This window comes from Stenotrophomonas sp. PUT21, assembly GCF_052232875.1.
Classification (GTDB): domain Bacteria; phylum Pseudomonadota; class Gammaproteobacteria; order Xanthomonadales; family Xanthomonadaceae; genus Stenotrophomonas; species Stenotrophomonas maltophilia_N.
Map to the genome: position 1 here is coordinate 1,073,829 of NZ_CP197645.1, position 51,562 is coordinate 1,125,390.

General features: G+C 65.2%; 67 protein-coding genes and 2 tRNA genes (2 of these 69 only partly in view). 43 read left to right on the forward strand and 26 right to left on the reverse strand.

Translation table 11 applies throughout. The features are described 5' to 3' along the window. Positions 1-1,052, reverse strand: partial view of a tRNA (N6-isopentenyl adenosine(37)-C2)-methylthiotransferase MiaB gene (gene miaB / locus ACTT2I_RS04985; RefSeq protein ID WP_088433023.1) — the 5' portion only. It extends 412 nt beyond the left edge of the window; only the first 1,052 of its 1,464 coding nucleotides appear in the window; the start codon lies at positions 1,050-1,052; the stop codon falls past the left edge of the window. Positions 1,053-1,171: 119 nt separating this feature from the next. Between miaB and ACTT2I_RS04990 the strand changes: the two genes are divergently transcribed. From ACTT2I_RS04990 to ACTT2I_RS05015, 6 genes are all read left to right on the forward strand, one after another. Next, positions 1,172-2,128 carry a lytic transglycosylase domain-containing protein gene (locus ACTT2I_RS04990; protein ID WP_421099666.1) on the forward strand — a complete coding sequence of 319 codons (957 nt, stop codon included), beginning with the start codon at positions 1,172-1,174 and terminating at the stop codon, positions 2,126-2,128. Positions 2,129-2,299: 171 nt separating this feature from the next. After that, positions 2,300-2,920 (forward strand): ubiquinol-cytochrome c reductase iron-sulfur subunit, encoded by a 621-nt coding sequence (gene petA, locus ACTT2I_RS04995; protein ID WP_019186259.1) that lies wholly within the window; start codon positions 2,300-2,302, stop codon positions 2,918-2,920. A 2-nt stretch (positions 2,921-2,922) separates the two neighbouring features. Continuing rightward, positions 2,923-4,182, forward strand: a complete 1,260-nt coding sequence (locus tag ACTT2I_RS05000; RefSeq protein WP_293984618.1) for a cytochrome b — start codon at positions 2,923-2,925, stop codon at positions 4,180-4,182. Between the two features lie 37 nt (positions 4,183-4,219). Beyond that, positions 4,220-4,921 (forward strand): cytochrome c1, encoded by a 702-nt coding sequence (locus ACTT2I_RS05005; protein WP_421099756.1) that lies wholly within the window; start codon positions 4,220-4,222, stop codon positions 4,919-4,921. 160 nt (positions 4,922-5,081) lie between these two features. Continuing rightward, positions 5,082-5,717 carry a glutathione S-transferase N-terminal domain-containing protein gene (locus ACTT2I_RS05010; RefSeq protein WP_088433019.1) on the forward strand — a complete coding sequence of 212 codons (636 nt, stop codon included), beginning with the start codon at positions 5,082-5,084 and terminating at the stop codon, positions 5,715-5,717. Between the two features lie 150 nt (positions 5,718-5,867). Then, a complete protein-coding gene (locus ACTT2I_RS05015; RefSeq protein ID WP_088433018.1) occupies positions 5,868-6,311 on the forward strand; it encodes a ClpXP protease specificity-enhancing factor in 444 nt (147 codons plus the stop codon). 121 nt (positions 6,312-6,432) lie between these two features. On the opposite strand, the gene ACTT2I_RS05020 is transcribed toward ACTT2I_RS05015, so the two are convergent. From ACTT2I_RS05020 to ACTT2I_RS05035, 4 genes are all read right to left on the reverse strand, one after another. Then, the gene (locus tag ACTT2I_RS05020; protein WP_019186192.1) at positions 6,433-6,789 is read right to left on the reverse strand and encodes a DUF3301 domain-containing protein; all 357 of its coding nucleotides are present in this window, start codon (positions 6,787-6,789) and stop codon (positions 6,433-6,435) included. Positions 6,790-6,873: 84 nt separating this feature from the next. Beyond that, on the reverse strand, positions 6,874-8,007 hold the full coding sequence (locus ACTT2I_RS05025) for a DUF2272 domain-containing protein (protein WP_443096795.1): 1,134 nt from the start codon (positions 8,005-8,007) through the stop codon (positions 6,874-6,876). 67 nt (positions 8,008-8,074) lie between these two features. Next, entirely contained in the window at positions 8,075-8,935 is an 861-nt protein-coding gene (nadC, locus tag ACTT2I_RS05030; RefSeq protein ID WP_088433016.1) for a carboxylating nicotinate-nucleotide diphosphorylase, read from the reverse strand. After that, positions 8,932-9,201, reverse strand: a complete 270-nt coding sequence (locus tag ACTT2I_RS05035) for a Trm112 family protein (protein ID WP_019186189.1) — start codon at positions 9,199-9,201, stop codon at positions 8,932-8,934. The genes nadC and ACTT2I_RS05035 overlap by 4 nt, the downstream gene beginning before the upstream one ends. 59 nt (positions 9,202-9,260) lie before the next feature. Between ACTT2I_RS05035 and purE the strand changes: the two genes are divergently transcribed. Together purE and ACTT2I_RS05045 are read left to right on the forward strand one after the other, a co-directional pair. Then, positions 9,261-9,764 (forward strand): 5-(carboxyamino)imidazole ribonucleotide mutase, encoded by a 504-nt coding sequence (gene purE / locus ACTT2I_RS05040; RefSeq protein ID WP_019186188.1) that lies wholly within the window; start codon positions 9,261-9,263, stop codon positions 9,762-9,764. Beyond that, complete coding sequence (locus ACTT2I_RS05045) at positions 9,761-10,909, forward strand: 5-(carboxyamino)imidazole ribonucleotide synthase (RefSeq protein ID WP_088433015.1); 1,149 nt, start codon at positions 9,761-9,763, stop codon at positions 10,907-10,909. Before purE ends, ACTT2I_RS05045 begins: the two co-directional genes overlap by 4 nt. Positions 10,910-10,978: 69 nt before the next feature. On the opposite strand, the gene ACTT2I_RS05050 is transcribed toward ACTT2I_RS05045, so the two are convergent. Continuing rightward, positions 10,979-11,560: a superoxide dismutase gene (locus tag ACTT2I_RS05050; protein ID WP_121041666.1), complete on the reverse strand. Its 582-nt coding sequence runs from the start codon at positions 11,558-11,560 to the stop codon at positions 10,979-10,981. Between the two features lie 162 nt (positions 11,561-11,722). Between ACTT2I_RS05050 and grxD the strand changes: the two genes are divergently transcribed. From grxD to ACTT2I_RS05105, 11 genes are all read left to right on the forward strand, one after another. Continuing rightward, the gene (gene grxD / locus ACTT2I_RS05055) at positions 11,723-12,043 is read left to right on the forward strand and encodes a Grx4 family monothiol glutaredoxin (RefSeq protein ID WP_019186185.1); all 321 of its coding nucleotides are present in this window, start codon (positions 11,723-11,725) and stop codon (positions 12,041-12,043) included. Beyond that, positions 12,040-12,780, forward strand: a complete 741-nt coding sequence (locus tag ACTT2I_RS05060; RefSeq protein ID WP_088433013.1) for an SDR family NAD(P)-dependent oxidoreductase — start codon at positions 12,040-12,042, stop codon at positions 12,778-12,780. The genes grxD and ACTT2I_RS05060 overlap by 4 nt, the downstream gene beginning before the upstream one ends. Positions 12,781-13,215: 435 nt before the next feature. Beyond that, positions 13,216-16,479: a TonB-dependent receptor gene (locus ACTT2I_RS05065; RefSeq protein WP_253247663.1), complete on the forward strand. Its 3,264-nt coding sequence runs from the start codon at positions 13,216-13,218 to the stop codon at positions 16,477-16,479. A gap of 261 nt (positions 16,480-16,740) precedes the next feature. Next, positions 16,741-18,129 (forward strand): nucleotide 5'-monophosphate nucleosidase PpnN, encoded by a 1,389-nt coding sequence (gene ppnN / locus ACTT2I_RS05070; RefSeq protein ID WP_088433096.1) that lies wholly within the window; start codon positions 16,741-16,743, stop codon positions 18,127-18,129. A gap of 162 nt (positions 18,130-18,291) precedes the next feature. Then, complete coding sequence (locus ACTT2I_RS05075) at positions 18,292-18,807, forward strand: GspH/FimT family pseudopilin (protein WP_421099664.1); 516 nt, start codon at positions 18,292-18,294, stop codon at positions 18,805-18,807. Then, on the forward strand, positions 18,804-19,268 hold the full coding sequence (gene pilV, locus ACTT2I_RS05080) for a type IV pilus modification protein PilV (RefSeq protein WP_293979634.1): 465 nt from the start codon (positions 18,804-18,806) through the stop codon (positions 19,266-19,268). Before ACTT2I_RS05075 ends, pilV begins: the two co-directional genes overlap by 4 nt. Next, positions 19,265-20,458 (forward strand): PilW family protein, encoded by a 1,194-nt coding sequence (locus ACTT2I_RS05085; RefSeq protein ID WP_301178499.1) that lies wholly within the window; start codon positions 19,265-19,267, stop codon positions 20,456-20,458. The genes pilV and ACTT2I_RS05085 overlap by 4 nt, the downstream gene beginning before the upstream one ends. 7 nt (positions 20,459-20,465) lie before the next feature. Next, positions 20,466-20,951, forward strand: coding sequence for a pilus assembly PilX family protein (locus tag ACTT2I_RS05090; protein ID WP_088433009.1), 486 nt, complete (start codon positions 20,466-20,468; stop codon positions 20,949-20,951). Beyond that, positions 20,948-25,534 carry a pilus assembly protein gene (locus ACTT2I_RS05095; RefSeq protein WP_088433008.1) on the forward strand — a complete coding sequence of 1,529 codons (4,587 nt, stop codon included), beginning with the start codon at positions 20,948-20,950 and terminating at the stop codon, positions 25,532-25,534. The genes ACTT2I_RS05090 and ACTT2I_RS05095 overlap by 4 nt, the downstream gene beginning before the upstream one ends. A 23-nt stretch (positions 25,535-25,557) precedes the next feature. Further along, the gene (locus ACTT2I_RS05100) at positions 25,558-25,974 is read left to right on the forward strand and encodes a type IV pilin protein (protein WP_253247662.1); all 417 of its coding nucleotides are present in this window, start codon (positions 25,558-25,560) and stop codon (positions 25,972-25,974) included. 70 nt (positions 25,975-26,044) lie between these two features. Next, positions 26,045-26,121 (forward strand) — tRNA-Asn (locus ACTT2I_RS05105). A gap of 69 nt (positions 26,122-26,190) precedes the next feature. On the opposite strand, the gene ACTT2I_RS05110 is transcribed toward ACTT2I_RS05105, so the two are convergent. Continuing rightward, a complete protein-coding gene (locus tag ACTT2I_RS05110) occupies positions 26,191-26,727 on the reverse strand; it encodes a GspH/FimT family pseudopilin (RefSeq protein WP_143592080.1) in 537 nt (178 codons plus the stop codon). A 152-nt stretch (positions 26,728-26,879) separates the two neighbouring features. Here ACTT2I_RS05110 and uvrB point away from each other — a divergent pair, with 152 nt between their 5' ends. Together uvrB and ACTT2I_RS05120 are read left to right on the forward strand one after the other, a co-directional pair. Next, positions 26,880-28,910: an excinuclease ABC subunit UvrB gene (gene uvrB, locus ACTT2I_RS05115; RefSeq protein ID WP_088433006.1), complete on the forward strand. Its 2,031-nt coding sequence runs from the start codon at positions 26,880-26,882 to the stop codon at positions 28,908-28,910. Between the two features lie 107 nt (positions 28,911-29,017). After that, positions 29,018-29,092: transfer RNA gene (locus tag ACTT2I_RS05120), tRNA-Val, on the forward strand. Here the strand turns inward: ACTT2I_RS05120 and ACTT2I_RS05125 are convergent. The 17 genes from ACTT2I_RS05125 to ACTT2I_RS05205 form a co-directional block, all read right to left on the reverse strand. Further along, complete coding sequence (locus ACTT2I_RS05125; protein WP_443096852.1) at positions 29,043-30,062, reverse strand: tyrosine-type recombinase/integrase; 1,020 nt, start codon at positions 30,060-30,062, stop codon at positions 29,043-29,045. The genes ACTT2I_RS05120 and ACTT2I_RS05125 overlap by 50 nt on opposite strands. Positions 30,063-30,094: 32 nt before the next feature. Then, positions 30,095-30,415 (reverse strand): helix-turn-helix domain-containing protein, encoded by a 321-nt coding sequence (locus tag ACTT2I_RS05130; RefSeq protein ID WP_088433005.1) that lies wholly within the window; start codon positions 30,413-30,415, stop codon positions 30,095-30,097. Beyond that, entirely contained in the window at positions 30,402-30,713 is a 312-nt protein-coding gene (locus tag ACTT2I_RS05135) for a hypothetical protein (RefSeq protein WP_421099662.1), read from the reverse strand. The genes ACTT2I_RS05130 and ACTT2I_RS05135 overlap by 14 nt, the downstream gene beginning before the upstream one ends. A 25-nt stretch (positions 30,714-30,738) precedes the next feature. Continuing rightward, positions 30,739-31,590: a DNA adenine methylase gene (locus ACTT2I_RS05140; RefSeq protein WP_421099661.1), complete on the reverse strand. Its 852-nt coding sequence runs from the start codon at positions 31,588-31,590 to the stop codon at positions 30,739-30,741. A 31-nt stretch (positions 31,591-31,621) separates the two neighbouring features. Continuing rightward, entirely contained in the window at positions 31,622-32,203 is a 582-nt protein-coding gene (locus ACTT2I_RS05145) for a hypothetical protein (protein WP_421099660.1), read from the reverse strand. Next, on the reverse strand, positions 32,203-32,436 hold the full coding sequence (locus tag ACTT2I_RS05150; protein ID WP_421099659.1) for a hypothetical protein: 234 nt from the start codon (positions 32,434-32,436) through the stop codon (positions 32,203-32,205). The genes ACTT2I_RS05145 and ACTT2I_RS05150 overlap by 1 nt, the downstream gene beginning before the upstream one ends. A gap of 32 nt (positions 32,437-32,468) precedes the next feature. After that, positions 32,469-32,831 (reverse strand): hypothetical protein, encoded by a 363-nt coding sequence (locus tag ACTT2I_RS05155; RefSeq protein WP_443096796.1) that lies wholly within the window; start codon positions 32,829-32,831, stop codon positions 32,469-32,471. Then, a complete protein-coding gene (locus ACTT2I_RS05160; RefSeq protein ID WP_421099657.1) occupies positions 32,824-33,306 on the reverse strand; it encodes a hypothetical protein in 483 nt (160 codons plus the stop codon). The genes ACTT2I_RS05155 and ACTT2I_RS05160 overlap by 8 nt, the downstream gene beginning before the upstream one ends. Beyond that, positions 33,303-33,665, reverse strand: coding sequence for a hypothetical protein (locus tag ACTT2I_RS05165; protein ID WP_421099656.1), 363 nt, complete (start codon positions 33,663-33,665; stop codon positions 33,303-33,305). The genes ACTT2I_RS05160 and ACTT2I_RS05165 overlap by 4 nt, the downstream gene beginning before the upstream one ends. Beyond that, the gene (locus ACTT2I_RS05170) at positions 33,662-34,201 is read right to left on the reverse strand and encodes a hypothetical protein (RefSeq protein ID WP_421099655.1); all 540 of its coding nucleotides are present in this window, start codon (positions 34,199-34,201) and stop codon (positions 33,662-33,664) included. The genes ACTT2I_RS05165 and ACTT2I_RS05170 overlap by 4 nt, the downstream gene beginning before the upstream one ends. Then, positions 34,194-34,376 carry a hypothetical protein gene (locus ACTT2I_RS05175; RefSeq protein WP_421099654.1) on the reverse strand — a complete coding sequence of 61 codons (183 nt, stop codon included), beginning with the start codon at positions 34,374-34,376 and terminating at the stop codon, positions 34,194-34,196. Before ACTT2I_RS05175 ends, ACTT2I_RS05170 begins: the two co-directional genes overlap by 8 nt. Then, entirely contained in the window at positions 34,364-34,498 is a 135-nt protein-coding gene (locus tag ACTT2I_RS05180) for a hypothetical protein (RefSeq protein ID WP_421099653.1), read from the reverse strand. Before ACTT2I_RS05180 ends, ACTT2I_RS05175 begins: the two co-directional genes overlap by 13 nt. Beyond that, complete coding sequence (locus ACTT2I_RS05185) at positions 34,495-34,731, reverse strand: hypothetical protein (RefSeq protein ID WP_421099652.1); 237 nt, start codon at positions 34,729-34,731, stop codon at positions 34,495-34,497. The genes ACTT2I_RS05180 and ACTT2I_RS05185 overlap by 4 nt, the downstream gene beginning before the upstream one ends. Continuing rightward, entirely contained in the window at positions 34,728-34,979 is a 252-nt protein-coding gene (locus tag ACTT2I_RS05190) for a hypothetical protein (RefSeq protein ID WP_421099651.1), read from the reverse strand. Before ACTT2I_RS05190 ends, ACTT2I_RS05185 begins: the two co-directional genes overlap by 4 nt. Positions 34,980-35,128: 149 nt before the next feature. Continuing rightward, positions 35,129-35,569, reverse strand: coding sequence for a hypothetical protein (locus ACTT2I_RS05195; protein ID WP_421099650.1), 441 nt, complete (start codon positions 35,567-35,569; stop codon positions 35,129-35,131). Positions 35,570-35,582: 13 nt separating this feature from the next. Continuing rightward, on the reverse strand, positions 35,583-35,903 hold the full coding sequence (locus ACTT2I_RS05200; RefSeq protein ID WP_421099649.1) for a hypothetical protein: 321 nt from the start codon (positions 35,901-35,903) through the stop codon (positions 35,583-35,585). Continuing rightward, positions 35,860-36,294: a hypothetical protein gene (locus ACTT2I_RS05205; protein WP_421099648.1), complete on the reverse strand. Its 435-nt coding sequence runs from the start codon at positions 36,292-36,294 to the stop codon at positions 35,860-35,862. The genes ACTT2I_RS05200 and ACTT2I_RS05205 overlap by 44 nt, the downstream gene beginning before the upstream one ends. 178 nt (positions 36,295-36,472) lie before the next feature. Between ACTT2I_RS05205 and ACTT2I_RS05210 the strand changes: the two genes are divergently transcribed. Beyond that, positions 36,473-36,955: a transcriptional regulator gene (locus ACTT2I_RS05210; protein ID WP_421099647.1), complete on the forward strand. Its 483-nt coding sequence runs from the start codon at positions 36,473-36,475 to the stop codon at positions 36,953-36,955. 92 nt (positions 36,956-37,047) lie between these two features. Here the strand turns inward: ACTT2I_RS05210 and ACTT2I_RS05215 are convergent, their stop codons facing one another. Beyond that, positions 37,048-37,326, reverse strand: coding sequence for a hypothetical protein (locus ACTT2I_RS05215; RefSeq protein ID WP_443096797.1), 279 nt, complete (start codon positions 37,324-37,326; stop codon positions 37,048-37,050). 156 nt (positions 37,327-37,482) lie between these two features. Here ACTT2I_RS05215 and ACTT2I_RS05220 point away from each other — a divergent pair, with 156 nt between their 5' ends. From ACTT2I_RS05220 to ACTT2I_RS05275, 12 genes are all read left to right on the forward strand, one after another. Further along, positions 37,483-38,025 carry a hypothetical protein gene (locus ACTT2I_RS05220; protein WP_421099644.1) on the forward strand — a complete coding sequence of 181 codons (543 nt, stop codon included), beginning with the start codon at positions 37,483-37,485 and terminating at the stop codon, positions 38,023-38,025. Next, positions 38,022-38,333, forward strand: coding sequence for a winged helix-turn-helix domain-containing protein (locus ACTT2I_RS05225; protein ID WP_421099643.1), 312 nt, complete (start codon positions 38,022-38,024; stop codon positions 38,331-38,333). Before ACTT2I_RS05220 ends, ACTT2I_RS05225 begins: the two co-directional genes overlap by 4 nt. A gap of 3 nt (positions 38,334-38,336) precedes the next feature. Further along, positions 38,337-39,224, forward strand: coding sequence for a helix-turn-helix domain-containing protein (locus ACTT2I_RS05230; protein WP_421099642.1), 888 nt, complete (start codon positions 38,337-38,339; stop codon positions 39,222-39,224). Beyond that, entirely contained in the window at positions 39,214-39,867 is a 654-nt protein-coding gene (locus ACTT2I_RS05235) for a hypothetical protein (RefSeq protein WP_421099641.1), read from the forward strand. Before ACTT2I_RS05230 ends, ACTT2I_RS05235 begins: the two co-directional genes overlap by 11 nt. Then, positions 39,867-40,115 (forward strand): hypothetical protein, encoded by a 249-nt coding sequence (locus tag ACTT2I_RS05240; RefSeq protein ID WP_421099640.1) that lies wholly within the window; start codon positions 39,867-39,869, stop codon positions 40,113-40,115. The genes ACTT2I_RS05235 and ACTT2I_RS05240 overlap by 1 nt, the downstream gene beginning before the upstream one ends. Beyond that, entirely contained in the window at positions 40,112-41,026 is a 915-nt protein-coding gene (locus ACTT2I_RS05245) for a DHHA1 domain-containing protein (RefSeq protein ID WP_443096798.1), read from the forward strand. The genes ACTT2I_RS05240 and ACTT2I_RS05245 overlap by 4 nt, the downstream gene beginning before the upstream one ends. Before the next feature lie 130 nt (positions 41,027-41,156). Beyond that, complete coding sequence (locus ACTT2I_RS05250; RefSeq protein ID WP_443096799.1) at positions 41,157-41,390, forward strand: hypothetical protein; 234 nt, start codon at positions 41,157-41,159, stop codon at positions 41,388-41,390. Then, positions 41,390-41,758 (forward strand): Ref family recombination enhancement nuclease, encoded by a 369-nt coding sequence (locus tag ACTT2I_RS05255; RefSeq protein WP_443096800.1) that lies wholly within the window; start codon positions 41,390-41,392, stop codon positions 41,756-41,758. The genes ACTT2I_RS05250 and ACTT2I_RS05255 overlap by 1 nt, the downstream gene beginning before the upstream one ends. Continuing rightward, complete coding sequence (locus ACTT2I_RS05260) at positions 41,755-42,255, forward strand: hypothetical protein (RefSeq protein ID WP_443096801.1); 501 nt, start codon at positions 41,755-41,757, stop codon at positions 42,253-42,255. Before ACTT2I_RS05255 ends, ACTT2I_RS05260 begins: the two co-directional genes overlap by 4 nt. Continuing rightward, the gene (locus tag ACTT2I_RS05265) at positions 42,252-42,524 is read left to right on the forward strand and encodes a hypothetical protein (RefSeq protein ID WP_443096802.1); all 273 of its coding nucleotides are present in this window, start codon (positions 42,252-42,254) and stop codon (positions 42,522-42,524) included. The genes ACTT2I_RS05260 and ACTT2I_RS05265 overlap by 4 nt, the downstream gene beginning before the upstream one ends. Further along, on the forward strand, positions 42,517-42,933 hold the full coding sequence (locus ACTT2I_RS05270) for a hypothetical protein (protein ID WP_443096803.1): 417 nt from the start codon (positions 42,517-42,519) through the stop codon (positions 42,931-42,933). The genes ACTT2I_RS05265 and ACTT2I_RS05270 overlap by 8 nt, the downstream gene beginning before the upstream one ends. Next, on the forward strand, positions 42,923-43,351 hold the full coding sequence (locus tag ACTT2I_RS05275; protein WP_443096804.1) for a hypothetical protein: 429 nt from the start codon (positions 42,923-42,925) through the stop codon (positions 43,349-43,351). Before ACTT2I_RS05270 ends, ACTT2I_RS05275 begins: the two co-directional genes overlap by 11 nt. Here the strand turns inward: ACTT2I_RS05275 and ACTT2I_RS05280 are convergent. Continuing rightward, positions 43,269-44,063, reverse strand: coding sequence for a hypothetical protein (locus tag ACTT2I_RS05280; RefSeq protein ID WP_443096805.1), 795 nt, complete (start codon positions 44,061-44,063; stop codon positions 43,269-43,271). The genes ACTT2I_RS05275 and ACTT2I_RS05280 overlap by 83 nt on opposite strands. A 188-nt stretch (positions 44,064-44,251) precedes the next feature. Between ACTT2I_RS05280 and ACTT2I_RS05285 the strand changes: the two genes are divergently transcribed. The 9 genes from ACTT2I_RS05285 to ACTT2I_RS05325 all read left to right on the forward strand — a co-directional run. Next, positions 44,252-44,740 carry a glycoside hydrolase family 24 protein gene (locus ACTT2I_RS05285; protein WP_443096806.1) on the forward strand — a complete coding sequence of 163 codons (489 nt, stop codon included), beginning with the start codon at positions 44,252-44,254 and terminating at the stop codon, positions 44,738-44,740. Continuing rightward, on the forward strand, positions 44,737-45,054 hold the full coding sequence (locus ACTT2I_RS05290; protein WP_070427046.1) for a hypothetical protein: 318 nt from the start codon (positions 44,737-44,739) through the stop codon (positions 45,052-45,054). Before ACTT2I_RS05285 ends, ACTT2I_RS05290 begins: the two co-directional genes overlap by 4 nt. Continuing rightward, entirely contained in the window at positions 45,054-45,509 is a 456-nt protein-coding gene (locus ACTT2I_RS05295) for a lysis system i-spanin subunit Rz (RefSeq protein ID WP_443096807.1), read from the forward strand. The genes ACTT2I_RS05290 and ACTT2I_RS05295 overlap by 1 nt, the downstream gene beginning before the upstream one ends. Before the next feature lie 44 nt (positions 45,510-45,553). After that, on the forward strand, positions 45,554-45,853 hold the full coding sequence (locus ACTT2I_RS05300) for an HNH endonuclease (RefSeq protein WP_443096808.1): 300 nt from the start codon (positions 45,554-45,556) through the stop codon (positions 45,851-45,853). 171 nt (positions 45,854-46,024) lie between these two features. Then, the gene (locus tag ACTT2I_RS05305; protein WP_421099629.1) at positions 46,025-46,450 is read left to right on the forward strand and encodes a hypothetical protein; all 426 of its coding nucleotides are present in this window, start codon (positions 46,025-46,027) and stop codon (positions 46,448-46,450) included. Beyond that, on the forward strand, positions 46,443-48,140 hold the full coding sequence (locus ACTT2I_RS05310) for a terminase large subunit (protein ID WP_421099628.1): 1,698 nt from the start codon (positions 46,443-46,445) through the stop codon (positions 48,138-48,140). The genes ACTT2I_RS05305 and ACTT2I_RS05310 overlap by 8 nt, the downstream gene beginning before the upstream one ends. Then, entirely contained in the window at positions 48,137-49,426 is a 1,290-nt protein-coding gene (locus ACTT2I_RS05315; protein WP_421099627.1) for a phage portal protein, read from the forward strand. The genes ACTT2I_RS05310 and ACTT2I_RS05315 overlap by 4 nt, the downstream gene beginning before the upstream one ends. A 4-nt stretch (positions 49,427-49,430) precedes the next feature. Continuing rightward, entirely contained in the window at positions 49,431-50,309 is an 879-nt protein-coding gene (locus tag ACTT2I_RS05320) for a head maturation protease, ClpP-related (protein WP_421099626.1), read from the forward strand. A 10-nt stretch (positions 50,310-50,319) separates the two neighbouring features. Continuing rightward, on the forward strand, positions 50,320-51,562 hold the 5' portion of the coding sequence (locus ACTT2I_RS05325) for a phage major capsid protein (RefSeq protein WP_421099625.1). 101 nt of this gene lie beyond the right edge of the window; 1,243 of the gene's 1,344 nt are visible here — the first part of the coding sequence; it begins with the start codon at positions 50,320-50,322; the stop codon falls past the right edge of the window.

Below are 51,562 nucleotides of genomic sequence, written 5' to 3' on the forward strand. Positions count from 1 at the left end.
ATGAAATCCGAGCTGATCGAGATGTCCGGACGCACCGCGCGCAGCTTGCGGATCTTGGATTTGAATTCCAGCGCGGTGTAGCCGCGCTTCATCGCCGAGAGCACGCGGTCGCTGCCGGCCTGCACCGGCAGATGCAGGAAGTTGGCCAGCTGCGGCACGTCACGGTAGGCATCGATCAGCGAATCGCTGAATTCCAGCGGGTGCGAGGTGGTGAAGCGGATCCGGCCGACCCCGTCGATCTCGGCGATGGTGCGGATCAGCAGGCCCAGATCGGCGAACTCGCCGTCGCCATACGGGCCGCGGTAGGCGTTGACGTTCTGGCCGAGCAGGTTGATTTCCAGCACGCCCTGGGCGGCCAGTTGCGCCACTTCCACCACCACGTCTTCGAACGGGCGGCTGACCTCGGTGCCGCGGGTGTAGGGCACCACGCAGAACGAACAGTACTTCGAGCAGCCTTCCATGATCGACACGAACGCAGAGGCGCCCTCGGCACGCGGCTCGGGCAGGGCGTCGAACTTCTCGATCTCCGGGAAGCTGATGTCCACCTGCGACCTGCCCGATTCACGGCGCTGGCGGATCAGCTCCGGCAGGCGGTGCAGGGTCTGCGGGCCGAACACCAGGTCCACGTGCGGGGCACGCTTGATGATCGCCTCGCCTTCCTGCGAGGCCACGCAGCCGCCGACGCCGATGATCACGCCACGGCCGTTGTTCTTCAGCGCCTTCCAGTAGCCGAGCTGGCTGAACACCTTCTCCTGGGCCTTCTCGCGGATCGAGCAGGTGTTCATCAACAACACGTCGGCCTCGGCCGGGTCGTCGGTGAGTTCCAGCCCTTCGGAGGCGGCGAGCACGTCGGCCATCTTGGTCGAGTCGTACTCGTTCATCTGGCAACCGTGGGTCTTGATGTACAGCTTGCCGCGCACCGGACCGTTCACCTGCGGCCTGGCACCGGGCAGGGGGAGCAGGTCGGGGCGGGGGGCGGAGCTGGGCGGAGCAGAGGCAGGCAAGGCAGAACCGGCCGAAGTCGGCGCGGTCGAAGCTGGCGTCCCGGTCATGGCGCTTATTCCAGTCGGGTGGGCGGGCAGGCAGCCGGATGGCTGCGGTGAGCAGGCCATTGTAGCCGGGTCGGGCGCCCCCCTTGGCAATCCCCGGCGAATTGGGGACACTCCCGCTCATGAAGGGGATGTTGGGGATCGCTGCGCTGGCCTTGGCTGCGCTGACCGCTATGCCGGCCAGTGCGGGCACCCTGTACAAGTGCGTCGGCAGCGACGGCGTTCCCAGCTATGTGAGCAAGCGCGTGGCCGGCGCCGCCTGCAGCGTGATCAGCAGCTACCGGCCCGAGCGCGGCGCGGCGCCTCGCCGGGCCCTGGCAGCGCCGCCTGCGCCGACCCCGGCGACCCCGATCGCCAGCGCGGCGCCAGCGCCTAGCCGGGCCGATACCGCCACCGCGGCGACCGCGATCAACCCGGCCCCGGCACCGTCCCCCGCCCCGGCCACGGTGCTGACCGCGCCCTCCGCCCCGGCGCCGGCCGGCAACAAGGCTGGAAAGGTCCGCAGCGGCCAGCTGTACGCCTATATGAAAGACGGCGTGCGCCATTACACCAGCGCACGCCCGGCCGGCATCGCCAGCGTTGGCCAGGTCCGCACCATCCATTACAGCTTCATCGAGCGCTGCTACGCCTGTGGCGCCAACCCGGCGGTCAACTTCGGCTCGGTGCGGCTCAACACCACCGCTTACCAGAGCGAGATCACCGCCGCCGCCCGCGAGTTCGGGGTGGAAGAGGCGGTGGTCCGCGCGATCATCCACGCCGAATCGGCCTACAACCCGACCGCGCTCAGCCGCGCCGGCGCGCAGGGCCTGATGCAGTTGATGCCGCCGACCGCGCGCCGCTTCGGCGTCAGCGATTCCTTCGATGCCTCGCAGAACATCCGCGGCGGTGTGCAGTACCTGTCCTGGCTGCTCAAGCGCTTCAACGGCGATCTCACCCTGGCGGCGGCGGGCTACAACGCCGGCGAGGGCGCGGTCGACCGCCATGGTGGCGTGCCGCCTTACAGCGAGACCCAGTATTACGTGAAGCGGGTGGCCCTGTTGGCCGACCGCTACCGCGGTGCCGTGGCCAGCCATCAATGACCCATGGCGCCAGTGGTACCTGATGCCGTACTGTCGGGGTAATGTCGTTCCGTAGTACCGCGTTGTGTGGCCGACTTCGGTTCAGCTACACTCGCGGCTGATTCAATGTGGACTGGCCCCCACCGGTCTGCTGGCAGCCTCAAGCTACCTAAATCAATATCGGAGTGCCGGATGGCCAACGATGGGGTAAACGATCCAGTCAACACTGGACGTCGGCGGTTTCTCTCAGCAACCACTGCGGTGGTCGGAGCGGTCGGCGTCGGATTTGCAGCGGTACCGTTCATCAAGTCTTGGAATCCCAGCGCCCGCGCCAAACTGGCCGGTGCCCCGGTGATTGCCGACATCAGTGCGCTCCAGGAAGGCCAGCGTCTGGTCATGGAGTGGCGTGGACAGCCGATCTGGATCGTCAAGCGCTCCAAGGCCATCCTCGACGCGCTGCACGGGCTGGACGGCCGCCTGAAGGATCCCGAGTCGGGCGAGAAAGAGCAGCAGCCCGAGTACGTGCTCAAGCAGAATCCCGAGTTCCGCTCGATCAAGGCCGAGGTCTCGGTGCTGGTCGGGCTGTGCACCCATCTGGGCTGTTCGCCGGAAATGGTCGCCGAGATCCGCCCCGAGCCCTACGACCCCCAGTGGAAGGGCGGCTACTTCTGCCCCTGCCACAAGTCGCGCTTCGACATGTCCGGTCGCGTGTTCAAGGATGTTCCGGCACCGATCAACCTGCTGGTGCCGCCGCACCATTACCAGGACGACAACACCATCATCATCGGCGTTGATCCGCAGGGGGCGGCTTGATCATGGCCAATATCCTTTCCCGCACCGCCACCGGCGTCGCCGACTGGGTCAACGCACGCGCGCCCGGGCTGATGCCGGTCTACCGCAAGCACGTCACCGAGTACTACGCGCCGAAGAACTTCAACATCTGGTACTACTTCGGCTCGCTGGCGCTGCTGATCCTGGTCAACCAGATCGTCACCGGCATCTTCCTGACGATGCACTACAAGACGAACGCGGCCGAAGCGTTCGCCTCCATCGAATACATCATGCGGGACGTGGAGTGGGGCTGGCTGATCCGCTACATGCACTCCACCGGTGCCTCGCTGTTCTTCATCGTGGTCTACCTGCACATGTTCCGCGGCCTGCTCTATGGCAGTTACCAGAAGCCGCGCGAGCTGGTCTGGATCCTCGGCATGCTGATCTACCTGGTGCTGATGGCCGAAGCCTTCATGGGCTACGTGCTGCCGTGGGGCCAGATGTCGTTCTGGGGCGCCAAGGTGATCATCTCGCTGTTCGGCGCGATCCCGGTGATCGGTACCGGCCTGACCGAATGGATCATGGGCGATTACCTGCCCAGCGACGCCACCCTCAACCGCTTCTTCGCGCTGCACGTGATCGCACTGCCGCTGGTGCTGTTGCTGCTGGTGGTGCTGCACCTGGGCGCGCTGCACGAGGTGGGTTCCAACAACCCCGATGGCGTGGAGATCAAGAAGGGGCCGAAGGGCAACCGCTGGTCGGCCACGGCGCCTAGCGACGGTATTCCGTTCCACCCGTACTACACGCTCAAGGATGCGGTCGGCGCCGGTTTCCTGCTGATCATCGCCGCCTTCATCATCTTCTTCGCGCCGGCCTTCGGCGGCCTGTTCCTGGAGCATGACAACTTCACCGAGGCCAACCGCCTGGTGACGCCCGAGCACATCAAGCCGGTCTGGTACTACACCCCGTACTACGCAATGTTGCGCGTGGTGCCCAACAAGCTCGGCGGTGTGATCGTGATGTTCTCGGCGATCGCCATCCTGTTCCTGGTGCCGTGGCTGGATCGCGCGCGGGTGAAATCCTACCGTTACCGCGGCCTGCTCTCGCGCGGTCTGCTGGGCATGTTCGCGGTGTGCTTCGTGTGGCTGGGCGTGATCGGCTCCGGCCCGGGCACGGATGCGCACGAGACCTACATCGGGCGCGTGCTGACCTTCCTGTATTTCGCCTTCTTCATCACCATGCCGCTATGGACCAAGCTGGACAGGACCAAGCCGGTACCGGACCGGGTGACCACGCATGACTGACCACTGGATTGTCCGGCTGGCCTGCGCGGCGGCCCTGATGCTCGGTGTCGCGGTGGCCGACGCCGCCGAGGGCGCCAAGACCCTGCAGGCCGGCAACGATCTGAGCGATCGTGCTTCGCTGCAGCGTGGCGCGCAGCTCTACATGAACTACTGTTCCGGCTGCCACGCGCTGAAATACCTGCGTTACTCGCGCATGGCCGCCGATCTCGGGCTGAGCGAAGAAGAGGTCATGAACAACCTCAACTTCACCGGCACCCCGGTCGGCGAGCCGATCCCGGTGACGATGCCCAAGGCGCAGGCCGAAAAATGGTTCGGCAAGATGCCGCCGGACCTGAGCTTGATCTCGCGGGTGCGGGGCAGCGACTGGGTCTACACCTACCTCAAGTCGTTCTACCTGGATCCCACGCGGCCGCTGGGCTGGAACAACACCGTGTTCCCGAATGCCTCCATGCCCAACCCGCTGTGGGAAATGCAGGGGCTGCAGCATGCCGTGCACGGCAAGCCGGAGAACACCGGCGAAGACCCGCCGGTGGTTGGCCTGAAGATCGAACAGCCCGGCAACATCGATGCTGGCCAGTACGACCAGGCGGTGCGCGACATCACCAACTTCCTGGAGTACGCCGGCGAGCCGGCCGCCCTGAAGCGCCAAAAGCTGGGCGTGTGGGTGATCCTGTTCCTGGCCCTGCTGACCTTCCTGGCCTATCTGCTCAAGAAGGAATACTGGAAGGACGTCCACTGAGCCGTCCGGCGCCTTCCTGTGTCGATCGTTCCCCGCGTGGGACGATCGACCTATTGGCTTTTGTGATGTGCGGTTGCACACTCGGGTACTGTGACGACCGTCGGCAATGGGCTGGCGGCGCCGATACGACCGGCGGTTACCGGACGTTGGAGAGCCTTTGATGGCGGCGAGCGTACGCATGCGGAATACCCTGACGCTGTTTTCCTCGAACGACGATGTGCTGTGCCATCGCGTACGGCTGGTACTGGCGGCCAAGGGCGTCACTTATGACTCCGTGCCGGTCGACCCGCAGAACCCGCCCGAAGATCTCATCGATCTCAATCCGTATCACTCCGTGCCCACCCTGGTGGAGCGCGAGCTGGTGCTGTACGCGGCGTCGGTGGTCAGCGAATACCTGGACGAGCGCTATCCGCACCCGCCGCTGATGCCGGTCGATCCGCTCTCGCGGGCCCGCATCCGCCTGGCGATGCTGCGCATCGAACACGACTGGGTGCCGCAGGTGCAGGCCATCCAGCTGGGCAACAAGACCCAGGCCGAGGCCGGGCGCAAGCGCCTCAAGGAACTGCTGACCAGCGCGGTGCCGCTGTTCAAGGCCAGCAAGTTCTTCCTCAACCCGGAAATGAGCCTGGCCGACTGCGCGATGGCGCCGATCATCTGGCGGCTGCAGGCACTCGACGTGCCGTTGCCGAAGGATGGCAAATCGATCGAAGACTACGGCAACCGCATTTTCCGGCACCCGGGTTTCATCCGCAGCCTGACCGAACAGGAAAAGAAACTGCGCGACCTGCCGGTCTGATCGGCGGGGGCGTGCCGCGTGCGGCACCGGTGTACTGAACGAAATCGCGGTGCCGGTACGCGCCATGGCTGACCTGCGGGTAGGCGGGCGCGTACACTTGCATCAGGCAATCCGGATCAAGAGCAGCCGAGCACGGCTCGGCTCTACCACATGACTGAAGACACTTTTCGCATGACCAGCCACCGTCCGTACCTGTTGCGGGCCTTGGTGGAATGGATCAATGACAACGACCTGACGCCGCACATCCTGGTCGACGCCGGCATGCCTGGCGTGCAGGTGCCGCAGAGCGCGGTCAAGGACGGCCGCGTCGTCCTGAACATCGCCGAGCGCGCCGTGGTGCGCCTGCATATCGACAACGACAGCGTCAGCTTCTCGGCCCGCTTCTCCGGGACCAGTTACCCGGTGCAGGTGCCGATCTCGGCCGTGCTGGCCGTCTATGCCCGCGAGACCGGGCAGGGGATGGCGCTGCCGGATGACATCCCGGGCCACGAGCCGGGGCCGGACGACGAACTGCCGCCGGACGATTCACCGACCCCGCCGGACGACGCACCGCCCAAGCCCAGCGGTCGCCCACATCTGCGGGTGGTCAAATAAGACACACGATGGCCGCCGCAAGGCGGCCATTTTCATTGGTAGAGCCGACCTTTGGTCGTCCGCTCTCTGCGGAATTCACGACAACCGACCCACGGCCGACCAACGCTCGGCGCTACCCGGCTCAGACGTCCTCGGCATCGCGCGTATCGATATCGCGCCGGATCTCGCTGATCCTCGCGGCCGACGGCCCCACGAACGTGATCAGCTGATCACCGCGCAGCACCATGCGCCCGCTGTGGCGGTCGACGCCATCGTGCGAATACTCAAACTTGAAGGTGCGCTCCCAGCCCAGCCAGCCGTTGTCCTTGCGGCACACGCGCAGGCCAGTGGCGTGCACGCTCTGGTCCAGCCACTGCACATCGGCAGCGCGGCAGGCATTGCGGCCAAGTACGCCGGCACGTTCGGCGGCGGCGCGCGAGGAATTCCAGAAGGCGTAGGCAAACGCGCCGGCAATCATCAACAGGATCAAACTGGGCATCGGTGACTCGGCGCGGTCAGGGAGGTCGGTCCCTCCAAGATGGCGACGAATGCGGCGCGGATCAAGCCATCCGCGCGATCACGATCAGGACGTGCGCGGTGGCGGCGGCGGGACGGGGAGCGTTGTCGTTGTCGGTGTCGGTGTCCGAGTCGGGCTCGGGCTCGCCGGCGGCGCGGGCATCGGGTTCGCATTCGGGATTGGCGGACGGGGCGGCACCACCGTGGGCGCGCGGATCGGTGCCTGGGACGCCGGGGCGGCCATCGGCGGTGCCGTCGCACCCGGAGCGGGCAGGGGCGCCGGGTCCGGCGTTCCCATCGGCACCGCCGCCGGTGCGGTGGCCACCAGTTTCAGCAGTGCGGCCCAATCCTGGCGATTGAAGCTGCATTCCTCTTCGCGGCCCGGCGTGCAGCCCAGATCCACGCCATCGCCTGCAGTGGCCTTCGCTGGCGGCAGCTCGATGCGGCCGCTGCGGTCCAGCGACAGTTTGCGCAACGCCACCGTGTTCATGACATTGCCGCCGATCAGATACAGCGTCCGATCGCCGCCCATGTTGGCCGCGATCACCACTTCGCAGTGCGATTTCCAGTGCGAGACCGCGCCGCTGCCCAGCGACTGCACCAGTCCGCTGTAGCTCAGCGTCTCGCGCCGGTCGCGCAGGTAGCACAGCAGGTCGCCGGGGGCGGGTTTCTCCTGCGCCGGGTCGGTCATCCGGTACGGTCCGCTGTTCTGGTAGGCGGCGCGGATGTAGTCGATGTGTCGGGGCGAGCGGGTGAAGCCCGGCACGCTGGCGCGGGTCATCACCCAGGAGATGAAGGCCGCCGACCACGGGTTGTCCACCAGGAAGGCCCGGCAGTCGCTGTCGGTGTAGCGGGTGCCTGGCGGGGCCATGCAGCTCGATGCGCCGGGCTGGCTGCCCATTGGCGACAACGTGCCGCTCTGCCGCCAGTAGCCGACCACGCGCTGCCAGGCCACCAGACCGTTGTCGGCCAGGTGGACGTCCTCGGCTTCGGTCACGCTGAGGCTGGCGGCCCGGCCATCGCGATCGATGAAGGGCCGGTACCAGAGGCGGTGTTCGTTGCAGGCGGTCTGCACGATGGCCACGGCCAGCGGGCTCAGCCCGAAGCGCGGGGGCACATCGCAGACCTCGGCTGCAGAGGCCTGCAGCGGCAGCAGCGCGAGCAGGGGAGACAGGCAGGCGAGAAGCGGCAGGCAGCGCATGCGTGCATTCCAGGTGGGGGCAGACGCAGCCTCGCAGACCGCATCTGCCCATACCGTGAAAGCGGCATCAGCCCTGTGGGGGCGGGCCCAGTTTCAATGACAGGTCGATCGCCTGCACATGCTTGGTCAGCCCGCCGATGGAAATGCAGTCCACGCCGTCTTCGGCGATCGCGCGCAGCCCGTCCAGGCCGACACTGCCGGATACTTCCAGCGGAATCTGCCCGGCCGCAATGCGCACCGCTTCGCGCCGCGTGGCGGTATCGAAGTCATCGATCAGGATGCGGGTGCAGCCCACCGCCAGCGCCTCGCGCAGCTGGTCCAGGTCCTCGACCTCGACCACCAGCGGCAACGCCGGCCATTGCGCACGCGCCGCCAGCACCGCCGCGGTCAGCGACCCGGCCGCACGGATGTGGTTTTCCTTGAGCATCACCGTGTCGAACAGGCCCAGGCGATGGTTGTCGCCGCCGCCGCAGCGCACCGCGTATTTCTGCGCGACGCGCAGGCCGGGCAGGGTCTTGCGGGTGTCCAGGATCCGCGCGCCGGTGCCGGCAACCGCCGCGACGTACTGCGCGGTGGTGGTCGCCGTACCGGACAACGTCTGCAGGAAGTTCAGCGAGGTGCGCTCGGCGCTCACCAGGCTGCGGTTGCGGCCGTGCAGCAGGGCCAGCACGGTGCCAGCGGTGACGCGGTCGCCCTCGGCCACGCGCCACTCAATCCGGACCTCCGGATCGAGCGCCCGGTGGGTCGCGTCGAACCAGGGGCGGCCGGCGATAACCGCGTCCTGCTTGCACAGCAGGTAGGCGCTGTCGGGGCGGTCCGGGAGCAGCGCGGCGGTGACGTCACCGCTGCCGATATCCTCGGCCAGTGCACGGGCCACATCGGCGGCCACCAGGGCGGCCTCGGGGGCCGGCACGGGGAGGTGGCTCATTTTTCCGGGAAATCGGCGATCTGGGCGGTGGCGATGGCCTCTTCGGCCAGCAGCACCGGGATGCCATCGTCCACGCGGAACACCTGCTTGCGGTCACGGGTCAGCAGGGCCTCGCGCAGCGTCTGCGCCTGCGGGCTGCCATCGGCCTTGAGCACGGCACCGCTGCCGATCGCGCGGTTGAGCGCGTCCAGGCCGGTGGCATCGAGCAGGGACAGGGGCTGGCGCGTATCGGGCGAGCACAGGAGGTCGAGCAGCTTGCGATCCATGGATTCTTCGTCTTGCGTGGAAGACGGCTAGAATACGTCTTTAAGGCAGGTGACGGCCAATGACCCTCAACCAAACCGCGCCGCTCGTCGGCATCGTCATGGGATCCCGCTCGGATTGGGAAACCATGCAGCACGCCGCCCAGAAGCTGGATTCGCTGGGCGTTCCCTATGAAGTGAAAGTGGTCTCGGCGCACCGCACGCCGGACGTGCTGTTCACCTACGCCGAGCAGGCGGGCCAGCGTGGCCTGCGCGCGATCATCGCCGGTGCCGGCGGGGCCGCGCACCTGCCGGGCATGATCGCCGCCAAGACCGCTGTGCCGGTGCTGGGCGTGCCGGTGCAGTCCAAGGCCCTGAACGGCATGGATTCGCTGCTCTCGATCGTGCAGATGCCGGCCGGTATCCCGGTCGCCACCTTCGCCATCGGCAATGCCGGCGCCTCCAACGCGGCCTTGTTCGCGGCCGCCATGCTGGCCTCGGACCAGCCGGCGATCGGTGAGGCGCTGGAGGCCTTCCGCGCCCGCCAGACCGAAGACGTCATGGCCCACGACGATCCGCGTCAATGACCACCAGGACCGTTGGCATTCTGGGCGGCGGTCAGCTCGCCCGCATGATGGTCCTGGCCGGTGCGCCGATGGGGCTGCGCTTCGAGCTGTTCGACCCGGCCGCCGATGCCTGTGGTGCCCAGGTGGCACCGCTGCAGGTGGCCGCGTTCGACGATGAGGCCGCTCTGGCTGCGTTCGCCGCCCGCGTGGACGTGGTGACTTTCGATTTCGAGAACGTGCCGGCGCGCAGCGCCAAGTTCCTGGCCGAGCGCGTGCCCGTGCATCCTAATCCGGATGCGCTGGCCGTGGCCCAGGATCGGCTCAGCGAGAAGACCCTGTTCCAGTCGCTGGGCATCCCACTGCCGGCCTTCGCCGATATCCGCAGCCGCGACGAACTGGCGGCCAAGGTCGCCGAGTTCGGCATGCCCTGCATCGTCAAGACCCGCCGGCTGGGGTATGACGGCAAGGGCCAGTTCCGGATCCGCAGCGCCGCCGACATCGACGCGGCCTGGGACATCCTCGGCAGCCAGGTCGAAAAGACCGGCCTGATTCTGGAAGGTTTCGTCGCCTTTGATCGCGAGGTCAGCGTGGTGGCTGTGCGCGGGCAGGATGGCGAGTTCCGCGCGTGGCCGATCACCGGCAACTGGCACGTAGATGGCGTGCTCTCGGCCAGTCTGGCCCCGGCGCAGCTGTCGGCGGCCCAGCACGAAGCGGCCATCGGCTATGCCCGTACCCTGGCCGAGCGCCTGGACTACGTCGGCGTGTTCGCACTGGAACTGTTCTGCCGTGGTGATGAGCTGCTGGCCAACGAGATGGCGCCGCGCGTGCACAACTCCGGCCACTGGACCATCGAAGGCAGCGAAACCTCGCAGTTCGACAACCACCTGCGCGCCGTGCTCGGCCTGCCGCTGGGCGATACGCGCATGCTGGGTCATGCCTGCATGCTCAACTGGATCGGCCAGATGCCCGATGCCAACGCCGTGCTCGGCCAGGCCGGTGGCCATTGGCACGACTACGGCAAGCAGGCGCGGGACGGCCGCAAGGTTGGCCATGCCACATTGCGTGATGACGATGCGGCGGCGCTGGCCGGCGCATTGGAACGCGTGGGTGGGCAGCTTGATCGCGGCGAACAGGTTGCGCCGGTGATCCAGAGCCTGCGCGGCTGATCCTTCGGCGCGATTGAGCTCGCGGTAGTGCCGGGCAGTGGCCGGCACTCCCTGCCCAGGGGCGCGACCTCAATCGCGCAATTGCGCGGTGACGAAGTCCCAGTTCACCAGCTTCCAGAACGCCTCCAGATAGCGCGCGCGCTCATTCTGGTAGTCGGTGTAATACGCGTGTTCCCACACATCGCAGGCCAGCAGCGGAGTGCTCTCGCCGGTCAGCGGCGTGCCCGCATTGCGCGTGACCTGGATCGCCAGTGCGCCATTGGGGTGCTGCACCAGCCACACCCAGCCCGAGCCGAACAGACTCAGCGCGGCGCGGTCGAAGGCCTCGCGCAGGCGCTTGGCATCGCCAAAGTGACGGGTCACCAGTTCGCCCAGCCGACCCTGCGGATCGCCACCGGCGCGCGGGTGCAGGCATTGGAAATAGAACTGGTGGTTCCAAGCCTGGGCGGCCGCATCGAACAGGCTGCCCTGGGTCTGGCGGACGATCTCCTCCAGCGGCAGCTCGGCCAGCTCCGTGCCTTCGATACGGGCGTTCACTGCCTCCAGATAAGCCCGGAAGTGCCGCCCGTGGTGCAGGTCGAGGGTCTCCGCCGACAGGTGGGGTTGCAGAGCGGCGCGGTCATAAGGAAGGCGAGGCAGTTCTAGAGGCATGGGCACGGCAGATTGGGAGGGAAGAGCGCCGATCCATGGCGGATCGTCATCAGTGTGGCCGATGGCAGGGTGCCCACCACGCGAAGGTAGGGCATACAATGGCGGTCAGGGAAGTCTATCCGACCGGTGAGGCCGGGTTGTCCCATTGGAGGGAGAGTCGTTGTGGCGGTGATGCAGCAGATCCAGTCCGAAGTCGAACGTTACCCCCTCGTGTTGTTCATGAAGGGCACTCCGCAATATCCCATGTGCGGCTTTTCCAGCCGTGCCATCCAGGCGTTGATGGCCGCCGGCGCGATCGCGCTGCGCACGGTCAACGTGCTGGAAGAACCCGAGATCCGCGCCAACCTGCCGCGTTTCTCCAACTTGCCGACCTTCCCGCAGCTGTTCATCCACGGCGAGCTGATCGGCGGCTGCGACATCGTGCTGGAGCTGTTCGAATCCGGCGAGCTCAAGCGCATCGTCGAAGAGGCCTCCCAGCCGTGAGTGCGGTCCCGTCCGTGGTGGTCGGGACCGGATCGCTCGCCGATCGCGTCATTCTTATCGCCGGCGCCGGGGGAGGCTTCGGCAGCGCCGCGGCCGTCGCCTGCGCGCAGGCCGGGGCAACCGTGGTCCTGCTGGGGCGCAAACCCCGCCGCCTGGATCGCGTCTATGCCGCCGTCGAAGCAGCTGGCCCCGAGCCGCTGCTGTATCCGCTGGATCTGGAAGGTGCCACCCCGGACGACTACGCCACGCTGGCCGAGCGTCTGCAATCCGAACTCGGCCATCTGGACGGGGTGCTCTACTGCGCGGCCGATTTCGCCGGGCTGACCCCGTTCGAGCTGGCCGACCCGGCTGCCTTCGCCCGCGCCATCCACGTGAACCTGACCGCGCCGGCCTGGCTGGCCCAGGCCTGCCTGCCGCTGCTGCGCCAGAGCGAAGATGCCGCACTGGTGTTCACCGTGGATGATCCCGCGCGGGTAGGGCAGGCCTACTGGGGCGGCTACGGCGCCGCCCAGCACGGCCTGCGCGGCCTGATCGCTTCCCTGCATGATGAACTGGGCCGCAGCCCGGTCCGGGTCAGTGGCCTGCAGCCGGGCCCGATGCGTACGGCGCTGCGCGCCCGTGCTTTTTCCTTGGATGAAGACCGCACCGCCCGTGACCCGGCCGACTGCGCCGCCGCGGCGGTCCTGCTGCTGTCTGCCGGGGGCGCCGCGTATCGCGGCCAGATTCTCGACGCCTGAGGGCGCCTAAGGCGTCAACGCCTCGCTATGGGAAGTGCCGGCCACTGGCCGGCGAGCCGAACAATGCCGGGGTAGTGCCGCCGCTGGCCGCTCCCCCAGCCAACCCGCGGAAAAACCGTCTCGATACCGCCGAAGGCCCCAATGGCGTGCATTCAGCCGGTCATAAACAGATGTGAAGATAGCGTCACGATCCCGTTGTGATGGCGTGTGTTTTGTCTCCAAACCGTCACAATCCAAGGCTATCGTGTTAATCTAGTGTTAACCGTTGCGGCTGAAACCAGCTCGCGGCTAGGGAACCCAGATAAAAGTCCAGTCAGCCGCCAGCAAGGCTGCTTGGGCGCGTTTTTTTCTCCGCCATCGCCAATCTCGCATCGAGGCTACTCCCCAATGACCCACTCCCGTTGTCTCCGGATGTCCAAGCTGACGCTTGGTCTCATGGCTGCACTTGCCGCCGCCCCCGCCTTCGCCCAGAGCACCTCTGCCGGTGTCGGCGGTCAGGTTACGGGCGCTGCAGGCGCGCCTGTCGCTGGTGCCGAAGTCACCATCACGCACACCGAGTCGGGCACGGTCAGCCGTGCGACCACCGATGCGTCGGGTCGTTACAACGCGCGCGGCCTGCGCGTGGGTGGTCCGTACACGATCACCATCACCAAGTCCGGGGAGGGCACCCGCACCGAAGAGGGCGTGTATCTGAACCTGGACAAGGTCACCAACGTCAGTGCCGCCTTGACTGGTGACGTGGCAACGCTTGATTCGGTCAGTGTCGTTGCCTCGCGCATGCCGGAAGCCTTTACCTCGGACAACAAGGGCGTTGCCACCAATCTGAGCCGTCAGGATCTGGACCGCACGCCGACCCCGGATCGCTCGATCCAGAACGTTGTGCGTATGGATCCGCGCGTGGTCGTCACCGATCGCGACCGCGGTGCGTTCTCGGCAATGGGCCAGAACAATCGTTACAACAGCATCACGATCGACACGATCAACGCCGGTGACCCCTTTGGTTTGAATGACAACGGCCTGCCGACGAAGGGTACGCCGATTTCGCAGGACGCGATTGAAAGCTACAACATCTCGACGGCCAACTTTGACGTGGCTACCCGCCGCGGCGTCGGCGCTTGGGTCAATGCAGTCACCAAGAGCGGCACCAACGAGTTCCATGGTTCGGCGTACTACGTCTACCAGGATCCGGATGACATGGTCGGCAAGAGCCAGAACGGCGCGAAGTGGACCGGTTTCACCAAGGACACCACCAAGGGTGCGACGGTTGGCGGCCCGATCCTGAAGGACAAGCTGTTCTTCTTCGCCTCCTATGAAGAAAGCATCAAGGAGAGCCCGGGCTCGCTATGGGGCACTGCCGATTCCGGCGCTGCCAGCACCGTTTCCGGTGTCACCACTGCGGACCTGAACCGCATCACGGCTGCCGCTGATCGCTTTGGCGTCGTCGCCGGTGATACCTCTTCGGCAAATGCGGATATCGAGAGCAAGCGCTACCTGGCCAAGATCGACTGGAACATCAACGATTTCCACCGTGCCAGCCTTCGCTTCAGTCGTACCGAGGAAGACGAGCCGATCGTCACCGCCAGCTCGACCGATCAGCTGAAGCTGTCGAGCAACTGGTACAACGTCGCCAAGGAAAACACCAGCTACGCGCTGAGTTTCTATGATGACTGGAGCGACACCTTCTCGACCGAAGCGTCCGTGGGCTACAGCAAGTTCGACCAGAGCCGTGTGCCGCTGGCCGGTGGTTACCAGCCGGAAATCACCGTCCGCACCAGCGGCCGTGACACCGGTCCGAGCGTCGTTCTCGGCACGGAATATTCCAGCCAGGCAAACGTGCTGGGTACCAAGTCGCTGACGGCCTACTTCGCCGGTAGCTGGTTCCTGGGCGATCACGTGATCAAGGCTGGTTTCGACTACCAGCAGGATGAGGTGTACAACCTGTTCCTGCAGCGCTACAACGGCACGTACGAGTTCAACTCGATTGCCGATTTCGAGAACGGCACCTATCGTCGGTATCGCCTCGCCCAGCCCGCAGCTGGTTATGGCTTGAGCAACGTTGCAGCCGAGTTCAAGCTGAAGCAGTACGGTCTGTTCCTGCAGGACACCTGGCAGGCGACCGATCGCCTGTCCGTCCAGTACGGCCTGCGTTATGACATGCCGAAGGTCAACCCGCTGCCGACCCTGAACGAGTGTTTCGCCGCCGATCCGGGCACCTTGGGCAATCTGGGTTCGTGCGGTCTGCGTAACAATCCGGCCAACCCGGGTGCGGCAACTGGCGGCTTCGGCTATGCCAACACGGGCACCATTGATGGAAACAGCGTGGTGCAGCCGCGCGTGTCGTTCAATTACGAGTTTGACAGCGAGCGTCCGACTCAGTTGCGTGGTGGCGCGGGTCTGTTCGTTTCCAACACGCCGGCCGTGTGGATCGGCAACCCGTATTCGAACAACGGCGTTGCTGTGACCAGCTACGACATCAACCGTCTGCGCCTGCCCAGCGATCCGCTGTTCAGCGGCGACGGCGCCAACCAGAACGTGCCGGGTGGCGTGATCACCCCGCCTGGACTGGGTACCTCCAACATGACGGTGAATGTGGTCGATCCGGACTTCAAGCTCCCGGCCGTGTGGAAGTACACGTTGGGCCTGGACCATCAGCTTCCTTGGTCGGACCTGGTGTTCACTGCCGAATACCAGCATCTTGAAGTCGACAAGGGCATCATCTACCGCGATCTGAACACCGGTGCTCCGACCGGCACGCTGCCGGACGGCCGCTTCACCTACGCCCGCAACCCGGCTGGTGCTCCGGCCAGCGCCAATACGCCCAACTGGAACAAGAACCCGTCCTTCGGCAATGTCATTGAACTGGCAAATACCGACAAGGGCAGCTCGGACAACTTCACCGTTTCGTTGAAGAAGCCGTTCAATGGTTCATGGTCGGGCATGCTGGCTTACACGTACAGCCGCGCCAAGGAAGTCAATCCGGGCACCTCGAGCGTTGCGTACAGCAGCTATCAGAACAACGCGTGGTACAACCCGGGTGAGGACGTGCTGTCGACGTCGAACTACTCGATTCCGAACCGCATCATCGCGTCGCTGAGCTGGGAGCGTAAGTTCTTCGGCGATTATGCGACCCGCGTGTCTGCCTTCTATGACGGTCATACCGGCGCGCCGTACAGCTGGGTGTTCGGCAACGATGCCCAGGGTCTCGGCATCTCGGGTCGTTCGCTTGCCTACGTCCCGAGTGGTCCGGGCGATGTGGTCTGGGCAAATGCCGCCTCCGCTGCGATGGCAGATTCGTTCTGGGACTATCTTGGCAACAGCACCGACCTGAGTCGTGCAGCTGGCTCGGTGGCCAATCGCAACGCCAGCCGCGCTGGCTGGGTGAATCAGATCGATCTTTCCTTCAGCCAGGAAATCCCTGGTTTCATGAAGGGTCACAAGGGTGAGATCCGCCTCGACATGTTCAACGTGTTGAACATGATCGACAAGAACTGGGGTATCGAACACCGCGCTGACTTCCCGTTGATCCGTCGCTTGGCCGACGTCTCGGGTGTCAGTGCCGATGGCAAGTACATCTACGACATCTCGGGCACCAACTACAACGCTGGTGGCGTTTACTCGCCGAAGGCGCTCGCGGTCAATGAAAGCCTGAGCCCGTCGCAGCGCTGGTCTCTGCTGCTGACCCTGCGTTACACCTTCTGATTGCTGTACTGATGTGAAGGTGACGGAGACGGCTGGGGGCATCCCCAGCCGTTTCTTTTTGCGCGGACCAGACAAGCCCTTGTGCCTTGGGGTCGGGGCGTGTAGGCTTCGCGGGCTTGGCACCTTCGCGTGCAGGGGCGGTATGGGGCAGATGTCAGGCTCCTCGAATTGATGTCCAAACGGTCGGGTTTCCCGGCCGTTTTGCTTTTTAAGGGGGCAGCGGTACAGTCGGTAACCTTGAGGAAAGCGAAAAAGATGGACATGACGATCAACGAAAAACCGGCGCGGACGCTGCCGGTGCAGGACGCGCGGATCTACCCGCGCGGTGGGCTGGATGTGCTGTCGCGCGCTGAAGTGGCGCGCCTGCGCGATGCCTCCGGTGGCGGTATGCACGAGTTGCTGCGCCGCTGCGCGTTGGCCGTGCTGACCAGCGGCAGCGCCTCCGACGATCCCCGTGCGGCGCGCGATCTGTATCCCGATTTCGATATCCAGGTGGCCCAGCAGGACCGCGGCGTGCGCATCGACCTGGTCAATGCGCCGGCGATGGCGTTCGTGGATGGCGAGATCATCCGCGGCGTGGCCGAGCTGCTGTTCGCGGTGGTCCGCGACCTGGCCTACATGGCCATCGAGATGGGCCCGGCCTATGCGGCCGAACTGGAGTCCTCCGAGGGCATCACCAACGCGGTGTTCGGGCTGCTGCGCAACGCGCGCATCCTCAACCCGGGTGACCCGAACCTGGTCGTCTGCTGGGGCGGTCACTCGATCGGTCGCGATGAGTATCTGTACACCAAGCAGGTCGGCTACGAGCTGGGCCTGCGCGGGCTGGACATCTGCACCGGCTGCGGCCCGGGTGCGATGAAGGGCCCGATGAAGGGCGCCACCATCGCCCACGCCAAGCAGCGCAAGACCACCACGCGCTACATCGGCCTGACCGAGCCGGGCATCATCGCCGCGGAGTCGCCGAACCCGATCGTGAACCATCTGGTGATCATGCCGGACATCGAGAAGCGTCTCGAAGCGTTCGTGCGCATCGGCCACGGCATCATCGTGTTCGCCGGCGGCGTCGGCACCGCCGAGGAGATCCTGTACCTGCTGGGCATCCTGCTGCGCGAGGAGAACAAGGATCTGCCGTTCCCGCTGATCCTGACCGGCCCGACCGTGGCCGCGCCGTACTTCGAGCAGATCGACCGCTTCATCCGCCTCACCCTGGGTGAAGAGGCCGCCAGCCGCTACGAGATCATCATCGGCGACCCGGTCAACGTGGCCCGCAAGATGGCCCAGGGCATCAAGCGCGTGCGTGAGCACCGCCTGGCGCAGAAGGATTCATTCTTCTTCAACTGGTCGATCGAAATTCCGTGGGAATACCAGCAGCCGTTCGTGCCGACCCACGAGGCGATGGCCGCGCTGGACCTGCACCACGGCCGCCCGCCGCATGCGCTGGCCGCGGACCTGCGTCGCGCGTTCTCCGGCATCGTGGCCGGCAACGTGAAGGAAGACGGCATGCGCCGCATCGAGCAGTTCGGTCCGTTCGAGATCCATGGCGATGCGGACATGATGCAGGCCCTGGACGAGCTGCTGCGCGCCTTCGTCGAGCAGCGCCGCATGAAGATCTCGGGCGAGTACCAGCCCTGCTACAAGGTCATGGCCTGAGGCCCTGACCGGGCCCGCGGCGGGCAGGGGGCTCGCCGCGGGTCTGGATCTGCGTCAAGTGATTGACGCCTGTCGCCTCCGGGCGACCGTTCGTCCTGCCGCCGCTTGCTGATCGGCGGCGGGACGTTCATCTTCTGTGTCATCAACGCTGGGGAGCGTTTCATGTCATTGCGCCGGTCCAACGGCTTCACACTGATCGAGTTGATGGTCACCGTCGCGGTGCTCGCCATCCTGGCAGTGATTGCGTTTCCGAGTTTCCAGGGCGTCCTGCGCTCGAACCGTGCGGCCACCACCACCAACGAGCTGGTGGCGTCACTGGCGCTGGCGCGCAGCGAAGCGCTGAAGAACACCCATGGCGCCGGCGTGTGCGCTTCCACCGAAGGCACCGAGTGCAATGGCGACAGCTGGGGCGACGGCTGGATGGTCTGGTCCGATGCCGACGGCAGTGGCAGCTTCGATGCGGGCGAACCGGTGCTGCGGTACTCGGCCGGCTCGACCAAGATGCTGGGCAGCAACGACAACCTGATCGTGGCCTTTGATGGCCGCGGTCGCAACCGCGCCGCTGCGGCGCTGGACATCACCATCAAGCCTGATGAATGCGGCGACCAGGCCCTGCAGCGCACGCTACGGCTGTCGGCGGTCGGGCAGGTACGTGTGGAACGGGAGAGTTGCAAGTGACGGCACGACATCTTGGCGCGCGGCGCGCACGGCAGGGCGGCTTCACCATGATCGAGGTACTGATCGCCATCGTGGTGATGAGCATCGGCCTGCTTGGTTTCGCGTTGCTGCAGACGATGAACGTGCGGTTCGTGCAGAGCGCGAATTTCCGCACCCAGGCGACCAATCTCAGCTACGAGCTGCTGGACCAGATCCGGATCAATCGCCTCAACGCCGGGACGTATGTCGGCACCTATACGGCGACGACCAAGGCTGCCGATTGCGTTTCGCCCACCGGGGCGGACATCACCAAGGATACGTACATGACGGACTGGCGTTGCCGGTTGGGCAAGGCGCTGGGCGATGAGGCCAGCGCCAGTGTCACCCGCGACGGTGATGCGATCACGGTCAATGTGAGCTGGGGCGATGAGCGCTGGCTGGACACCGCCGATACCACCTTCTCGGCGAGGACCCGCCTGTGAGGCGCGCCCCTGCTGTCCATCGCACCAGCGCGGGTCTGTCGCTGATCGAATTGATGATCGCCATGGTCATCGGTCTGGTCCTGCTGCTGGGCTTGATGCAGGTGTTCGCCGCGTCCCGCACCGCCTCGCGCCTGTCTGAAGGCCTGGCCCGCGTGCAGGAAAACGGGCGCTTCGCCATGGATTTCCTGCAGCGCGATCTGCGCATGGCCGGTCACTTCGGGTGCGTGAACGATCAGAGCCACAACATCAAGAGTCCTGGTTCGCTGCATACCACGTTCACTGCCGGTGCCCACCCCGCGCTGGACTTCATGCAGTCGATCCAGGGGTACGAGGCGGAAGATACCAAGCCCGGAGACCCGTTGACGCTGAGTGCCACGCCGGCGACGGGTGGGCTGGAGTACACCCCGGCATTGCCGACTGAGTATGCGTCCGCGCTGACCAATCGTGTTGATGGCAGCGACATCGTCGCATTGCGCTTCCTCGTGCCCGATGGTGTGCCGGTGACCAGCATCGGCGGCACGGATGACAAGCCCACCTTCTCCTTCGATACCAGCCGCTGGGCGGTGCTGCAGAGCGGAGTGCCCACGCCCGGCCTGTTCGGCGTGGCCGACTGCGTCTCGGCCACGGTCTTCCAGGCCAGTGCCGTCAGCAGTACCGCCGGTACGGTGCGTTTCGACACGGCGCCGAACAACAGCACCAGCTTCGCCACCCTGTATACCGCCGGCCAGTCGGTGCTCTACCGCGCCGAGAGCGTGGTCTATTACATCGGATACGACGCGGCGAACAAGCAGAGTTCGCTGTATCGGGTGCGTTTCGATGCAGCCCCGGGTGGTGCGCTGACTGCCAGCGCCCCTGAAGCCCTCGTCGAGGGTGTGCGCAACATGCAACTGCTGTACGGCCAGGATCACAAATTGAGCGCGACCGGCGCGCCCAGTGGGTTCATCGACCGTCAGGGCACCGCCGCGGACGTGGAAGCGTCACTCAGCCCTGCCGATGCGGCATGGCGACGGGTCGGCGCGGTGCAGTTGGGGCTGGTGCTGGAAAGCCCTGATCCGTCCGCGGCAGCGCAGGCCAATGACGCTGCCGCACTGACCGCCTTGGGCGTGACCTTCACCGCGCCGAAGGACGGCCGGTTCCGCACGGTCTACCAGACCACGATCGCGGTGCGTAACCGCCTCTACGGCAACTGAGGTGCTCATGGCCATGCGTCGTAAACCCTTCACTGCACCTCGCCGCCAGCACGGGGCCGTGCTGTATGTCGCCCTGATCATCCTGATCCTGCTCGCCCTGCTGGGCGTGGCCGGCATGCAGGTGACCGGCATGCAGGAGCGCATGGCCGCCAACTACCTGCGCACCAACCTGGCCTTCCAGAATGCCGAGGCGGATGCGCGCTCGACGGAGAGCACGATCGCGGCAACGCTGGCCGGGGGCAAGACCTACAGCGCCAACCAGGAAGAGTGCAGCCCGATTTTCGATCCGCTGACCTGGGCCGACGGGACGAGCGCGGCGAAGGCGACCTATACACGGCGGATGGACAAGTGCTTCACGGCCGGTGGCAGTGTCGTCGAGGGCCAGCCCGAGAACGAAGACACCGGCAATATCTACCAGATCACGGCCCTGGCCAGTGATGACCCGAACAACCCCTCGGCCAGTGCGGTCGTCGACACGATCTACATCCCATGACCTCTGATCGCTTCCACCTCAGCAAGCGCGCCGTCACCTGGCTGCGTATCGGTTTCGGTGTCCTTGTGCTGGGCTTCCTGCTCAGCCGCGTGGTGCCCCTGCGTGCCGCGCTCGGCGACTACGATCTCGCCCAGGAACCGCTGTACACCAAGCAGAGTCAGCCGCCGCTGATGATGATGGTGATGTCGCGCGATGAGCAGCTGTTCAACAAGGCCTACAGCGATTACAGCGATCTGGACGGCGACAAGATCATCGATACGACGTACCAGAACAATTTCTCGTACTCGGGCTATTTCGATTCGAACCTCTGCTACGCCTACGCCAGCGGCGTATTCAAAGCGTCGGGGGAAGCGACTGGCGTCAAAAGGCACGAGTGCAGTGGTGCATGGTCGGGGAACTTCCTCAACTGGGTGACGATGAGCCGTCTGGACGTGATGCGCTACGTGCTTTACGGCGGCCAGCGTTCGACGGACGATGCCAACAAGACGGTGATCGAGCGCGCTCAGATCCCCAACGATCTGCACGCGTGGGTCAAGGTCTACACCGGCGATGACATCAGCAAGTTCACGCCACTCAGTGGACAGGTCTCGTTCTGCAACGCCACCATCGCTGCGGGTGGCCTGCCGCTCATGCGTGTAGCTGCCGGCGTCTTTACAGAGTGGGCTTCCACCGCCTCATACCAGTGTGGTTTCAACCGCGGTGGGGAAGAGGCGGCCGATTCGCCCAAGGCAAAGCCAACCGACTACACCGTACGCGTGGAAGTATGTGATCCCGCCAAGGATGCGCACCGCGAGAGCTTCTGCCGCAAGTACAACGATGGCACCACCGATCATTACAAACCCAGTGGCCTGCTGCAGACCTACGGCGAAAGCGGCCGCCTGCGTTTCGGTCTGGTCACGGGCACGTATTCCAGCCCCCGGGACGGCGGTGTGCTGCGCAAGAACATCGGCAAGATCGCCGGCAACGGCAGCAAGCTCTGCGACACCGGCGACGAGATCAATCTCGCCACCGGGCAGCTGTGCCTGAAGAAGGACAGCGGCACGGAAGGGATCATCAACACGATCTCCAACTTCCGCATTGACCAGTGGAACTGGAGCAACAACTGGAACGACTGCAACGACTACAGCATTCTCAACCGGCAGGGCTTCGGCGACCGCGGCAATCTGCTGGATCCTGGTGCGTCGGGCGACAAGGCCAAGAAGTGCAGTGCCTGGGGTAACCCGCTGGCGGAGATGTACGCCGAGGCGTTGCGCTATGTGGGTGCGGAGGCCAAGGTCTACAGCGATCTCGGCGATCTGCCGGGACTGCCGACCGGCGTCACCTGGAAAGATCCGTATCGTGATCCGGCTGAAGGTGGCAATTCCTACTGCGCCACCTGCAATATTCTGGTGATGTCCTCCGGCCTGCCGTCGTTCGACAGCGACAACATCGGCTCGGTGGGCAGTCTCGCATCGGCGGTGTCGGCAACCGATGCCCTTGGTGCAGCGGAAGGCATCCACGGCAAGAGCTACATGGCGGGCCGCACCGGCGAGACGCAGCGCTATGCCTCGATCAATACCCATGAAGACATCTGCCAGGCGCTGACCGTCAACAAGCTGAGCCTGGTCCGTGGCATCTGCCCGGACATCCCGTCCACCGAGGGCAGCTATCTGATGGCGGGCCTGGCCAAGGCCGCCGCGGAGACGGATCTGCGCCCGGGCTTGAAGGGCAAGCCGTTGGATTACAAGGTCACCGCGACCACCTATACCGTCGCCATGGCCGAGAATCTTCCCCGATTCGACATCAGCGTGGCCGGCGGCACCATTTCGCTGTCGCCACTTTGCCAGGCGAACAATGCCGAGGGGGCAAAGGCTAACTCTACGGGGTGGCGCAGCTGCTTCCTTGGTGCGGTTGGTATTGGCACCAAGCAGGCGACCGTCGCGCCCAAGCATGTGTATGGTCGTCCCTACCGTGCCGACGGCCAGTCCGGCAGTTTCTCGCTGGTCTGGGAAGATTCGCTGTGGGGCAACGATCATGACAATGATGTCGTGACCATGATGAGTTACTGCGTCGGCCGTGCCTGCGAGGACAAGGCCGGCATTGCCGATATGTGCTGGCGTTCCACTGACAATGCGGTGTGCAAGAACCAGCTGTTGAACGCCACCATCGGTCCCGATGAAGTGCTGGTCCGCCTGGAGAACCTGTCGGCGTACGCCGGCAACGCGATGCTGACCGGCTACACCATCGTCGGTTCCAATGCTGCCAGCAACGTGCAGCGCCTGCTGCTGCGTCCCGGCAACAAGAACGGCTCCATACTCTCCAGCCAGGCGAATCCGCCTGGGGAATGGGCAACGCCGTCCGTGGTCCGTTACAAGCTCAGTGGGTCCCAAGCCAACCAGCTGGAAAGTCCGCTCTGGTACGCCGCCAAATACGGTGTGCCCAGTGGAAAGTGGGACACCAAGGAAGCCGGCGTGCCGGACAACTACTTCCTGGCGCGCAACCCGGCCAAGCTGAAGGCGGCCTTGGAGGCCATCTTCGAGAGTGCGGCCGAAGGCGATGCGCCCGTGGGAGGCGGCGGTTCCGGCGCCCGCATCAGCGCGGGGTCGTTCACGGTATCGGCCAGCTACAAGGTACCCTCGGGCACGAACGACTGGACCGGCGACGTCGTCGCCACCCAGCTGAACAATCTCGGTGGCGACGACAAGGTGCTGTGGCGCGCATCGACCAAGATGAGCTCCAGCGGTCGCAACATCGTCATGGCCACCGCACCGACTGCCGTCAATGCCCGTGGTCAGCTGGTGCCGGTGGCGGCCGCGCCGTTCGAGGCCAACAACATCCCCGGGGCGGATCGCGCCGCCCAGCTGGGCAACATGGGCTTCAGCAGTTCGGTACCCAACTGGTTCGGCTCGCATACCGTGGCTGATCTGGTGAACTATCTGAAGGGTGCGGCGGTCAGTGGCTTCCGGTCGCGAGGGGCGATTCTCGGCGACATCGTCAATTCCACCACCGAGATCGTGTCCACGGCCAACAATTTCGGGTACGGCTCCTGGACCACGTCGCCTGAATGGAAAGCGACGCTCGGCAGCCGATACACCGCCTATCTCGCCGCCAAGAAGGCCAGTGGTGGCCCACCGACGATGCTGTATGTCGGTGCCAACGACGGCATGCTGCACGGCTTCGATGCGTCCACAGGGGCCGCAGCGGGCAGCGAGGTGATGGCGTTCATTCCGTCCTCCTCGCTGCAGCACATGGCTGAACTGGCCAATCCCAGCTACGCGCATCGATACTACGTCGATGGCCCACTGACCTCTTCGGATGTCTACTACGGTGATGCCTGGCACACCGTGCTGGTGGGCTCGACTGGCGCAGGTGGTGCCAATCGCGCCCCGAATGCGGTCGCCGCAGGCAATGGCTCGATGTTCGCCTTGAACGTGAGCAACCCGACCGGCTTCACCAAGGATGACGTGCTGTGGGAGATCTCCGGCAAGACCGATTCGGACATGGGCTTTGCACTGGGCAAGCCGGTGATCGTGCCGGTCAGTGGTGGCGATGCGAATACCGCACCGCGCTTCGTGGCGCTCTTTGGCAACGGCATCAATGCCTCCAGTGGCAAGCCGGTCCTGTTCGTGGTGGACATCCAGACCGGTGAGGTGATCAGTCGGCTTTCTCCCAGTGGTGGTGGCTACGCCTTGCGCAATGGCTTGATGAACATCGCTGCCGTGGCGGCAGACAACAGCAGCCGCATTGTCGATACGGTCTATGGCGGCGACATGCAGGGCAATCTCTGGAAATTCGATCTGCGCGATCCAGATCCGGCCAGGTGGGCCGTCGCCTATGGTGGCGCGCCGTTGTTCACTGCCACCCGCAACGGCGTGACCCAGCCGATCACCGGCGGCTTCGAGGTGACCCGGGCGACCGGTCGCGGCTTCAACATCGTGTTCGGTACAGGCCAGTACTTCGCCAGCGACGACAATGCCGTCAGTTCGAGTTCTCCGATCCAGTCGATTTACAGCGTCTGGGACAACCTCGCCACCACCGTGGGGGGGCGGGGCGATCTGGTCGGCCAGCAGATCTCCGAGGCAAATGATGGCTATCGCTATGTCAGTGGCAACGCGGTCAGCTACGTGAGCAAGCGCGGCTGGTATATCGACCTGACCGTCGGAGGCGTAGTGGATGGAGAGCGATTCATCGGCAACCCACGCGTCCAGAGCGGTTCGGTGATCTTCAACACGTATGTACCCGGCCAGGCAGTCTGCGGCGGCGGTGGCGGCATCAACTGGCGTTATTCAGTGGAACTGCTGACGGGCGCCGGCGCCCTGGGTGGGCTGAGTGACACGCCAGGCGGCGATCCGCTCTGCACGGGTAACTGCGCCGGCGCCAAGCTGACCAGTGGCGGCAAGGAACTCACCGGGCCGCCGATGACGGACAACTTCATCGGTGTTCCTGATAACAAGAGCAACATCTGCAAGGCCGGCGAGAAGGACTGCACGTTGGACGAGCAGCTGAAGAACGACATCTGTACCTATGTGCTGCGCACGGGCAGTGCCGACCCGCTGTACATGCCGCGTCCCTGCGGACGCCAGTCCTGGCGACAGGTGCGCTGATGACCTTCATGATGAGAGCCTCCATGCAGACCGCCTTCCGCCGCCGTGTCGCCGGTTTCACCCTGATCGAGCTGATGATCACGGTGGCCGTTGTGGCCATCCTCGCCACCATTGCCATGCCGGCCTATCAGGACTCAGTGCGGAAATCCCGGCGCGCCCAGGCCAAGGCCGATCTGGTGGAGCTGGCCCAGAACCTGGAGCGTTACCACACGGTCCAGAACACGTACGCCACCGCCAAACTGCAGTTCACCCAGTCGCCGCGCGAAGGCACCGCGCATTACACCCTGTCTTTCGACAAGGATCCCACGGCGAGCACGTTCGGCATCCAGGCCGTCCCGGTGGCCGGCGGAAGCCAGGCCAAGGACACGTGCGGCACGTTGGCACTGGATCAGGCGGGGCGCAAGAAGCCCACCGAGAAGACCGTCTCTGGCTGCTGGTAACGTTGCCTCGCCGCCGGTTGTGCCGGAGCGCTTGCATCCCCCTGCCGATGCTGGCTAGAATGCGCACCCCGCCCGAATAGCTCAGCCGGTTAGAGCACTTGACTGTTAATCAGGGGGTCGTTGGTTCGAGTCCAACTTCGGGCGCCAGATCTGCAGAAGCCGCGAGCAATCGCGGCTTTTGTTTTTTGCGTTTCCGCCCCACGGGCGATGACCGCCTCAGCAGGCCACGGGACGGCGCGGACGCTCGCTGCGGATGCGGCCTGAAAGGCTGACTACCACCTTGCCCTGGGAGGCGCCGTCCAGGCAGAAGGTGACCGACTGGTTGCTGCCATTGAGCCGCCCATCCGGCCGGAACTGGATGCGGGGCTTGGCCTGGCTGCCCCAGGCGCTCAGCCTGGAGCGGGCGTGCTGCTGCACCAGCAGGGGGCCTGCGGGCGGAGGCTCGCCAGAGGACGGCGTTGCGGGGGCAAAGAGCATCCAGCCCCGGCTCCAGTCCCGGCCGCACGTCACGCCATCGTCCGTAGGGCAGACCGCGATCCGGCGGCGTTCGGTGATCGCTGTGTTGCGCGCGGTCGCCAGCGCCGAGGCCAGCTGCATGCGCAGGCTGTCGGCCTGCAGCCGGTCCCGGGTCTGCTGCAGCGCGGGCAGCGCCATGCCGGTGAGGATCGCCAGGATCGCCATTGCGATCACTGATTGGATCAGCGTGACGCCGGCGCAGGCCGCCGGGCGGGGCAGGGAGCGGGGGTGGGCCACGGTGACGGTCCGGGGTGCGGGCTGCCTTCACTCTGGCGGCCCAAAGGTCCCACCGCCGCCGGTTCATGCCGCGTTTTGCTGTCGGTAATCCCATCAACAGGCCGTCACCAACCCGGCCGTTATACTGAAGGCTTCCCGGCAGTGGCGGCACCATGAGCGATCGTTTCCAACTTGTATCCCCGTATTCGCCGGCGGGCGACCAACCGGCGGCCATCGAGAAACTGACCGCCAACTTCGAGGCGGGTATTGCCAAGCAGACCCTGCTCGGCGTCACCGGCTCGGGTAAGACCTACACGATCGCCAACGTGATCCAGCAGGTGCAGAAGCCGACCCTGGTGATGGCGCCGAACAAGACCCTGGCGGCGCAGCTGTACGGCGAGTTCAAGTCGTTCTTTCCGCACAACGCGGTCGAGTATTTCGTCAGCTACTACGACTACTACCAGCCCGAGGCCTATGTGCCCTCGTCGGACACCTTCATCGAGAAGGACAGTTCGATCAACGAGCATATCGAGCAGATGCGACTGGCCGCGACCAAGACGCTGCTGTCGCGCCCGGACGCGATCGTGGTGGCGACGGTATCGGCGATCTACGGCCTGGGTGCGCCCGAAGACTATCTGTCGATGCGCCTGATCCTCTCCACCGGCGAGCGGATCGACCAGCGCGAGCTGATCAAGCACCTGACCCAGCTGCAGTACACCCGCAACGAGTTCGAGCTGCACCGCGGCACCTTCCGTGTGCGCGGTGAAGTGATCGATGTGTTCCCGGCCGAATCGGACAGCGAAGCGGTCCGCATCGAGCTGTTCGAAGGCGAGGTCGAGCAGATCAGCATGTTCGATCCGCTGACCGGCGAGAGCCTGCGCAAGATGATGCGCTATACGATCTACCCCAAGACCCACTACGCGACCACCCGCGAGCGCGTGCTCTCGGCGGTGGACACGATCAAGGCGGAGTTGAAGGTCCGCCTGGAGCAGCTGTACGAGCAGAACAAGCTGGTGGAAGCGCAGCGCCTGGCGCAGCGCACCCAGTTCGATCTGGAGATGATGGCCGAGGTCGGCTACTGCAACGGCATCGAGAACTACTCGCGGCACCTCACCGGCAAGAACGCCGGCGATCCGCCGCCGACGCTGTTTGATTACCTGCCGCCGGACGCGCTGCTGGTGATCGACGAATCGCACGTGACCATTCCGCAGATCGGCGCGATGTTCAAAGGCGACCGCTCACGCAAGGAAACGCTGGTCGAATTCGGCTTCCGCCTGCCCTCGGCACTGGACAACCGTCCGCTGCGGTTTGAGGAGTGGGAAGAGCGTTGCCCGCGCAGCATCTATGTTTCGGCCACGCCGGGCCCGTATGAGCTGCGCGAGACCGAAGGCGAGATCACCGAACTGGTGGTGCGCCCGACCGGCCTGATCGATCCGGTGGTCGAGATCCGCCCGGTCGGCACCCAGGTCGACGATCTGATGAGCGAGGTCAACGAGCGCATCAAGCTCGGCGACCGCGTGCTGGTCACCACGTTGACCAAGCGCATGGCCGAAAACCTCACCGAGTACCTGACCGAACACGGCATCCGCGTGCGTTACCTGCATTCGGACATCGACACGGTGGAGCGCGTGGAGATCATCCGCGATCTGCGCCTGGGCAAGTTCGATGTGCTGGTCGGCATCAACCTGCTGCGCGAAGGCCTGGACATGCCGGAGGTGTCGCTGGTGGCGATCCTCGATGCGGACAAGGAAGGCTTCCTGCGTTCGACCGGCTCGCTGATCCAGACCATCGGCCGCGCTGCCCGCAACCTGCGCGGCAAGGCGATCCTGTACGCGGACAAGATGACCCGTTCGATGCAGGCCGCGATCGACGAAACCGACCGGCGTCGTGCCAAGCAGGTCGAGTACAACGAACTGCACGGCATCGTGCCCAAGTCGGTGCTGCGCCCGATCACCGATGTGCTCGAAGGCGCGCGTTCGGAAGCGGCCGAGAAAGAGTCGCGCGGCAAAGGGAAGGGCAAAGGCAAGGGCGGGCGCGTGGCCGAAGAGTCCACCGATTACCGCACGATGGACCCGGCCCAGATCGCCAAGCGCCTGCAGGCGCTGGAGCAGCAGATGTACCAGCATGCACGTGATCTGGAGTTCGAAGATGCCGCCCGCGTACGCGACCAGATCCGGCAGCTGAAGGAGGCCAGCCTGGGCTGAACAACACATCGTGAAATATCTTCACAAAAGTGTTGCGCTTTCCGGGGGGCGTCCGTAATATACGCGGCCTGCACCGACGCATTCGCAGCGGGGCAGGGAAGCAAAACGGGCGGTTAGCTCAGCGGTAGAGCACTACCTTGACATGGTAGGGGTCACAGGTTCGAACCCTGTACCGCCCACCACTCTCAGGCCAGATGCACCAAGGCTTGAAGTGGAAAGAGCAGTTTGAGGGGTCACGCAAGGTGACCCCATAGTGACCCCAAGCAGGGCACGAATCTTCGGAACATCCCTCCCCAGATCCTCGAGAATTTCAGTAAGCGCCGCGCGTGCCGGGCCCATGTAGGCCGGATCGAAATGCGCGTACCCGTCTGTCGTGCCGCCTGCATGGTGGCCGAGCAGCCCCGACACGTCCCAAGCAGGCACGCCGCGCTGACGCAGCCAGGTAGCCAGCGTGTGCCGGACGGTCTTCGGCACGAACCACGCCGGCAGCAGGGCGCGCTTGCGCAGCTTCCGCCACGTGGTCTTGATCGACTTGATATGCCGGCCGTGCCAGTGGACCAAGTGCGCCTCGGGCTTCACCGTGGCGAGGTAAGCCTCCAACGCCGGCAGCAGCGGCACCGTCGGGCGGTACTTCTTCGTCTGCCTGCGTCCCGCCGGGTTCAGGTGCACCAGGCGTGCCTCGACATCGATCTGGAAGCGCTGCAGGTCGCGCGCGGCATCCCCGCGGCATGCCGTGCACAACCGGACGAGGAAGTACGCCCAGATGTGGTCAGGCATTTCCGTGTTGAGCAGGCGCACGATCTGATCCCGCGTCGCATAGTGAGGGTATGCCTCCCCGATCGGCGGCAGTTCCACGAACGGCACCTGGCTGATCTCTCCGCGCTTCCATGCACGGTTCATCGCCGACTTCCCCACGCCCAGCATTCGACGCACGTAGCCGTCGGAATATTCCCGCTCGGCCAGCCACTTCATGAAGTCCTCCTGGCGCGCGATCGTCACGTCCGCCACGGTCGCCGCCGGGCCGAAGAACTCGTTCCACAGGTCGACCCCCCGGCTTGCGCTGTCTTTGCTGGCCAGGGTGTCGCCGTGCTGGTGCATGTAGCGTGTGAGCACCGTGCTCACCAGCACGTCCGACGGTGCCTGGTCCTTCATGGCGGCGTTTTCCACGAACCACTGGGCGAGGGCTACCTTGGCTTCGTCAGGATCTCTTGTGCCAAGCGAAGCGCGCTGCTTGCATCCCGAGGCGTCGCGCCACGCGCGATACCAGACGGTTGAGCCTTTTCGTTGCTCGAGCCAGTAGTCGCCGAGACGGAAGCGGGTTGACACGTTTGCTGCTCCAGGTAGTTCAGAAGGTGCGTTTCGGTGTAGCGGGCCTGGCGGCCAATTCGGGTGAAGCCAATCATGCCGGCGGCGCGGCGGCGGCGTAGGGTCACCTCCGCGACCCCCAGATAGTCCGCCGCCTGTTCCTCGGTGAACAGCTCAGGCAGTCGCTCAGCGGCGCCCATGGGCCCTCCTTTGTGCCGCGGCTGCCCCGGCCTCGCGGAGAGGCATTAGCAGCTGCACTACGTTGTCGGCTTCCGCTGGCGCCTCGGTCTTGCGGGCGGCGCGCGGCGGCCGGTTGACCCGCCTCCATTCGGCGATCGCGGCGTCCGGCTCGGCGTGCTTCCGGGTATGCCGGCACCGGCACTCGACGAAGTGGCCGCCGCCGGCGGCGATGCTGCGCAGGTCGTGGATGTGGCGCGCGCTGTGACCGGCGGCGCAGGCCGGCAGCGGCTCGGGGTGGCTGATGTGTCGCTGGGTCATGGGGAGATCTCCAGAAGGAAGGTGGTCACGCGACGTGCTCCAGGGCGAGGCCTTGCTGGTGGCCAGACGTTGAGGCGCTCGGGCTGATCCACAGGCATTCGGTCCGCAAAGTGCAGCCTCGGCCCGCGCTGATCCGCGCTCGGGTTTCGACCCGGCGCCAGTCCTGAAGGGCAACGTCATAGAGGTCAGTCCGGTATCCGGACACAACGACCATCCCACGCAAGCTCCTGAGGCAGTCCAGCAGCTCCTGGTGGTCGCCTTCGGTCATCTCGTGCCGGTAGTAGCCGGCTTTGCCGGCCTGCATCACCCGTGTGCTGTGGACGTACGGCGGATCCACGTAGTGCAGCGTCTGGGCGCCGTCGTGCTGGCGCATGACCTCGATCGCCGGCCGGTTCTCGATCAGCACGCCAGAGAATCGCTCGGCGACCGCGGCCAGGCTGTCGGGGAATCGCGCCCAGAGATGCTGCGCGGTGCCATAGGCTCGCTGTGAATCAATCCGGAATCCGGTTTTCCCCTTGGTGGCGCCGGCAGATCCGAAGCCCATCTGAGCCCTGATCAACAACCTCCGCGCCCGTTCGACTGGATCCGGTGTCTGTGCCCACGCCTGCTCGAACTCGGCGCGGGCGTAGGGCGTCAGCGCGCAGGCTTCAGCCAGACGATCGCGCTGCGCTGGATCCTGAAGCACGCGGAAGAAGTTGACCACGTCTCCGTCGAGGTCGTTGTAGACCTCCGCGTAGCTGCGGGGCTTGGTGAGCAAGACGCCGGCCGCGCCGCCAAAGGGCTCGACGTACGTGCGGTGTGCCGGCAGGTGCTGGTGCACCCAGGGCGAAAGCCGGAACTTGCCGCCGTGGTAGCGGAACGCTGGTGCGGTGATCATGCGAACAGCTCCGGTTGAATGGGGATGACGGTCATGCTGCGTTCCGTCGAAGGTTGAGGATCTGGCCCCACTGGCCGGCCATTGCCGCGGCGATCCCTGGAAAGGTCTTGCTCCGTTCCTTCCAGCGGTCCGGCCCCGGCGCCATGCGGTGAATACGTGGCTCCCGACCATCGACAATGTTGGTGGCGCGAAGAAGTGGCAGGCCCTTCAGCCACAGGCAGGTAGCCTTCGTCTCGCCATGCCCGAACTGCCATGGCTGGATGGTCTGATCCGGTCGCCGCCACATGGACGACATGATGCAAACCGGGTTCTCAATGGCGATCATCGGAATGTCGGCCTTGGCCAGCATCATGAAAAACGACACAGCAGACTGCTGGCGACCATCCAGGCGCTTGGCCTCGAAGTGCCGAGCACCGCTGACGGAGAGATGCGTGCAGGGCGGGTGCGCGATCATGAGGTCCCACGGGTATTCCAAGACCTCCCGCACGTCGCCCTGGTAGTGCGGCCCCGGAACGTCGGTGGGCAGCAGATCGCAACTCATGGCCTCATGCCCACCGGCGATGAATTGGTCGCGGACGGCGCCGCTGTACTCGCAAGCAACGAGGACTCGCATTACACGTCCTCCCGCAGCCTGGTGCGCCGGTTACGCGGCGGCTTGACGGTGGCCAGGGTGGTGGGAATGGCGGTGCACAGGCCGAACCGCAGAAGCTGAGCGATCGCCTGCAGCTCCCCTTCGTAGCTCTCCAGGTCCTCCCCGGCGCGTACGTTCTCTGCCTCGCATGGGTAGCCCCGTTCGTCGAGGCACAGGGCCAGCAGCTCGCGGGCCTGCTGTTCGATATCAGCCATTGGAATCGTCCTCGTTATCGTCCTGGTCGCCTTCATCGCCAGCCCCGCAGATACTCGCCGAAGGTCACGCCACCGTCGTAGCGCAGGAACTGCTGGTAGCGCCGCTGCGACCGGGTCAGTTTCCGCGGCGGCGGGGTGTGCTTCTGCACCGCTGCGCGGCCGGCATCGGTGACCTTGAACAGGTCGTCGCCGCCGGTGATCGCATTGCCCGCGCGCTGGACCATGAATCCACGCGCGACCAGCGCCATGCAGTGCAGGTGGTCGTCACCGCCCTCGCCGGTGACGAAATGGTTGCGATGGCTTCGCTCCCAGCCAGCGTCGCCGATGCCAAGGGCGTGGCGAAGGATCTGCAGCTCGGCGTCCGGCAGCGCGGTAGTGGTCACCTGGTCAGCCATTGCCCACCCCCGGCGCTGCATCGCGCTGGCTGTCGAGAGCGTTCCAGATTGCCTCACGCGCGCTATCGAAGCCGCAGCCGCAAGTCTCAAACTCCGCGTTGTTGTAGGTGTCCGTGTCGCCGCAGCTTTCGTGGTGATCAGCGAACTCCAGCAGCGACTCCACTGCTGCGTGCACCTGCCCCAGGTCGATGCCCTGCGCGGGCGGGGCGGCGTAGACAGGATACTCGCCATCCGGCAGGCGCTGACACGAAATCACATGGGGCATTTCGTTCTCACGGCCCGGCTTTCCCCTGTCGAAGCGCAGGACTGCTACCGGGTGCGCCCCCGGCTGGCGGGCGGCGAGGGCGGCAATAGCTGCGTCGAGGGCGGCAGTTCGCGCAGGGCTTCCTGCACCAGTCAGGCGGGCACGCATCTCCCGCAGCACCACTACGTGCGCATCCCCCTGCACCTCGCCAACCTGCATGCGCTCGTTCATGATTTCTCTCCATTTTCCATGGCTGCAAGGCGTTCCAAGTGCGGGACCATTTGCCGGATCAAGCTGCGCATAAAACCGGGGACAGCCCCTTGGTGTGGCTTCCCAGCCTCCCTTCCATAGACAATCAGGCCAGCCAAAGTCAGCGGATCGGGGCCGGTTTCCTCGCCAGCCTGCTGCTTGCCAGTTGCGGCGAGGGCGTCCGCTATGCATGCCAGCAGCTCGCTGCGCCCGCCAATGTCGTACTCGTGGTGGCACAGGTGGTCGGTGATGTGTTCGGCGAGCGACCGAGCATCACGCTGCTGCTCGGCCAGCTCTGCGGGTTGCGGGTCCGGTGCCGCGTTGCTCTTGTCGGTCGTCATGGCTGGCTTCCTTTCTCGTGGTCTCTAATGCGATCGATGAGGTAGGTGGCTTCCTTCCGCCATTTGTCGCGGGCGAGAGGATTGAGGTGCTTGGCGAGGTAGTGGAGCTGCTCGAGCGGTTCGATCACCCAGGTGATGCGGAAGGGCATGGCGGAGCGTTGGTCGCGGAGCGGGGCATGCGGCCGGCAGTCCGGCCCTGCGAGCCATTCGACTTCGTCGCAGTCCAGGCATCGGCCGTCACCGTTGCTTCCGGGCGGCCACCGGTGGTCCTGCCTTCCGACCGGCGGGTGCAGGTAGAGCGCGCGGATGGTCAGATTCCGGCGGCGCGGGTTGGCCACGTCCTCGAGCTTGGCTTCTTCCCAAGTCTCTCTGCTGCCGCGCAGCCGGCATTCGTAGCGGACCGGCTTCTGCGTGCCATACAGCTGCTCCATGAGGACCTTTGCCCAGGCAGCGGCAACCTCGGCGGCCACTGGCTCGCCGGCGGCGCCAGCGCGGCGCATGGCGCGCACGGTGGAGGCCACGGTCGGATCAGCCATCGCGGCCGCGCCTCCACGCGTCGGGCACTTGGGTGGCGCAGAGCAGGGCGCCCATGAGCAGGTAGACGCCGGTGTCCTGCATGCCGTGCCAGGCCATGGCGAAGGCGACGGCCGCGAGCAGGGCACCGAGCAGCACCAGGCCGCCGGCACGCCAGTGACGGATCAGCCCGCGCATCGGATCTGCTCCATCAGGGCGGCGAAGTGCTCGTCGTGGCGGCGCTGCAGCCAGGCGGTGGCCACGATGGCGCCGGCGGCGAAGCCGACGATCAGGCCGAAGGTGAAATCGATCGCGCTCATGCGGCCCCCGGCGCGTTGGTGCTGGCGGCGCGGGAAAGGTCGCGGGTCATGTCGGCGACGGCACGGGCAGCGCTCTTGTGGCCGTCCAGCACATCGCGGCGGGCGAGGGCAGCGGCACGGGCGATGTGGTGCGGGCGATAGCCCATGCGGCGGGCAGCGATCGCCACGGCCAGGCCGGCGCCGTTGGCACGCTGGGCGGTGTTGGTGGGGAACTGGAGGATGACGGCGCTCATGCCTGCACCTCGCCCAGGTCGGCGTTGCCGCGGCAGATCTCGATGCGGCCGGCGGGCACCGTTCCACGCCGGGCGTTGGCCGTGCGGCGCACCCGGAGGCAGGCGCGGGACAGGTCCTGGCAGAGCTGGGCGACCTCGTCGGGTGCGAGGCTGACGGTGGCTTCGCCAACCTTGATGACGATGCTGGCGGTGTTGGGGCGCGCTTCCACGACGGGGATGGCGCGCGCGCTGACGGTGATGGAAGCCATGGAAGTCTCCGTGCCCCGGCCCGGATGGGCTGCTACTGGGGCGACGGAAATAACAATAGCACTGCTATCTACAGGATGGAACAGCTTTGCTATTTACCTTCGCGGCTATTCCTTAACGGCTTGAAATCCGTTCATTTAACGTCGTCAGGTCAGAGCGCTGGCTCTATGACCGGGTATTCCTCGGCGCTCGTGTAAAGGCGGTAGTGCTGAACGGCGCCCGGACCCACCATGATTTCAGTGGAACGGCGGCGCGCGGCCATGCTCTTTTCCGACATCGCTCCACACAGGCCGCGGCCCTTGATCCACGTCGCTGTCAGGACGTGGCGCGTTGCAGCGAGTTCGAAGGTGACACGCTCGGCACGATCGAGGTGCGCGGCGATCTTGCCGTCAATCATCACGCCCAAGTAGCAGCCGCCGCCGATGAAACCGACGTCGCGCGTAATGGTGATGGTGCCGGTGGGACCGGATTGCGCATCGATCGGGAAAACCCGATCAGCGGGGGCGGGGACAACCTGGCTTGTCGGCGCCTGCTTCGTTGGCATGCAACCGGTCAGAGCGAAGGCGCAGAGGATGACGGCGGCGATACGCATTCTTCGTGAATCCTTATCCATACCGGGACTTGAGAAGCCCCGCGTCTTCGAATGACACCCCGTCACGCATGCATTCCTGCGCACGCTCCAGGTCCATGTGAAGCTGCAGCAACCCCTGATCGTCGAGCTGCTCAATTCCCGCCAGCCCGAAGCACGCATGGTCAATGATTTCCTGCATGGGAACGCCCCAGCGGCGCCGGAAGTGCCTGATCATCCTGCAGTGCGACTCGCGGACCAGCACATCCATCCGGGTCTGAGCCGCTTCGAGAATAGCTGTAGGGGAGGGCGCCTCAGCCAGCTTTGCGTCGCCGACCAGTTGCAGGCTTGGCTTCATGCCCATCTTTCGCTGTGCGCGCAAAGCGATCAGCTGCGCCAGCTTGTCCATCTCCTGATCCAGATCCATCCACACCCCCCGTGTTTCTCTTGTCCGATGCCATTGCCACGCGAAGCGCCTGTGCAAAAATTTCAGGCGCATCGTCGATCACCAGCTTCTCGCCGGTTGCCAGTCCGGTTGCCTTCTTGGCGATACCGATGGCTGTGCGGACGATAGCTTCATCGAGTCGCTGTGCCTGAGACGTCGCGAAGTGCTCCTTCAGGCGTGCGTATTCGACGCTGATCTGCTCCGGCGCGGTGTTGAGCAACGCAGCGAGAAGCTCAGCCTTGTCCCATGGAATGGGGCGATGGCCGCTCGCGAACTGGGAGATGAAGCCGGGTGTGACATCCATCTGGTCGGCCAGGTACGCCTGGGTGACCCCACACGCCGTGATGGCTGTAGTGATGGCGGCCCCTTCAGGGGTTTTGGGGTTGGCTGGCCTAGGCATATAGCAATGCTATTGGGGTCGTAGCGGCACGGCGATCAGCAGTGCTATTTACAACTATAGATAGCGGTGCTAATTTCCTCATATGGACACTCCGATCAACGAAGCGATCAAAGCTGTGGGGGGGCAGGGGGCGATGTCCCGTCTGCTCAACGTCTCTCGTGGACTGGTTTCTCAGTGGTCCAAGGGCCGCCGGCCCGTGGCTGCTCATCACGTGCTGCCGATCGAGAGGGCATCCGGGGTATCCCGGCATCGGCTCAACGCCAGCGTCTTCGGACCGGGCCCGTCTGCGAATGAGGACGCGTCGCGGGCTGTGATCGGCCCATTGGTCGACAGCCGGATGAGCAAGCGCGCGCTGCGGGCGAAGTTCGGTTTCAAGACCGACGCCGCGCTGGCGAAGCTGCTGAGGCTGCCGGTTGAGCAGGTCGAAGCCTGGCCGGAAGAGCAGAGCGTCCCGGCGCTGCCGCAGGTGCTGAGGCTGCTGGGCGTGCAGGAACAGGAGCCGGTCGCCCAAGAGGCGCCGAGCGACCCGGACGCTGACCGAATCATCAACGTGGAGGCGGCCTGACGTGAGCAAGCTTCGTTCGATGCTCCGCCGCTGGCTGGTGCCTGAGTTGTTCCAGGCACCGCCCGGCGTGCTCAGCCCCTCAGAGATTCGGGCTATCGAGGGTGATAGCCCTCCAACTTTTGCGTCCAATTCTGGAAGTAATACAGCAAATCCTCGTTCGTCCGCTTCGCGTGGTCCGAGTACGCCTTCTTGCCCGCCGTGTCCGCGATGCGGGCTGCAGCCAAGCGGTCCCACGCCTCCCGAAGACCCCGCGGATTCGGGTGCGAAATGACCATTGCCTCGATCAACGTCGCCTGTGCGATTCGCGCCGCCTGCAGATCGCTGAGCGTCTCCTGGACACCCTCTACCCACCGCTTTTCTGCTTCTTCCATGTCGCCCTCCTTGCGGGCTGTGTTGTTCGCACATCCAGCGTAACGCAAGGCGGGCGACGCCTTTCTTCCCTGAGTAGTTGTTGTCCATGGCGCGAATCCTGCGCCACCCGGGCCAGCCCCGAAACCTTGAAACACCAGTCCACCCAAGGTGAACCCATGACCTGCCGTACCTCCGCCCTCAACTGGATCGACGTCCTCTACAACTCCGTGCGCAAGACGCCCGGCGGCGTGGCCGACGCGGCCGCGTTCCTGGCTGATCGCCGCGGCAAGACGATGCACCCGGAGACGCTGCGCGCGAAGCTGCGCGGCCTGGAGGGTGAGTCGGTATCGATCGAGATCGCGGAGCTGCTGACCGAGTGGATGCAGGAGAAGGCCGGCGGCAGCGAGTACGCGCTGGAGTGGATGCAGGCGCTGGCCGGCCGCTTCGGCATGGCCGTGGACGTGGTGCCGCCTCCGCCGGAGGGCGGCTGGTCCGACGAGATTGGCGCGCTGCAGCTGAAGCTGCTGGACATCACCACCCGCGTTGGCCGGCTGACCGGCACGGCCGTTGAGGCGATGGCGGACCGCTGCATCGACAGCGACGAAGCCGAGCTGATGGTCAGCGAAGCCCGCGCGCTGCGGACCATGGCGCACCGTCTGGAGCGGAACGTGGCGCGCGCTGCGGCGAAGGGCAAGCAGCCGAAGAGGGCGACTCGATGAGCCATCTGGCCCGTTCAACCGACATCAGCACCAGCCATGAGGCTGCCGCGCACGTGGTGTCGAGCGGCCTGCAGGCCGCCCAGCAGGACCGGGCTGCCAGCGCGATCAAGGCGCATCCCGGCCTGACGAGCATGGAACTGGCCAAGGCCACCGGCCACGACCGCTACATGCTCGCGCGCCGCCTGCCGGAGCTGCTGGAAGACGGCCGCGCATGGCGTGGCCCGAAGAAGCCGTGCGCCGTCAGCGGCCGCAGCGCATGCACCTGGTGGCCAGTGGCCCCCGGCGACAACTACACCTTGGCGGTCTGAACCATGTCCACGATCATCATGAGCCAGTGCTGGCCGCTGCAGAGCCTGAGCGTCACCCAGAAGGCTGTACTCATCTCCCTGGCCGATCAGGCCAACGACGACGGCGTTTGCTGGCCGGCGATCGGCACGATCGCAAAGCGCTGCTGCATGTCTGAGCGGGCAGTCCGCACCGCCATGGATCACCTGGAAGCCGTGGGGCTGCTGAGCCGTGAGCGGCGCTTCAACAGCAGCAACGTGTACTCGGTGACTCCGGCCAAGTTTGACGCTTCGGCGGCTGGCACAAAGGCGAAGCGCAAGACCAAGAAATCGGGTACTGCACCGGGCGCAGGGGCTGCGCCCCATGCAGGGGGTGCGCCCGCTGCACCCGGGGATGCGCCCGGTGCAGGGGGTGAGGCAGGGGGCGCAGGTCTGGAGGTGCGCCCCGTGCCGCCTAACCGTCATATAACCCCCATTGAACCGTCAGAAGAACCGCAAGTTCCGGCGCTGGCCGCGCCGCTGTCGAAGGCGGACCTTGAAGCGCAGATGCAGGAGGCCTGCAAGCAGACGTGGGCTGCCTACCGCACGGCCTACCGCCTGCGGCACGGCGTGGACCCGGTGCGCAATGCCAAGGTCAACACGAACGTGCGGGACCTGGTGAAGCGGCTGGGCCGGGAAGAGGCGCCGCAGGTGGCCGGCTGGTTCCTGAGCGTCAACGAGCAGTACGCCGTGAAGCGGATGCACGACCTGGGCGTGCTGCTGGCCGGGGCCGAGGCATACCGGACGCAGTGGGCGACGAACCGCCAGGTCACCGAGACCAGCGCCCGGCACACGGACCAGACCCAGTCGAACCTGAGCGCCGCCGATGAAGCGATTGAGCTTCTGCGCAGCCGGAGGCCGGCCAATGCTGTCTGACCGCGAGCAGGAAGACCTGGTCAAGGGCCTGATGGCCACGGCCGAGGTGATTGGTGACCAGCTGCGCCCGACTGCGGCGGCCTACATGGTGCAGGACCTGTCCTGCTACTCGATGGCGTTGCTGGAGCGCGCGCTGGCCGGGTGCCGCCGGGAACTGAAGGGTCGGCTGTCCCTCGCCGCAGTGTTGGAGCGCATCGACGACGGCCACCCGGCCCCGAACGAAGCATGGGCCGTGGCCATCCAGGCGGCCGACGAGCGCAACACCGTGGTCTGGACGACGCTCACCCAGCAGGCATGGAACACCGCGCTGCCGTTGGTGCAGGCCGGCGACAAGATCGCCGCCCGGCCCGCGTTCCTTGAGACCTACGGCCGTCTGCTGAAGGATGCGCGCGCTGCACGCCTGCCGGCCAGCTACACCCCGTCGCTGGGGTTCGACCTCACCAGCCGCAACGCGGCTCTCACGGATGCGGTGAGCAAGGGGCTGCTGGCGCACGACCAGGTGAGGGACCACCTGCAGCTGACCGCGGCGACGCCGGCCTTCAACCCGGTGGCCCTGTTGGCTGGGAAGGTCGAGGCCTCCCCGGGCGCCAACGCGAAGATCTTGGCGCGTCTGGAGGAACTGGCACGGGAGCTGGCCGCCTGATGCGCTCGGACAACAACCAGCTCGACATCTTCGATCACGATCCGCGCCTGGCGGGGAAGAAGCTGGCAAGGCGCTACCGCGAATCTGCGGACGAAGCGCTGAAGCAGTACCAGTTCAGTGCCTCGGTGAGGCAGGACCGGCACGACCACTACATCGCGGAGGCGGAACGGCTTGAAGCCATCGCCCGCAACGCACAACGCGCGGCCCGCCGCCGCACCCGCAAATCCAAAGGAGCAACAGCCCGATGAAACCACTGGTCATCTACCACGCCAACTGCGCCGACGGGTTCACCGCGGCATGGGCCGTCCGTCAGGCGATGGATTGCGAGTTCTACGCCGCTGTGCATGGGGCGCCGCCGCCGCGAGCCGACGGGCGCGACTTGGTGCTGGTGGACTTCTGCTATCCGCCGCACGTGATGCTGGCCCTGCAGCTGGTCGCCCGGTCGATCCTGGTACTGGACCACCACAAGAGCGCCGAGGCTGAGCTGCCGGCCAATCCCAGGACAGCAGACCACCAGCTGACGGTTGTTCGCATTTATGGCTGCGCGACCTGGAGCCTCTTCCGAGGCTGGGTGGAGCAGGACAAGGGCGAGGGCATCCAGAAGGCGATGATCTACGCACTGTTCGACATGGACCGCAGCGGTGCAGGTATCGCGTGGGACTTCTTCCACCCCGGGGTGCCACGTCCGGAGTTGATCGACCACGTGGAAGACCGTGACCTGTGGCGCTTCGCGCTGCCCGGCACGCGCGAGATACAGGCCGCGGTCTTCAGCTACCCCTACGAGTTCGACGTGTGGGACCTGCTGATGGAGACGCCTATGGAGACGCTGCGCGCCCAGGGCGTGGCGATCGAGCGCAAGCACCACAAGGACGTGGCCGAGTTGGTGAAGGTGGCCAAGCGGCAGATGGTGATCGGGCACTACGACGTGCCGGTGGCGAGCCTGCCTTACACCCTGGCCAGCGACGCCGGGCACCTGATGGCGAAGGGCAAGCCGTTCGCGGCCTGTTACTACGACAAGGACGGCGGCCGGGTCTTCAGCCTGCGCTCGACCGACCAGGGCGTGGACGTGAGCGAGGTCGCCAAGCTGTACGGCGGCGGCGGGCATGCGCGCGCTGCAGGGTTCACGGTGCCGCGCGACCACGAACTTGCGAGGGCCTGAGGATGAAGAGGTCATCGTGGGATGCCGTGCTGTTCGTTGTCGGGTTCCTGGCCGTTTTGGGGATGGGCGAACCCAGCTGGGCCGGCGTGCTCGTGGGGTCCAGCCTGGTGCTGCTCAGGAGGACTGCCTGATGGACTTCACCGCCTTCAGCACCCGCAGCAAGTACGCCGCCCAGATCAACGCCGGGTACTCGGCCCGGTTGGACGGCGCCGGCCTGAGCACCAACCCGCACATGGTGTGGGTGGACACCCAAGACGAGCTGGAGCCGCGCAAGGTGCAGCCGCTGGGCGAGAAGGCGCTGGCCTGGCAGCACGGGTGGCGCCTCGCCGACCGCGACGAGAAGCGCCGGGCGGGTGCGCGCTGATGTGGTCCAGCGCTCCACCACCGACGCAAGCCGAGGGCGCCCGCATCGAGGCCGCCAAGGTGGGGCCGTGCATGGCGTGCCTCTCGCTGGTGGCCCAGGGCCTGCTCGCGCCCGGCAAGACGGTCTACGGCTGCGACTACAACCACGCCAAGAGCGGGAACAAGCGCCGCGGGCACGCGTTCGGGTACGCCCTGTGCGTGTGGCACCACCGCCGTCACCCGATGCAGGGCAAGACGTTCGGCGAGATGCGCGAGACCTACGGCCCGAGCCTGATGGACGGCTCGCGGACCTTCCACGAGACCTACGGGACCGACGACGAGCTGATCGAGCAGCAGACGGTGGTCAACCAACTGAGGGAAGCAGCATGAATACCGACATCACCCCAGCGTCCGTCCGCGATTGGTTCGCCGATCAGCCTGCCGGAAAGCTCTTCACCATGCCCACCATCAGCGCGATTTTCGGCGTGGCGCCTGGTGATGAGCGCCGCAGGCTGGCCGAGGCAGTTCGCTGCGGCTACCTGTGTGGCTTCCTAGAGCGCACCGAGACCGCCAGCGGCAGGGCGTATCGGGTCAGCGGGAAGGGCATGCGGCGGCCGACGCTGGAAGAGGGCGAGCGGGCGCGCCGGAAGGCGGAAGCGCGCCTGGCCCGGGATGACCGGAAGCGCCGCGCCCGTGGTGCCCCGGTGTCGCCGAACAAGTCCAGCCGGGTCCGTGCCGCGCGGGTGAGCCTTCGGGCGGCCAACATGCCGGTGCCAGCGACTGCGCCCCAGCATCAGGTGTGCGAGACGGTTGAGCAATTCCTGGCGCGGGGCGGCCGGGTGCATCGCCTGACGGCGCACTGGGAGCAAATGGAGCGTGCGGCATGATCGATATCGAGAAGCGAGCTGAAGAGCTGATGCTCAAGGCAATGGAAGGGCACACACCGCGCACTCAGCCGCTGCAAGTCTACGAGCGAGCACTGAAGGCTGTGGCCGCCGCGCTCACGCCGCCCGAGGGCTACGTGCTGGTGCCGGTGGAGCCGACTGAGGCGATGATCGCGGAGGCGTGGAAGTATGGCTCTGCAGACGATGCGCCGGACCCGGTGTACTCCTACCGCGCCATGCTCGCCGCTCGCCCGGAGGTGCCGGGTGGCTGAGCGCGCGCTGGAGCTCGTGCTGCCCTGGCCGAGCAAGGACCTGTCGCCGAACGCGCGGGTCCATTGGCGCGATCGCTCCAAAGCTACAAAGGCAGCCCGGCAGACTGCCGTGGTCTTGGCCTTCGAGGCTGGCTGGCGCGACGCCTGGCTGCCGGAGGGCCGGCTGCACCTGTGGATCAATTTTTACCAGGCGCCGCGCAAGGTGCTCCCCGACGACGACAACCTGCTGCTGCGGTTCAAGGCGTACCGCGACGGCATCGCCCAGGTGCTGGGCATCGACGACAAGCGTTTCATCAGCCACCCGATGGTGCACGAAGAGCGCAGGAAGGGCGGGCAGGTGGTGGTGCGGATCACGGGCGGGCCGGAAGCGGCCGCCCAACAGCGACAGGAGCAGGGCAATGCAGGTTGATACGTTTGGGGCCTACGTCCGCGCGGAGCTGGAGCATTGGGGCAGGGAGTATGCGTTGCATCGGGACTGCGACTACTTGGGCCACCAGTCGAAGAACGTGCTGCAGGTGCTGATCGAGCACAAGGGGGACATGCCCGGCAGGGCGCAGGGCTACAAGCCGCTGGAGTCTGACAGCCGTGCCCAGATGATCGAAGACATTGTCGCCAGCATCGCCGGCGACAATGTTGCTATGGCGTGCGCGCTACGTGCGTACCACTGTGGAGTGGGGCGCCGGAAGATCGAGCGTTTCGAGACGGCTATTCTGCTGATGGTGAACTGCGGTGAACGGCCTGTATCTAATAGGCATTATCTGGGCTTGGTTGAGTTGGGCTTTCAACGGGTGCGCGGAAGGCTGGAGGGATGGGCGCTTGCTGCGTAAAAACAGTTGAATAAAGCTCGGCCGATCTCTTTTTAACGGCATCGAAGGATGGCTTCTGTTCGAGATACATACTGTCGTTACGGTTACCTCCATCGAGGCGATTCAACTGATGAGCCAGCGCGCCGACGGCATGGTCAAATACGTGTAGGGAGGACCTTGAGAGACTTTGATTTGTGGACTTATTCAACTCATCTTCAAATCCCGGCATGCGCCTCACGGTCTCCTTCGCCATCTGGTAAAGCTCCAGAAATATCTCTACATCCTTTGTAGCCAGGCCGGCAACCGCATCCTGAATGCTATTGATCAGATCAATCGCCATCTGCGCAGTATGTGAAAGATAGTGGAGGCGGAACGGACGGGTAATTTCAATGTACCTTTCCAGGCTCATAGTGGTTACGTCCTGCGCCAGCAACAGCTCCTTTGCGCCCTGGTCACTCAAGGTCAGGCGCGCCATGTTCATGTCTTCCAACAATGCATCGAAGACAGTGGCAATGCTGCATTTGAGTCGTTGCTCGCGCGCGTGCACCTGATACTTCCACAATAGGTAAGCGCCGCCGACCGCCGCAACGGCAGTGCTCACGGCCGCAATGGCGTTCACGACGCTGTCTGCTAGAGGCGTCAGCCATGGGGCTGCAAGAAAAATGGTCAGTAGTGTCCCGGCCGCAGCACCTGCTATTGCCCAGACAGTCTTCTCGATACGGTCGCTCTGCATGTTTGCCTTCCTTGTTGACCCAGGAAGCATAGTGGTTGACAGGTGCACACCTCTAGCCTAGAGTTTCAGTCACGATGACATAGAAGCCTCCGGTTCCCGCCGGGGGCTTTTTCTTTGCCCGCTTCCCAGACCGGATCAACCCTTGCGCCCAGCCGGCGGCGGGGCGGGCGCCCTGACAGAGAATGCCCATGGCTCGCATCACTCCCCAACAAGCAGGCGGCGTGAACGTCGTGGCGTTCCTGGACATGCTGGCCTGGTCCGAGGGCACCGACAACGGCAAGCAGCCCACCAAGGACCACGGCTACGACGTGATCGTGGGAGGCCGGCTGTTCACCGGCTATGCCGACCACCCGCGCGAGTTGGTGTCGCTGCCCAGGCTGGGCATCAAGTCCACGGCTGCCGGTCGCTACCAGCTGCTGTCGCGGTACTACGATGCGTACCGCCGCTTGTTGGGGCTGAAGGACTTCTCACCGCTTAGCCAGGATCTGGTCGCTATCCAGCAGATCAGGGAGCGCCGGGCGCTGGACCTGATCAAGGCCGGCCAGGTGGTCAAGGCAATCAGCTTCGTCCGCAACATCTGGGCGAGCCTGCCGGGCGCGGGGTACGGGCAGCACGAGCGGAAGCTGGATGACCTGCTGGCTGCATACCGCAAAGCCGGTGGCGTGGTCGTGTCATGACCGAGGAAACCGTCCCGTGGTGGATGGCCGGCGGTCTCGCCGCGTTCTGGGTGGCAAGGGAAACCTGGGGGGCGCTGCTCTCCCGCCGCAAAGAGCGGACCGAGACGGACGCCAACGTCGACCTGTTGAACGGCTTGGTGCAGCGCGTGAAGTCTCTGGAAGAATCCCAGGCGGCGACCACGCTGCAGCTGGCCGAGGAGATCAAGCTGCGCATGACGGCGCAGGAAGAGGCACACCGACTGAGGCTTCGTGTCATGTCGTTGGAGTCGGCCATGCGCCAGGTCGGCGCGGTGATCCCGCCGGAGATGCCCTGATGATCCGTCTTTATGCCCTGCTCGCCGCCGTGGCGATGGCCTTGTCCTTCTGGGCCGGCTGGTCCTGGCGTGGAGACCGCGCCGAAGGCTCAGCGTTCCGGGAGCAGGCTGGCGTCAGCGCCGCGGTGGCGGACCAGGTCAACCAAGCCCGTGCGACCGAGCACACCCAGGCCGACACCATGGCCACCATCGGAGCGAAGCATGAAGAAGACCGCGCTGCGGCCGAGACCATCCCTGCTGCTGTTGTCGCTGAGCTGCGTGCTGGCACTGTCCGGTTGCGCCACGACCTCGCCACCTGCCACACCGGTCGCCTGTCCGAAGCTGCCGCCGGCGCCGCCCAACGTGATGCGCCCGCCGACCTCGGAGTCACGGTTGCGGGCCCTGCTATTGGAATCGGTCGAGACGCCGACGACCAACTCCGCGCCTGCCAAGCCGTGATCCGGGCAGATAGGTAGTGCCGGCGCGTGCTCCAAAGCACCGACCGCACAAGATCGAGGCGGTGGTGCATGTCCCGGCTGAGGCAATCCGCCTCACCACTGCTCAGCGCGGCTACGGCGGGCGATGGCAGAAGGCCCGCGAGACGTTCCTCAAGCGTGATCCGCTCTGTGCTGAGTGTCGGCGAAATGGGCGAGTGACCCTTGGCCGCATCGTCGATCACGTAATTCCCCATCGAGGTGACCAGGAGCTGTTCTGGGACACGAGCAACTGGCAGCCGCTCTGCAAGCGCTGCCACGACGTGAAGACGGCAGGCGAGGACGGTGGTTTCGGCAACCGCTCGTACACCAAGGCGCGAAGCTGAACGGATCTGCCTGAAAATGAACGAGATTCAGTCTCACGAACCTGAACGGGGGAGGGGCAGGTCGAAAGTTCAGCGCGCCCGCACGCCTGACCGTGCGCCCAGCCGTTTATATGCACCGTCAGTTGAGAAAAACCATTTTTTCGCGGTCAACCGGCCGTCCTCGGAACGAACATGGCGAACCCCCGCAAACCGACATCGCTGAAAGTGGTGGCCGGTACGGATCGCCCTGACCGCTCACCGCCGCCGGCCGCCGAGCTGCCGCTGGTGTCCTACGTGCCGCCGGCACCGGACTGGCTGCCGAATGCCCACGCGATCAAGGAATGGGACCGGCTCGCTCCGATCCTGCACGCGAACAAGCTGCTGACGGAGGCCGGCCTGTCCGCCTTCGGCCAGCTGTGTGCGTTGCACGGCAATACCGTGCAGCTCTATGCCGCGGGCTTGGCGCCGGTGGCGTCCATGGTGTCGCAGCTGCGCGGCCTGATGAATGACTTCGGGCTGACGCCAGTTGCCCAGGGTAAGGTCAGGCCGTCCGGCGATGTCGAGAAGGCGGGGAACGCCTTCGCCAACAACGGTGCGAAACGGAAGACTCGTGCGTGATTACGTTGGTATCGCCACGGCATACGCCGAAGAGGCGGTAGCCGACAAGAAGGGCAAGAAGTTCGGTAAGTGGATTCGGCTGGCCGGCAAGCGGTTCCTCGCGGACCTCAAGCGCGCCAAGCGGAAGCGGCCGCCATTCCTCTTCGATGAGTGGCACGCATGCGACCCATGCGACTTCATCGAGAAGCTGCCGCACGTCGAAGGGAAGTGGGCAAGGCCGGAGATTGAGCTGCACCGCTCCCACGTGTTCTTCGTGGTGCAGCTGTTCGGCTTCCGCAACCTCGATGGCAGCCGGCGATTCACCTCGGCGCTGTTCGCGGTTGCCCGCAAGAATGCAAAGTCCACGTTGGCCGCGGCGATCCTCCTGTACTGCCAGTGCTGTGAAGAGGAAGAGGGCGCCCAGATCATCTCGGCGGCTACGACCGGCAGCCAGGCGCGGATTATCTTCAACGTCGCCAAGCGGATGACGGAGAAGACGCCCGATCTGCAGGAGGCATTCGGGCTTGCATGCTGGGCCAACGCGATCAGCCGGGTGGAGACGGGGGCAACATTCAAGCCCATAAACTCAAAGGCCAGCACGCAGGACGGCCTGAACCCGTCGCATGTGGGCCTCGACGAGATCCACGCTCACAAGTCCGCGGACTTGTTGAACGTGCTGACTTCGGCAGCAGGCGCACGTAGCAACCCGCTGTGGCTGTACACCACGACTGAGGGATACACCAATCCCGGGCCGTGGGGGGAAATCAGGCAGTTCGCCAAGCAAGTGCTGCAGGGCATCCTGGGCGATTCCGCAGACCACTTCCTGGTGGTGTTCTTCGCCGTCGACGATGACGACGACGAGTTCGATGAATCGGCTTGGCCCAAGGCCAACCCGCTGATGGACGCTAACCCGCACCTGCTGAAGGCTATCCGGAAGGAGGCCGTCGAGGCGCGGCAGATGCCTTCGAAGCTGGCCGAATTCAAGATCAAGCGGCTCAACCGACCGGCGTCCTCCGCCACCGGCTGGGTGGACCTGACGAAGTGGCAGAAGTGCGGCGGTGCGGTCGATCTGGACTGGCTGGCCGGGCAACCCTGTTGGGGGGCGTTCGACTTGGCAAGCACCTTGGACATTACGTCGTGGCGCCTCGTGTGGAAGGTGGACAACGTCTACTACACCTGGGGCCGCCGATTCGTTCCGGCGGACGCGGTGCGGGCGCGCACGGAACGAGGAGTGGTGCCATATGCGGGCTGGGTGGCAGCGGGGCTGATTGAGGCGACCGAAGGTGAGGTCACCGACTACAGCGTGGTGGAGGCAAGGATCCGCGAGGATATCGACCGCTTCGGTCCCCAAGCGATCGGCTACGACCGCTGGAACGCAGCCGAAATTGCACAGCGTCTATTGGCCGATGGGCACCCGCTGGTCGAGTTCAACCAGACAACGAAGAACTACCACCCCGCGATGCAGGAGCTGGAGCGGGCGTACATCGGCAAAAAGATCCAGCACGGCAACGACCAGGTCCTGAACTGGTGCGCCTCCAACCTCATCGCAGTGAAAGACGGAAACCTGAATATGAAGCCCGACAAGAAGCGATCGCCGGACAAGATCGATGATATGGCGGCTTTGCTGATGGGCATTGGTCTTTCCATGAGCTCCGACGAGCAGGGTGACATGGACGGATTCCTCAGCGCTCCGATACGGAGTCAGTCGTGACTGGCCCGGCAATTAAGCAGCCGGGCCGGATCGCCACCGCAGTCAGGGCTTGGTTGGGTATTCCATTGTCCCTGGCGGACGAAGAAGGCTGGTCTGCCATTGGTGGCGCAAGGGGGCCAGCAGGCGTGTCCGTTACGGCGGCTACTGCCATGCAGGTCTCTGCCGTATGGGCGTGCGTGCGTTTGATCTCGGAGACCATCGCTACGCTCCCCTTGGGGATGTACGAACGGTCCTCCAGCGGAAAGCGACCTGCATCACAGCATCCTCTGCATTTCCTCATTCACGACCAGCCCAACTCGGACTCGGCGGCCTCGGTGTTCTGGGAGGCAATGGTCGCCGCAATGCTGCTGCGTGGCGCCGGTCGTGCCGAGAAACTCATGATTGGTGGAAGGCTTGTCGGGGTTCAGTTCCTCAATCCGGACCGTCTCGTTCCATCGCGGGGACCTGACGGCAAGAAGCAGTGGCGCTACACCGAGGACGACGGACGTCAGCGGATCGTTCCGCGTGATCGCATGTGGGAGATCCCTGGTTTCACGCTCGATGGAAAGAATGGTGTCTCGGTGATCGCGTACGGCGCCCACGTTTTTGGCGGCGCCATCGCCGCTGACAGGGCGGCCGCTCGTACCTTCAGCAACGGCATGCTGCAGACGGTCTACTACAAGATCGCGGCATTCCTGAAGCCAGGCCAGCGCGACGAGTTTCGGCAGAACGTGCTCGGTGCCGTGGAGCGCGGCGAAACGCCCCTTCTGGAAGGGGGTACTGACGTGGGGACGATCGGAATCAACCCGGCCGATTCCCAACTTCTGCAGTCTCGCGGATTTAGCGTCGAAGAGGTGTGCCGCTGGTTCCGGGTTCCGCCATGGATGGTGGGCCACACCGAGAAGTCATCCAGCTGGGGAACCGGCATCGAGCAACAGATGATTGGCTTCCTGACCTTTACGTTGGCGCCCTGGCTTAAACGCATCGAGCAGGCGATCAACAAGGACCTTCTCCCGACAGGCGAACGAGCTCGCTTCTATCCGAAGTACTCAGTAGAAGGCCTGCTTCGCGCTGACAGCGCCGGCCGGGCAGCCTTCTACACCGCCATGGTCAATAACGGGGTGCTCACGCGGGACGAAGTGCGCGAGCTTGAGGACCGCGAGCCCATGGGGGGAAACGCAGCGGTGCTGACAGTGCAGAGCGCCATGACCACGCTGGACAGCATCGGGCACACGTCCGACGCCAACCAGGCCCGGGCTGCGATTCGCGCGTTCCTGGGTTTTCAAGACGAGCCACAGAAGGATTGAACGCATGACGATCAAGAAGCTGCCGGGCGCACCGGAGGGCAGGGTGTGCGCAGGTGTTAGCAGCCAGCTCCAGCCGCGTGCGTTGGATCGCTGGAACCCGGGCGTGCGCGCCGCCGCGAATGACGACGCTGATCGATCGATCAGCGTGTACGACGTCATCGGCCAGGACTACTGGACGGGCGAGGGGGTCACAGCCAAACGCATCGCTGGCGCCCTGCGCAGCCTGGGAAAGGGCCCTGTCATCGTAAATATCAACAGTCCCGGCGGCGATATGTTCGAGGGCTTGGCCATCTATAACCTGCTGCGCGAGCACGACGGCGAAGTGACAGTGAAGGTCCTGGGCCTCGCTGCGTCAGCGGCCTCTGTGATCGCCATGGCAGGCGACACCGTGCAGATCGCTCGTGCCGGGTTCCTGATGATCCACAACGCCTGGGTGGTCGCCGCCGGCAACCGCAATGATCTCCGCGACTACGCCGAGACGCTGGAGCCTTTCGACAGAGCGATGGCCGACATCTACGCGGCGCGCACCGGGCAGGACCAGAAGGCAATGGCGAAGCTGATGGACGCCGAGACCTGGATAGCTGGTAGCGACGCGATCGAGGGCGGCTTCGCCGACGAGCTGTTGCCGACCGACCAGGTCGAGCGCGGCGCCGGCAAGACCAGCGCCTCGGCGGTGCGGCGTATCGAATCGGCCCTGCGGTTCTCCGGCATGCCGAAGTCCGAAGCCATGCAGCTGATCAGTGAACTCAAGTCCAGCGCGGGTGATCCCGCTGGCAGCGGTGCGGGCGATCCCACCGATCACGGCCAAGAAGCCCCGGCCGTCGCACCAACCGAGGCCGACTACCTGGCCGCGCTCAAGTCGTTTTCCATCCCCAACCGCTGAGGTAAACCCAATGAAGAACAAGTACATCCTGGCCGCCGTGGTCACCACGCTGGCGTTGCTGATCATCTCCGCAGACGCGGTCGCGGGCACGCATCTGCTGTCCGCCCTGTTCACCAGCCCCGAAGGTGCGCTCATGGCACCGGTGATGGCTGCCGCACTGCCTGACGCGATCAAAGCAGAGCTGGAAAAGATCAGTGACCAGATCAAGTCGCAGGCGGAGACCGCCGAGAAGGAGATCAAGGCGCACGCTCGGCTTACTGACGAAACCCGTGCCAACGTTGACAAGCTGTTGACAGAGCAGGGTGCGCTCCAGGCGCGACTGCAGTCCGCCGAGCAGCTGGTGGCGAAGCTCGAACAGGGCGGCGGCCAGTATGCCGCGCCCCAGTCGATGGGCGAGCAGCTGACATCGAACGAGGACTTCCAGGCTTGGGCCGCTCGCGCGGCCAGCGGAGGCGGCAGCAAGTTCAACATGGACGTGAAGGCTGTCGTGACGAGCGACGGCGCTTCGGCCGGCGACCTGATCGTCCCGCAGCGCCGAGAGGGAATCATCGCCCCGGGGCTGCGCCGCCTGACCATTCGCGACCTGCTCAACGTCGTTCCGACCAGTTCCAACGCCATCCAGTTCGTGCGCGAGACTGGCTACACCAACAACGCAGACGTCGTCGCAGAAAACCCGACCGGCCTGAAGCCGGAATCCAATCTGACGTTCGAAGCTGACCAAGCGGCGGTGACCACCATCGCCCATTGGATCCACGCCTCCCGTCAGGTTCTCTCCGACGTTCCGACCCTCCGTGGCTACATCGACGGTCGCCTGCGCTATGGCCTGAAGCTCAAGGAAGAAACCCAGCTGTTGAAGGGTTCGGGCGTGGGCCTGAACATCGACGGCCTGTACACCCAGGCGCGGGCGTACGCCAACCCTGGTGTCACCGTCCAGAACGAAACGCGCATCGACCGCCTGCGTCTGGCGCTCCTGCAGGTCGAACTGGCCGAGGCTTGGGCGGACGGCATCGTCATCAGCCCGCTCGACTGGGCTGCTATCGAGCTGCAGAAGACCGACGACAACGCCTATCTCTTTGCCAACCCGCGTGGCATCACCACGCCGGCGCTCTGGGGTCGAAACGTCGTGCCGACGCAGTCCATGGGTGCCGGCGAGTTCCTGGTGGGCGCGTTCGGTGGCGGTATCGCCGCCGAACTGCACGACCGTGAAGAGGTCAACGTCATGGTGGCGACGCAGGACGACCGCGACTTCGTCA

Excerpts from the sequence above, each read along its gene's own strand:
- ACTT2I_RS05305 (WP_421099629.1), top strand. The coding sequence starts at position 46,025 with ATGGCGAACCCCCGCAAACCGACATCGCTGAAAGTGGTGGCCGGTACG.
- ACTT2I_RS05295 (WP_443096807.1), top strand. The coding sequence starts at position 45,054 with ATGATCCGTCTTTATGCCCTGCTCGCCGCCGTGGCGATGGCCTTGTCC.
- ACTT2I_RS05170 (WP_421099655.1), bottom strand. The coding sequence starts at position 34,201 with ATGGCTGATCCGACCGTGGCCTCCACCGTGCGCGCCATGCGCCGCGCT.
- ACTT2I_RS05250 (WP_443096799.1), top strand. The coding sequence starts at position 41,157 with ATGGACTTCACCGCCTTCAGCACCCGCAGCAAGTACGCCGCCCAGATC.
- ACTT2I_RS05255 (WP_443096800.1), top strand. The coding sequence starts at position 41,390 with ATGTGGTCCAGCGCTCCACCACCGACGCAAGCCGAGGGCGCCCGCATC.
- ACTT2I_RS05245 (WP_443096798.1), top strand. The coding sequence starts at position 40,112 with ATGAAACCACTGGTCATCTACCACGCCAACTGCGCCGACGGGTTCACC.
- ACTT2I_RS05220 (WP_421099644.1), top strand. The coding sequence starts at position 37,483 with ATGACCTGCCGTACCTCCGCCCTCAACTGGATCGACGTCCTCTACAAC.
- ACTT2I_RS05260 (WP_443096801.1), top strand. The coding sequence starts at position 41,755 with ATGAATACCGACATCACCCCAGCGTCCGTCCGCGATTGGTTCGCCGAT.
- ACTT2I_RS05020 (WP_019186192.1), bottom strand. The coding sequence starts at position 6,789 with ATGCCCAGTTTGATCCTGTTGATGATTGCCGGCGCGTTTGCCTACGCC.
- ACTT2I_RS05160 (WP_421099657.1), bottom strand. The coding sequence starts at position 33,306 with ATGAACGAGCGCATGCAGGTTGGCGAGGTGCAGGGGGATGCGCACGTA.
- ACTT2I_RS05240 (WP_421099640.1), top strand. The coding sequence starts at position 39,867 with ATGCGCTCGGACAACAACCAGCTCGACATCTTCGATCACGATCCGCGC.
- ACTT2I_RS05205 (WP_421099648.1), bottom strand. The coding sequence starts at position 36,294 with ATGGATGTCACACCCGGCTTCATCTCCCAGTTCGCGAGCGGCCATCGC.
- ACTT2I_RS05155 (WP_443096796.1), bottom strand. The coding sequence starts at position 32,831 with ATGGCTGACCAGGTGACCACTACCGCGCTGCCGGACGCCGAGCTGCAG.
- ACTT2I_RS05075 (WP_421099664.1), top strand. The coding sequence starts at position 18,292 with ATGTCATTGCGCCGGTCCAACGGCTTCACACTGATCGAGTTGATGGTC.
- ACTT2I_RS05215 (WP_443096797.1), bottom strand. The coding sequence starts at position 37,326 with ATGGAAGAAGCAGAAAAGCGGTGGGTAGAGGGTGTCCAGGAGACGCTC.
- ACTT2I_RS05290 (WP_070427046.1), top strand. The coding sequence starts at position 44,737 with ATGACCGAGGAAACCGTCCCGTGGTGGATGGCCGGCGGTCTCGCCGCG.
- ACTT2I_RS05200 (WP_421099649.1), bottom strand. The coding sequence starts at position 35,903 with ATGAAGCCAAGCCTGCAACTGGTCGGCGACGCAAAGCTGGCTGAGGCG.
- ACTT2I_RS05130 (WP_088433005.1), bottom strand. The coding sequence starts at position 30,415 with ATGGGCGCCGCTGAGCGACTGCCTGAGCTGTTCACCGAGGAACAGGCG.
- ACTT2I_RS05100 (WP_253247662.1), top strand. The coding sequence starts at position 25,558 with ATGCAGACCGCCTTCCGCCGCCGTGTCGCCGGTTTCACCCTGATCGAG.
- ACTT2I_RS05230 (WP_421099642.1), top strand. The coding sequence starts at position 38,337 with ATGTCCACGATCATCATGAGCCAGTGCTGGCCGCTGCAGAGCCTGAGC.
- ACTT2I_RS05135 (WP_421099662.1), bottom strand. The coding sequence starts at position 30,713 with ATGACCCAGCGACACATCAGCCACCCCGAGCCGCTGCCGGCCTGCGCC.
- ACTT2I_RS05265 (WP_443096802.1), top strand. The coding sequence starts at position 42,252 with ATGATCGATATCGAGAAGCGAGCTGAAGAGCTGATGCTCAAGGCAATG.
- purE (WP_019186188.1), top strand. The coding sequence starts at position 9,261 with ATGACCCTCAACCAAACCGCGCCGCTCGTCGGCATCGTCATGGGATCC.
- ACTT2I_RS04990 (WP_421099666.1), top strand. The coding sequence starts at position 1,172 with ATGAAGGGGATGTTGGGGATCGCTGCGCTGGCCTTGGCTGCGCTGACC.
- ACTT2I_RS05045 (WP_088433015.1), top strand. The coding sequence starts at position 9,761 with ATGACCACCAGGACCGTTGGCATTCTGGGCGGCGGTCAGCTCGCCCGC.
- ACTT2I_RS05000 (WP_293984618.1), top strand. The coding sequence starts at position 2,923 with ATGGCCAATATCCTTTCCCGCACCGCCACCGGCGTCGCCGACTGGGTC.
- ACTT2I_RS05225 (WP_421099643.1), top strand. The coding sequence starts at position 38,022 with ATGAGCCATCTGGCCCGTTCAACCGACATCAGCACCAGCCATGAGGCT.
- petA (WP_019186259.1), top strand. The coding sequence starts at position 2,300 with ATGGCCAACGATGGGGTAAACGATCCAGTCAACACTGGACGTCGGCGG.
- ACTT2I_RS05010 (WP_088433019.1), top strand. The coding sequence starts at position 5,082 with ATGGCGGCGAGCGTACGCATGCGGAATACCCTGACGCTGTTTTCCTCG.
- ACTT2I_RS05140 (WP_421099661.1), bottom strand. The coding sequence starts at position 31,590 with ATGATCACCGCACCAGCGTTCCGCTACCACGGCGGCAAGTTCCGGCTT.
- ppnN (WP_088433096.1), top strand. The coding sequence starts at position 16,741 with ATGACGATCAACGAAAAACCGGCGCGGACGCTGCCGGTGCAGGACGCG.
- ACTT2I_RS05065 (WP_253247663.1), top strand. The coding sequence starts at position 13,216 with ATGGCTGCACTTGCCGCCGCCCCCGCCTTCGCCCAGAGCACCTCTGCC.
- ACTT2I_RS05035 (WP_019186189.1), bottom strand. The coding sequence starts at position 9,201 with ATGGATCGCAAGCTGCTCGACCTCCTGTGCTCGCCCGATACGCGCCAG.
- ACTT2I_RS05180 (WP_421099653.1), bottom strand. The coding sequence starts at position 34,498 with ATGAGCGCGATCGATTTCACCTTCGGCCTGATCGTCGGCTTCGCCGCC.
- ACTT2I_RS05095 (WP_088433008.1), top strand. The coding sequence starts at position 20,948 with ATGACCTCTGATCGCTTCCACCTCAGCAAGCGCGCCGTCACCTGGCTG.
- ACTT2I_RS05090 (WP_088433009.1), top strand. The coding sequence starts at position 20,466 with ATGGCCATGCGTCGTAAACCCTTCACTGCACCTCGCCGCCAGCACGGG.
- ACTT2I_RS05005 (WP_421099756.1), top strand. The coding sequence starts at position 4,220 with ATGCTCGGTGTCGCGGTGGCCGACGCCGCCGAGGGCGCCAAGACCCTG.
- ACTT2I_RS05235 (WP_421099641.1), top strand. The coding sequence starts at position 39,214 with ATGCTGTCTGACCGCGAGCAGGAAGACCTGGTCAAGGGCCTGATGGCC.
- ACTT2I_RS05015 (WP_088433018.1), top strand. The coding sequence starts at position 5,868 with ATGACTGAAGACACTTTTCGCATGACCAGCCACCGTCCGTACCTGTTG.
- nadC (WP_088433016.1), bottom strand. The coding sequence starts at position 8,935 with ATGAGCCACCTCCCCGTGCCGGCCCCCGAGGCCGCCCTGGTGGCCGCC.
- ACTT2I_RS05165 (WP_421099656.1), bottom strand. The coding sequence starts at position 33,665 with ATGACGACCGACAAGAGCAACGCGGCACCGGACCCGCAACCCGCAGAG.
- ACTT2I_RS05125 (WP_443096852.1), bottom strand. The coding sequence starts at position 30,062 with ATGAAGGACCAGGCACCGTCGGACGTGCTGGTGAGCACGGTGCTCACA.
- ACTT2I_RS05275 (WP_443096804.1), top strand. The coding sequence starts at position 42,923 with ATGCAGGTTGATACGTTTGGGGCCTACGTCCGCGCGGAGCTGGAGCAT.
- ACTT2I_RS05285 (WP_443096806.1), top strand. The coding sequence starts at position 44,252 with ATGGCTCGCATCACTCCCCAACAAGCAGGCGGCGTGAACGTCGTGGCG.
- uvrB (WP_088433006.1), top strand. The coding sequence starts at position 26,880 with ATGAGCGATCGTTTCCAACTTGTATCCCCGTATTCGCCGGCGGGCGAC.
- ACTT2I_RS05185 (WP_421099652.1), bottom strand. The coding sequence starts at position 34,731 with ATGAGCGCCGTCATCCTCCAGTTCCCCACCAACACCGCCCAGCGTGCC.
- ACTT2I_RS05145 (WP_421099660.1), bottom strand. The coding sequence starts at position 32,203 with ATGCGAGTCCTCGTTGCTTGCGAGTACAGCGGCGCCGTCCGCGACCAA.
- ACTT2I_RS05280 (WP_443096805.1), bottom strand. The coding sequence starts at position 44,063 with ATGCAGAGCGACCGTATCGAGAAGACTGTCTGGGCAATAGCAGGTGCT.
- ACTT2I_RS05025 (WP_443096795.1), bottom strand. The coding sequence starts at position 8,007 with ATGCGCTGCCTGCCGCTTCTCGCCTGCCTGTCTCCCCTGCTCGCGCTG.
- ACTT2I_RS05050 (WP_121041666.1), bottom strand. The coding sequence starts at position 11,560 with ATGCCTCTAGAACTGCCTCGCCTTCCTTATGACCGCGCCGCTCTGCAA.
- ACTT2I_RS05320 (WP_421099626.1), top strand. The coding sequence starts at position 49,431 with ATGACGATCAAGAAGCTGCCGGGCGCACCGGAGGGCAGGGTGTGCGCA.
- ACTT2I_RS05195 (WP_421099650.1), bottom strand. The coding sequence starts at position 35,569 with ATGCGTATCGCCGCCGTCATCCTCTGCGCCTTCGCTCTGACCGGTTGC.
- ACTT2I_RS05190 (WP_421099651.1), bottom strand. The coding sequence starts at position 34,979 with ATGGCTTCCATCACCGTCAGCGCGCGCGCCATCCCCGTCGTGGAAGCG.
- ACTT2I_RS05175 (WP_421099654.1), bottom strand. The coding sequence starts at position 34,376 with ATGCGCGGGCTGATCCGTCACTGGCGTGCCGGCGGCCTGGTGCTGCTC.
- ACTT2I_RS05210 (WP_421099647.1), top strand. The coding sequence starts at position 36,473 with ATGGACACTCCGATCAACGAAGCGATCAAAGCTGTGGGGGGGCAGGGG.
- ACTT2I_RS05150 (WP_421099659.1), bottom strand. The coding sequence starts at position 32,436 with ATGGCTGATATCGAACAGCAGGCCCGCGAGCTGCTGGCCCTGTGCCTC.